Annotated in this window: 54 protein-coding genes, 8 tRNA genes and 1 pseudogene (1 of these 63 running past the window's edge); 28 read left to right on the top strand and 35 right to left on the bottom strand. The window is 43.4% G+C overall.

What is annotated here, in order from left to right:
- Positions 1-1,510, top strand: the 3' portion of a protein-coding gene (gene acnA, locus U5J89_RS06390) for an aconitate hydratase AcnA (protein ID WP_416208503.1). It extends 1,211 nt beyond the left edge of the window; the window shows 1,510 of its 2,721 coding nt (coding positions 1,212-2,721); its start codon lies off the left edge, out of view; it ends in the stop codon at positions 1,508-1,510.
- A 176-nt stretch (positions 1,511-1,686) separates the two neighbouring features.
- On the top strand, positions 1,687-2,859 hold the full coding sequence (locus U5J89_RS06385) for a histidine kinase dimerization/phosphoacceptor domain -containing protein (RefSeq protein WP_322574772.1): 1,173 nt from the start codon (positions 1,687-1,689) through the stop codon (positions 2,857-2,859).
- Between the two features lie 12 nt (positions 2,860-2,871).
- Here the strand turns inward: U5J89_RS06385 and U5J89_RS06380 are convergent, their stop codons facing one another.
- The 11 genes from U5J89_RS06380 to U5J89_RS06330 all read right to left on the bottom strand — a co-directional run bounded on the left by U5J89_RS06380 (position 2,872) and on the right by U5J89_RS06330 (position 14,460).
- Positions 2,872-4,038, bottom strand: coding sequence for an NAD(P)/FAD-dependent oxidoreductase (locus U5J89_RS06380; protein ID WP_322574771.1), 1,167 nt, complete (start codon positions 4,036-4,038; stop codon positions 2,872-2,874).
- Positions 4,031-4,726: a class I SAM-dependent methyltransferase gene (locus U5J89_RS06375; RefSeq protein WP_322574770.1), complete on the bottom strand. Its 696-nt coding sequence runs from the start codon at positions 4,724-4,726 to the stop codon at positions 4,031-4,033. Before U5J89_RS06375 ends, U5J89_RS06380 begins: the two co-directional genes overlap by 8 nt.
- Complete coding sequence (locus U5J89_RS06370; protein ID WP_322574769.1) at positions 4,726-5,835, bottom strand: type III polyketide synthase; 1,110 nt, start codon at positions 5,833-5,835, stop codon at positions 4,726-4,728. The genes U5J89_RS06375 and U5J89_RS06370 overlap by 1 nt, the downstream gene beginning before the upstream one ends.
- A 153-nt stretch (positions 5,836-5,988) precedes the next feature.
- A complete protein-coding gene (locus U5J89_RS06365) occupies positions 5,989-7,341 on the bottom strand; it encodes an MATE family efflux transporter (RefSeq protein ID WP_322574768.1) in 1,353 nt (450 codons plus the stop codon).
- A gap of 96 nt (positions 7,342-7,437) precedes the next feature.
- Entirely contained in the window at positions 7,438-11,325 is a 3,888-nt protein-coding gene (locus U5J89_RS06360) for an ATP-binding protein (RefSeq protein ID WP_322574767.1), read from the bottom strand.
- A 42-nt stretch (positions 11,326-11,367) separates the two neighbouring features.
- A complete protein-coding gene (locus U5J89_RS06355) occupies positions 11,368-12,342 on the bottom strand; it encodes a D-glycerate dehydrogenase (RefSeq protein ID WP_322574766.1) in 975 nt (324 codons plus the stop codon).
- Positions 12,343-12,348: 6 nt separating this feature from the next.
- Positions 12,349-12,777 (bottom strand): hypothetical protein, encoded by a 429-nt coding sequence (locus U5J89_RS06350; RefSeq protein WP_322574765.1) that lies wholly within the window; start codon positions 12,775-12,777, stop codon positions 12,349-12,351.
- Entirely contained in the window at positions 12,767-13,180 is a 414-nt protein-coding gene (rsfS, locus tag U5J89_RS06345; protein ID WP_322574764.1) for a ribosome silencing factor, read from the bottom strand. Before rsfS ends, U5J89_RS06350 begins: the two co-directional genes overlap by 11 nt.
- Positions 13,181-13,190: 10 nt before the next feature.
- Positions 13,191-13,640, bottom strand: coding sequence for a LytR C-terminal domain-containing protein (locus U5J89_RS06340; protein ID WP_322574763.1), 450 nt, complete (start codon positions 13,638-13,640; stop codon positions 13,191-13,193).
- A gap of 19 nt (positions 13,641-13,659) precedes the next feature.
- Positions 13,660-14,196: a hypothetical protein gene (locus U5J89_RS06335; RefSeq protein ID WP_322574762.1), complete on the bottom strand. Its 537-nt coding sequence runs from the start codon at positions 14,194-14,196 to the stop codon at positions 13,660-13,662.
- 178 nt (positions 14,197-14,374) lie between these two features.
- Positions 14,375-14,460, bottom strand: a tRNA-Ser gene (locus U5J89_RS06330).
- Positions 14,461-14,571: 111 nt separating this feature from the next.
- On the opposite strand from U5J89_RS06330, the gene queA reads away from it, so the two are divergent.
- From queA to rpoC, 18 genes and pseudogenes are all read left to right on the top strand, one after another.
- A complete protein-coding gene (gene queA / locus U5J89_RS06325; RefSeq protein ID WP_322574761.1) occupies positions 14,572-15,618 on the top strand; it encodes a tRNA preQ1(34) S-adenosylmethionine ribosyltransferase-isomerase QueA in 1,047 nt (348 codons plus the stop codon).
- Between the two features lie 3 nt (positions 15,619-15,621).
- On the top strand, positions 15,622-16,311 hold the full coding sequence (ispD, locus tag U5J89_RS06320; protein WP_322574760.1) for a 2-C-methyl-D-erythritol 4-phosphate cytidylyltransferase: 690 nt from the start codon (positions 15,622-15,624) through the stop codon (positions 16,309-16,311).
- A gap of 1 nt (position 16,312) precedes the next feature.
- Complete coding sequence (gene ispF / locus U5J89_RS06315) at positions 16,313-16,789, top strand: 2-C-methyl-D-erythritol 2,4-cyclodiphosphate synthase (protein ID WP_322574759.1); 477 nt, start codon at positions 16,313-16,315, stop codon at positions 16,787-16,789.
- Positions 16,789-17,421 carry a DedA family protein gene (locus U5J89_RS06310; RefSeq protein WP_322574758.1) on the top strand — a complete coding sequence of 211 codons (633 nt, stop codon included), beginning with the start codon at positions 16,789-16,791 and terminating at the stop codon, positions 17,419-17,421. The genes ispF and U5J89_RS06310 overlap by 1 nt, the downstream gene beginning before the upstream one ends.
- Positions 17,422-17,571: 150 nt before the next feature.
- A tRNA-Thr gene (locus U5J89_RS06305) sits at positions 17,572-17,643 on the top strand.
- 61 nt (positions 17,644-17,704) lie between these two features.
- Positions 17,705-17,787, top strand: a tRNA-Tyr gene (locus U5J89_RS06300).
- Between the two features lie 6 nt (positions 17,788-17,793).
- Positions 17,794-17,866: transfer RNA gene (locus U5J89_RS06295), tRNA-Gly, on the top strand.
- Positions 17,867-17,891: 25 nt separating this feature from the next.
- Positions 17,892-17,963 (top strand) — tRNA-Thr (locus U5J89_RS06290).
- A gap of 62 nt (positions 17,964-18,025) precedes the next feature.
- Positions 18,026-19,213 (top strand): elongation factor Tu, encoded by a 1,188-nt coding sequence (tuf, locus tag U5J89_RS06285; protein WP_322574004.1) that lies wholly within the window; start codon positions 18,026-18,028, stop codon positions 19,211-19,213.
- A 70-nt stretch (positions 19,214-19,283) separates the two neighbouring features.
- A tRNA-Trp gene (locus U5J89_RS06280) sits at positions 19,284-19,356 on the top strand.
- Positions 19,357-19,381: 25 nt separating this feature from the next.
- A complete protein-coding gene (secE, locus tag U5J89_RS06275) occupies positions 19,382-19,564 on the top strand; it encodes a preprotein translocase subunit SecE (RefSeq protein WP_322574757.1) in 183 nt (60 codons plus the stop codon).
- On the top strand, positions 19,561-20,124 hold the full coding sequence (nusG, locus tag U5J89_RS06270) for a transcription termination/antitermination protein NusG (RefSeq protein WP_322574756.1): 564 nt from the start codon (positions 19,561-19,563) through the stop codon (positions 20,122-20,124). Before secE ends, nusG begins: the two co-directional genes overlap by 4 nt.
- Before the next feature lie 73 nt (positions 20,125-20,197).
- On the top strand, positions 20,198-20,629 hold the full coding sequence (rplK, locus tag U5J89_RS06265; protein ID WP_322574755.1) for a 50S ribosomal protein L11: 432 nt from the start codon (positions 20,198-20,200) through the stop codon (positions 20,627-20,629).
- 16 nt (positions 20,630-20,645) lie between these two features.
- Positions 20,646-21,347, top strand: coding sequence for a 50S ribosomal protein L1 (gene rplA / locus U5J89_RS06260; RefSeq protein WP_322574754.1), 702 nt, complete (start codon positions 20,646-20,648; stop codon positions 21,345-21,347).
- A gap of 21 nt (positions 21,348-21,368) precedes the next feature.
- The gene (gene rplJ, locus U5J89_RS06255; protein ID WP_322574753.1) at positions 21,369-21,893 is read left to right on the top strand and encodes a 50S ribosomal protein L10; all 525 of its coding nucleotides are present in this window, start codon (positions 21,369-21,371) and stop codon (positions 21,891-21,893) included.
- Between the two features lie 54 nt (positions 21,894-21,947).
- A complete protein-coding gene (gene rplL, locus U5J89_RS06250; protein WP_322574752.1) occupies positions 21,948-22,319 on the top strand; it encodes a 50S ribosomal protein L7/L12 in 372 nt (123 codons plus the stop codon).
- 179 nt (positions 22,320-22,498) lie between these two features.
- Complete coding sequence (gene rpoB, locus U5J89_RS06245) at positions 22,499-26,314, top strand: DNA-directed RNA polymerase subunit beta (RefSeq protein WP_322574751.1); 3,816 nt, start codon at positions 22,499-22,501, stop codon at positions 26,312-26,314.
- Positions 26,315-26,366: 52 nt separating this feature from the next.
- Positions 26,367-30,708 (top strand): annotated as a pseudogene (rpoC, locus tag U5J89_RS06240) (DNA-directed RNA polymerase subunit beta').
- Positions 30,709-30,849: 141 nt separating this feature from the next.
- On the opposite strand, the gene U5J89_RS06230 reads toward rpoC, so the two are convergent.
- From U5J89_RS06230 to U5J89_RS06215, 4 genes are all read right to left on the bottom strand, one after another.
- Positions 30,850-31,197, bottom strand: a complete 348-nt coding sequence (locus tag U5J89_RS06230) for a YtxH domain-containing protein (RefSeq protein WP_322574748.1) — start codon at positions 31,195-31,197, stop codon at positions 30,850-30,852.
- 124 nt (positions 31,198-31,321) lie between these two features.
- Positions 31,322-34,405, bottom strand: coding sequence for an efflux RND transporter permease subunit (locus tag U5J89_RS06225; RefSeq protein WP_322574747.1), 3,084 nt, complete (start codon positions 34,403-34,405; stop codon positions 31,322-31,324).
- 11 nt (positions 34,406-34,416) lie between these two features.
- A complete protein-coding gene (locus tag U5J89_RS06220) occupies positions 34,417-37,689 on the bottom strand; it encodes an efflux RND transporter permease subunit (RefSeq protein ID WP_322574746.1) in 3,273 nt (1,090 codons plus the stop codon).
- 18 nt (positions 37,690-37,707) lie between these two features.
- On the bottom strand, positions 37,708-38,886 hold the full coding sequence (locus tag U5J89_RS06215; RefSeq protein ID WP_322574745.1) for an efflux RND transporter periplasmic adaptor subunit: 1,179 nt from the start codon (positions 38,884-38,886) through the stop codon (positions 37,708-37,710).
- 267 nt (positions 38,887-39,153) lie between these two features.
- On the opposite strand from U5J89_RS06215, the gene fsa reads away from it, so the two are divergent.
- The 4 genes from fsa (at position 39,154) to U5J89_RS06195 (ending at position 42,023) form a co-directional block, all read left to right on the top strand.
- Positions 39,154-39,816, top strand: coding sequence for a fructose-6-phosphate aldolase (gene fsa, locus U5J89_RS06210; RefSeq protein WP_322574744.1), 663 nt, complete (start codon positions 39,154-39,156; stop codon positions 39,814-39,816).
- A gap of 145 nt (positions 39,817-39,961) precedes the next feature.
- Positions 39,962-40,477: an AAA family ATPase gene (locus tag U5J89_RS06205; RefSeq protein ID WP_322574743.1), complete on the top strand. Its 516-nt coding sequence runs from the start codon at positions 39,962-39,964 to the stop codon at positions 40,475-40,477.
- Positions 40,474-41,346 (top strand): hypothetical protein, encoded by an 873-nt coding sequence (locus U5J89_RS06200; protein WP_322574742.1) that lies wholly within the window; start codon positions 40,474-40,476, stop codon positions 41,344-41,346. The genes U5J89_RS06205 and U5J89_RS06200 overlap by 4 nt, the downstream gene beginning before the upstream one ends.
- 107 nt (positions 41,347-41,453) lie before the next feature.
- The gene (locus U5J89_RS06195) at positions 41,454-42,023 is read left to right on the top strand and encodes an NAD(P)H-dependent oxidoreductase (protein ID WP_322574741.1); all 570 of its coding nucleotides are present in this window, start codon (positions 41,454-41,456) and stop codon (positions 42,021-42,023) included.
- A gap of 42 nt (positions 42,024-42,065) precedes the next feature.
- On the opposite strand, the gene U5J89_RS06190 is transcribed toward U5J89_RS06195, so the two are convergent.
- The 4 genes from U5J89_RS06190 to U5J89_RS06175 all read right to left on the bottom strand — a co-directional run bounded on the left by U5J89_RS06190 (position 42,066) and on the right by U5J89_RS06175 (position 47,078).
- On the bottom strand, positions 42,066-42,770 hold the full coding sequence (locus U5J89_RS06190) for a response regulator transcription factor (RefSeq protein WP_322574740.1): 705 nt from the start codon (positions 42,768-42,770) through the stop codon (positions 42,066-42,068).
- A complete protein-coding gene (locus tag U5J89_RS06185; protein ID WP_322574739.1) occupies positions 42,760-44,457 on the bottom strand; it encodes a HAMP domain-containing sensor histidine kinase in 1,698 nt (565 codons plus the stop codon). Before U5J89_RS06185 ends, U5J89_RS06190 begins: the two co-directional genes overlap by 11 nt.
- Before the next feature lie 180 nt (positions 44,458-44,637).
- The gene (locus U5J89_RS06180; protein ID WP_322574738.1) at positions 44,638-46,662 is read right to left on the bottom strand and encodes a M1 family metallopeptidase; all 2,025 of its coding nucleotides are present in this window, start codon (positions 46,660-46,662) and stop codon (positions 44,638-44,640) included.
- 35 nt (positions 46,663-46,697) lie between these two features.
- On the bottom strand, positions 46,698-47,078 hold the full coding sequence (locus tag U5J89_RS06175) for a response regulator (RefSeq protein WP_322574737.1): 381 nt from the start codon (positions 47,076-47,078) through the stop codon (positions 46,698-46,700).
- Positions 47,079-47,692: 614 nt separating this feature from the next.
- Here U5J89_RS06175 and U5J89_RS06170 point away from each other — a divergent pair.
- From U5J89_RS06170 to U5J89_RS06155, 4 genes are all read left to right on the top strand, one after another.
- A tRNA-Leu gene (locus tag U5J89_RS06170) sits at positions 47,693-47,780 on the top strand.
- Between the two features lie 117 nt (positions 47,781-47,897).
- Positions 47,898-47,971 (top strand) — tRNA-Ile (locus U5J89_RS06165).
- 200 nt (positions 47,972-48,171) lie between these two features.
- Positions 48,172-48,762, top strand: coding sequence for a hypothetical protein (locus U5J89_RS06160; RefSeq protein WP_322574736.1), 591 nt, complete (start codon positions 48,172-48,174; stop codon positions 48,760-48,762).
- A gap of 1 nt (position 48,763) precedes the next feature.
- Positions 48,764-49,402: a site-specific integrase gene (locus U5J89_RS06155; protein WP_322574735.1), complete on the top strand. Its 639-nt coding sequence runs from the start codon at positions 48,764-48,766 to the stop codon at positions 49,400-49,402.
- A gap of 108 nt (positions 49,403-49,510) precedes the next feature.
- Here the strand turns inward: U5J89_RS06155 and U5J89_RS06150 are convergent, their stop codons facing one another.
- The 16 genes from U5J89_RS06150 to U5J89_RS06075 form a co-directional block, all read right to left on the bottom strand.
- Positions 49,511-49,636, bottom strand: a complete 126-nt coding sequence (locus U5J89_RS06150) for a hypothetical protein (RefSeq protein WP_322574734.1) — start codon at positions 49,634-49,636, stop codon at positions 49,511-49,513.
- Between the two features lie 7 nt (positions 49,637-49,643).
- Positions 49,644-50,036, bottom strand: coding sequence for a hypothetical protein (locus U5J89_RS06145; RefSeq protein ID WP_322574733.1), 393 nt, complete (start codon positions 50,034-50,036; stop codon positions 49,644-49,646).
- A complete protein-coding gene (locus U5J89_RS06140) occupies positions 50,033-50,284 on the bottom strand; it encodes a hypothetical protein (RefSeq protein WP_322574732.1) in 252 nt (83 codons plus the stop codon). Before U5J89_RS06140 ends, U5J89_RS06145 begins: the two co-directional genes overlap by 4 nt.
- Positions 50,285-50,290: 6 nt before the next feature.
- Positions 50,291-50,677, bottom strand: a complete 387-nt coding sequence (locus U5J89_RS06135) for a hypothetical protein (protein ID WP_322574731.1) — start codon at positions 50,675-50,677, stop codon at positions 50,291-50,293.
- Positions 50,652-50,894, bottom strand: coding sequence for a hypothetical protein (locus U5J89_RS06130; protein WP_322574730.1), 243 nt, complete (start codon positions 50,892-50,894; stop codon positions 50,652-50,654). Before U5J89_RS06130 ends, U5J89_RS06135 begins: the two co-directional genes overlap by 26 nt.
- A gap of 65 nt (positions 50,895-50,959) precedes the next feature.
- Positions 50,960-51,295, bottom strand: a complete 336-nt coding sequence (locus U5J89_RS06125) for a hypothetical protein (RefSeq protein WP_322574729.1) — start codon at positions 51,293-51,295, stop codon at positions 50,960-50,962.
- 60 nt (positions 51,296-51,355) lie between these two features.
- Positions 51,356-51,784 carry a peptidoglycan-binding domain-containing protein gene (locus U5J89_RS06120; RefSeq protein ID WP_322574728.1) on the bottom strand — a complete coding sequence of 143 codons (429 nt, stop codon included), beginning with the start codon at positions 51,782-51,784 and terminating at the stop codon, positions 51,356-51,358.
- A 5-nt stretch (positions 51,785-51,789) separates the two neighbouring features.
- Positions 51,790-52,425, bottom strand: coding sequence for a hypothetical protein (locus tag U5J89_RS06115; RefSeq protein ID WP_322574727.1), 636 nt, complete (start codon positions 52,423-52,425; stop codon positions 51,790-51,792).
- A 5-nt stretch (positions 52,426-52,430) separates the two neighbouring features.
- Positions 52,431-52,820 carry a transglycosylase SLT domain-containing protein gene (locus U5J89_RS06110; RefSeq protein WP_322574726.1) on the bottom strand — a complete coding sequence of 130 codons (390 nt, stop codon included), beginning with the start codon at positions 52,818-52,820 and terminating at the stop codon, positions 52,431-52,433.
- A 7-nt stretch (positions 52,821-52,827) separates the two neighbouring features.
- Positions 52,828-52,968 carry a hypothetical protein gene (locus U5J89_RS06105; protein WP_322574725.1) on the bottom strand — a complete coding sequence of 47 codons (141 nt, stop codon included), beginning with the start codon at positions 52,966-52,968 and terminating at the stop codon, positions 52,828-52,830.
- A gap of 58 nt (positions 52,969-53,026) precedes the next feature.
- Positions 53,027-53,683 (bottom strand): hypothetical protein, encoded by a 657-nt coding sequence (locus U5J89_RS06100; protein WP_322574724.1) that lies wholly within the window; start codon positions 53,681-53,683, stop codon positions 53,027-53,029.
- Positions 53,684-53,758: 75 nt separating this feature from the next.
- Positions 53,759-53,959 carry a hypothetical protein gene (locus U5J89_RS06095; protein WP_322574723.1) on the bottom strand — a complete coding sequence of 67 codons (201 nt, stop codon included), beginning with the start codon at positions 53,957-53,959 and terminating at the stop codon, positions 53,759-53,761.
- 5 nt (positions 53,960-53,964) lie between these two features.
- Positions 53,965-54,228 (bottom strand): hypothetical protein, encoded by a 264-nt coding sequence (locus U5J89_RS06090; protein WP_322574722.1) that lies wholly within the window; start codon positions 54,226-54,228, stop codon positions 53,965-53,967.
- A gap of 2,404 nt (positions 54,229-56,632) precedes the next feature.
- Positions 56,633-56,824: a hypothetical protein gene (locus U5J89_RS06085; protein WP_322574721.1), complete on the bottom strand. Its 192-nt coding sequence runs from the start codon at positions 56,822-56,824 to the stop codon at positions 56,633-56,635.
- Positions 56,825-57,125: 301 nt separating this feature from the next.
- On the bottom strand, positions 57,126-57,443 hold the full coding sequence (locus U5J89_RS06080) for a hypothetical protein (protein ID WP_322574720.1): 318 nt from the start codon (positions 57,441-57,443) through the stop codon (positions 57,126-57,128).
- The coding region (locus U5J89_RS06075; RefSeq protein WP_322574719.1) for a hypothetical protein at positions 57,425-57,671 on the bottom strand (247 nt) is incomplete at its 5' end. The genes U5J89_RS06080 and U5J89_RS06075, both read right to left, overlap by 19 nt.

Raw genomic sequence — 57,671 nt, 5'->3', positions numbered from 1 at the left:
TCCTACTATGGGATTCAACTTGGCGCAGGAGAAGCTGGCGAATAAAGGCACGTTTAAAAATGGAGAGGAGATTGAGATGGAGCATGGTGATGTGGTAATTGCTGCCATTACATCCTGCACAAATACATCGAACCCAAGTGTAATGTTGGGAGCTGGAATTGTAGCGAAGAAAGCGTTCGAAAAAGGCTTGGAAGTTCCTCCTTATGTTAAGACTTCCTTGGCGCCCGGTTCTCGTGTAGTTACCGATTATCTTGATGAAGCCGGACTTACGGATTATATGGATCGACTTGGATTTAACCTGGTGGGCTATGGATGTACAACCTGTATCGGCAACTCAGGACCATTGCCCCAAGCGGTTGAAAATGCGGTGAAAGAAGGAGACCTGATTGTAGCAGGCGTACTTTCGGGTAACCGAAACTTTGAAGGACGAATCCATCCCTATGTGAAAGCTAATTATTTGGCTTCGCCGCCGTTGGTGGTAGCTTATGCATTGGCGGGTACTGTAGATATTGATCTCGAAAATGAACCGCTTGGCAAAGACAAGGATGGCAATGATGTATATCTCAAAGATATATGGCCAACATCCGAAGAGATTGCCGAGCATCTCGATAATGCTATTCGTCCCGAGCTTTTTGAAAAGCAGTATGGTGATATTTTTAAATCCGAGGAGTGGGATGAAATTCCAGTTGGCGGAGGAGAGCTTTATGAATGGAAAGATGAATCAACGTACATTCAGGAGCCGCCATTCTTCATGGATATGGGCGAAGATCCCGATCCCATTACATCAATTAACGGTGCGCGTGCATTGGTAAAAGTGGGTGATTCTATCACTACCGATCACATTTCACCGGCAGGAAATATTCCTAAAGATAGTCCTGCTGGTAAGTACCTAATTGAGCACGGTGTTGAGCCGAAAGATTTCAACTCTTATGGATCGCGTCGGGGTAACGATCGCGTGATGACTCGCGGTACGTTTGCAAACGTGCGATTTAAAAATCAGCTGGCTCCGGGTAAAGAGGGCGGATATACCAAATACTTCCCCGAAGATGAGATCACGACTATCTACGATGCGGCTATGCGGTATAAGGAAGACGATACGCCGCTGGTTGCACTGGCTGGAGATCAGTACGGTACAGGCTCATCACGAGACTGGGCCGCCAAAGGTACTATTTTGCTGGGCGTTGAGGCAGTAATTGCCACCTCGTACGAACGGATTCACCGTTCTAACCTTGTTGGAATGGGGGTACTTCCGCTGCAGTTCAAAGAAGGAGAATCAGCGGATACCCTTGGACTGGATGGTTCGGAAGAATTTGATATCCATTTGGATGACGAGCTAAAAGCACAACAGATGGTGAACGTTGAAGCCAAAAAAGAAAACGGGGAAATAGTTTCTTTTGAAACGATTTGTCGTATAGATACCCCTGTTGAGGTAGACTATTATCGCAATGGCGGAATATTACATTACGTTCTGCGAGAGTACTATCGAGCTGAACAAGAACAGAAAAATTAGTATCTGCTAATTTTGGATTGCAAAATATTAAAGCCCGGATTCGTTTAGAGTTCGGGCTTTTTTTATTGGCATTTGATTGTATTTTTTGTAATTATTTTTAATAAATTCAAAAAAATAATAAATAGAGAAGGTTAAGAGAGCGAAAATTAAGGTTAATCGGGTTTACTGAGGAAAAAATGTCATCACTTAATAGAGATAAGATAGCTGGAAAAATTTCGTATAATGAAAAAACAAGCAGTAGTCTTCAAATTCTGCTAAAAAATATTAGCAGTGTTAATAAGGCTGTTAAGCTGAGAAATATTTTGCGAGAGAGTGTTGAAGTTGTGCAAAATGTGATGAATACAGAAGCCAGCTCCTTGATGCTTTTGGATGAAGATACCGGTGAGTTAATTGTGAGTATGCCCACGGGTCCGGTTAGAAAGGAGGTTAAAGGCAAAAGAATTGAAAAGGATAAGGGAATTGGCAGCTGGGTGGTTAAAAATGGGAAGCCATTCTATTCTAATAATGTAACTGAAAGCGAACTATTTGCCGGTGATATATCTGAAGACTTCACCAGCGAAAATATCATCTGCGTGCCCCTTCGGAACAGCCATAACAAAGTGATTGGAGTATTACAGGCTATTAACAGGCGCGATGGTGATTTTACTGATCGGAATATACCTGTTTTTGAAGCGCTGGCAGATCATGTGGCACTGGCGATTGAACGGAGTAGGGAACTACAGGACGTCCAAAGTAAGCTCGAAGAGCGAGATTTGCTGCTGACAGAGGTGCATCATCGGTTAAAGAATAATTTATCAACAATAACTGCTCTCATTGAACTGGAGCTTGCTGATATTGAAGATGAAGCGGCCAAAGAAGCTTTACAGAAAACGATGACTCGCATCAAATCGATGACAGAAGTGCATGATTTTCTGTATAACAATAAGCCCGGTAGTGAGATTAAGCTGAAGTTATATGTTGAACGGTTATCCGGCAAAATTTCTGAGATTCTTTCCCATGCTTCACGAGATGTTAAAATACAAGTAAAAGCCGATGATGTATCTTTGGATACCGACCGGGCCATGAGCTGTGGGTTACTTCTCAATGAATTACTGGTAAATTGCTATAAGCATGCTTTTGATGAAGATATTGAGGATCCCAGGATTATTATTGAAGTCAATGAGTTAGATGATAAAATCATTGAGTTTAAGGTTTCTGATAACGGGGCCGGTATTGAAGAGGATTTTTCGATCACGGAATCGGGCTCCGTTGGCGGATGGCTTATTGATGTGCTCATTCGCAGGCTTGATGCTGATATTAATATCCAACGAGGAGATGGAACTACCTTTTTGATTCGTTTTGATAAATAAAGTCAGAATAGCTTAAACTGGCCACCGCTCAATTCCGCGCATTGTAAAAATATTCGCCATAAGTTGAGAGATTGGAGGAGTTAGCATTAGGGAGACTAATTGTTTTCGAAAAAATGGAGTTGTGATTTTTCTTCCCAATTTCATATTCATTTCTGCTCTTTGGATAGCATTTTTGGCGGCATGTTCTCTTCGTTTTTGATACTGATTCAGGATTGTATGTTTCTGAAAGGTATTGCCCAACACCTGAAGTAATGCATCTGCCAGATCCCGTGCATCAAGCCAACCCAAATTCATTCCCTGGCCGCCTATGGGACTTACGATATGTGCAGCATCTCCGACTAAAATAGTGCGGTTTTTGACCATGGGATAAGCAATCAGTTTTTGTACACCGAAGCTGCTAAGCATAGTATGTTGAGCATCGCTCAGCGAGTGGCCAATTCTATTGAAAACGTCCGATATCAGCTGATCTTTCGAAACATCATCAATATAATTATCTGTTTTAACTACCCATCGACGGTGGTTATTGGGCAAAGGAAAAGATTCAATAAGTCCTTCATCACAAAGAAAGATAGCCGCATCAGAACCAAAATGAGTGTTTTCAGTGAAATCGCCCATAATATAGGTGTCGGGATATTGTTGCCCCTTGAATGCAATATTCGACTGCCTGCGAACCAAACTATTTTTACCGTCACACCCCACCAGATATTTGGCCCGGACGGTATGCATTTTACCGTTTTGCTCAAAGTTAACCTCAACATGTTGGCTATGCTCTGTGATTGTATTGACTTCAGCATTGCGGAGCAGCGCATTGGGATTTCGTTTGGTCAAAGCTTGTTCGAGCAACGTCTCGGTTTGGTGTTGGGGAAGAGCTAAAATAAAGTTGTACGGTTTTGGACAGCTTTTAAACGACAGCGAACCGATTTTTTTCGTATTTACGAATGCATGACCCTGTTGGATCTTGATTCCATCGCGGATAAAATTGCTGACAATATCTAATTCCTTAAATAGCTCAAGCGATACGGGATGGATACCCAGCGATCGTGATCCCGGACGCGGAGCTGATCGTTTTTCAAGAATAATATACGAAATATCGGCCTGTTCAAGACATAAGCCCAGGTATAATCCCACCGGCCCGCCTCCAATAATGATGACCTGATATGTTTCAGATAAGCTATTCATCTTCACAAGTTATCATTAGGCGAAAAGGAAAGAGGTTTTGCACATTCCAATCCTGCGGGATAATCGCTGCTAATTCGTTTTTAGTATAGCTTCGTTTGATGGAGATTAGTCCATCTTCGGTGATGAAAGAATTCCGGAAAAAGGGTCGAGAGAAGATATTGAACAAAAGATAGGCCCAGTCGTTTCTTCGCAGATCATTAAAGAGAACCGATTTTGAACATAACTTTTTTGCCTGTTGCAGTATGGATATAAGTTCTTGCTCATCTAAGTGATGAACCAAATGGTTGGACAGAACAAAGTCGAATTGTTGTGTTTCGGGGTTTAATTCTGAGAGTTCACACTGCAAGAATTCGATGTTCGAGGACATATCAAGTGTTTGTGCAAATTCCATTGCCCGGGGATCGGGATCGATGGCTGTAATTTTGAAGTTAATTCCATCTTCTTGCAACCACGCGGCTAACTTTATGGGGATATCACCGCCGCCAAAGCCGATATCCAAAAACGAAAATTGCGAATGCTGGTTAAGGTGCGGACGGATAAACTGCTTATATATATGCCGCCAACGCGATATTAATGCATTGATCTGGCTGAACTGCTGATAGGTATTATACAGCTTGTCAGCATCACAATGGGGATCATCCATGCGCTCTTTACTTTCGGTATCTCGGTGAGATAGAAACAGAGGCATCAGCTACCCTGTATTTTCTGGAGTAATCCGCTTTCAATGGTTAAGCCCGGGCCAAAGGCCATCGCCAGAACAGCCTCTTGTTTTTTGGAAGCTGGCCGATTTAACAAATCTTTCAGTACAAACAGGATGGTAGCGCTGCTCATATTTCCGTAGTTGGCCAGTACGTTTCGAGATGGCAATAGTTGGTCGTCAACAAGGTTGAAGCTTTGCTGAACTTTATCCAGGATCGCACGTCCGCCGGGATGAAGTGCCCAATGATGAATATCATTAGCTGTAAGTTGATAATCTTCGAGCAATGGTTGAATGGATTGCGCCAGGTTGGATTTGATAATATCCGGCACATAAGTAGATAATACCATATCAAAGCCGGTATCGCCGATCGTCCATGCCATATCTTTTTCACTGTCCTGGGCGATAGATGTAGCAAACTGAGAAAGTTCAAAGCTGTTATTTTCCTGGGATTTGTTGCTGTTGATGATTGCTCCTGCCGCACCATCAGCAAAAACGGATGCTGAAATCAAGTTGTCAGTAACTTCTGAGGGTTGCAGGTGTATAGTACAAAGTTCAAGACAAACGATAAGTACGTTTGCATCAGGTTGGGACTCACAAAAAGCTTTGGCCATTTTCATAGCGGGAAAGGCGGCAAAACATCCCATAAAACCAAGATGAAACCGTTGAGTAGATGTTGATAATCCCAGTTTTTGGATGATTTCGAATCCGGGTTCCGGAGCAAAAAAGCCGGTGCAGGAGACAGTGATAACGTGTGTAATGTCATCGCGATCTACGAACGGATTGTCAGCGATGGTTTGCCGAGCCGTTTCTACAAAAAGTTCTTTTGCTTTCTGAGTGTAAAGTTCGTTGCGGTCTCCGGTAGAGGGTACGTTTAAGGTGCCATCCTCCTGAAAGAAAAATCGCGGATCGCCGTTGGCATTAAAATCGGGAATAACGGTATGGCGCTTGTTAATTCCAGACTTGGAGTAAATACGATGGATAATGCGCTGCGTAACTTCTTTGTCGCTAATGTATTCTTTCATGCGTTCGCGCAGAAAGTTCTGATCATACGACCGTTCGGGAACCATCGTGGAAATATTTTGGATGTAACTAGCCATCTACCGCTAAATTAAAGGGTTAGAGTATGTACTTTATAATACCCTAATTTTGTGGTAAAAATTCCGAATTCCTAATTTTATAAATTCAGGTCGCGTAGTTCGTATTACTTTGTTTTATAATACGCAATATGAAATAATCAATATACCATGCCATCAATCATTTTTTGTAAGCAAGTAGAACCGGATATTGTGTAATATTGCCGCAATCGTTAGCCCGGCAATAAGTCCCATCCAAAGACCCTGTGGTCCAACATTGCGAATAATTCCCAGGTAGTAGCCGAAGGGAAGGCCCACCATCCAGTAGGCGATAAAATTAACGACCATTGGTACAGTGGTGTCTTTGAGTCCGCGAAGAGCGCCATAACCACTGACTTGCAGTCCATCCGAAATTTGAAAAATGGCAGCCATATATAGCAGGCTTACCGCTACTTGCTGAACTTCAGCATCTTGCGTATACATGCTGGTAATGAGTTCTGGAAAGAGGTACATAATTATGGCAGTGATGCTCATAAAAAAGGTAGCCATGGTAATACCCAGGTACCCGCGTTTTCGAGCTTCGGCTATAGATCCCTTTCCAATGGCGTTTCCAACTCGGGTGGTGATGGCCGTTGAAAGTCCGAAAGGAACCATAAAGGTCATTGCCGAAAAGTTAATGGCAACTTGATGACCGGCAACGGCCACAGCACTGAGTGATCCCATCAATAAACTCACTAAAGCAAACATGGTCACTTCCATGGTAGAGCTGAGACCGATGGGGATACCCACCTGTAGGAGCTCTTTTAGGTATTTCCATTCCGGCAGCCGCCAGGTTGAAAATATTTGGAATCGGTCGTACGGCTTATGGTTCATCGTGAAAAGAAGCATCCCCAGAAACATGACATACCCCACGATGGAGGAAGCGTAACCGCAGCCGACTGCGCCCAGTTCGGGGAAGCCGAGGTGACCGTACATAAGTACGTAATTTGCTCCCACGTTGACAAAAACACCGATAAGAGCGAAATACATAGCCGGACGAGTAGCCGACATCCCTTCGTTGAAAAAGCGGAGCGCCATATATCCACAGACCCCAAAAACGCCCCACGAAATGGCATCGAGATAGCCTTGTGAGAGGGGGATAATCTCTGGCGTTACATCAAGAAAGTGCATGACAAACTCGAGATTGCGGATTAGGAAAAAGATGGGGATGGCGAGCATCAGGCAGAGCCACAATCCCTGCCGGACATTGACACCAATTTCATCGAAATTACGTCCCCCGATATGCTGAGCCACGATGGGAGTAAGCGCCATAAGCGTGCCGGCCGCCAGCATCATAAAGGGCATAAAGACCGCCCCGCCCACGGCAACGGCTGCGAGATCTTGGGCCGAAAGGTTGCCTGCCATTACTGTATCCACAAAGTTCATCGACATTTGCAGCAGTTGAGCGATAATGACCGGTAGACCGATCTTGAGTGTAATACCGGCCTCTTTGCGCAGGTTATATTTTTCGGATTTTAAATAAGCGAGCATTAAAGAATATACTGCTTCAGGAAAGAGAAATTTTCGATTTCAGCGAATCGCGTATGGTACAAAAAATGTGAGGGAAAAGTAAGCTAAGCTTGGGTGTTAGTTTTGAGGCAACTTAATCACAAAAGTAGTGCCTTCTCCTTCGACAGATGCAAAGCTAATGCTGCCTTCGTGTGCTTCGATAATTTTTTTACAAATCGCCAGCCCCAGGCCGGTGCCACTGGATTTAGTCGAGAAGTTCGGAACAAAAATATTGGGACGGTCTTCTTCGGCGATGCCGCTGCCGTTGTCTTCTACCTCAATAAATACATTTTGCTTATGGTGATGGTATAGTCGAAGCACAATTTTTCCGCCTTCATCGGGCATCGCTTCGTAGGCGTTTTTTACCAGGTTGATGATAACCCGCTTTAGCTCATCTTTTATGCCTTGAATATGCACCGGATGCTGTGGAGTTTCGAGATGAATACTGACTTTTTCATCATGTTCGTAGAGCTTGGCAACCGAATTTAAAATAGTTTTTAGATCAACTTCTTTAAAATCTTCGGTGAGCGGTTGGGAGAACTTTGAAAAATCAGAAGCGATATGATTAAGTGATTGAATCTGTTCAATCAGATTGGCTGTAATCTGTTGTACTTTTTTCTTTAACTCTTCGGGATTTTGATGGTCACTTTTTAGTTGTCGTTCCAAATGCTGAACGTTCAATTTCATCGGTGTGAGCGGGTTTTTGATCTCATGGGCTACCTGCTGGGCCATCTCTTTCCAGGCGGCTTCGCGTTCGGCGGCGGCGAGCTCCTTTTGCAGCTTTTTAAGTCGCGATACCATATTGTTGTAAGCTTCGGCAAGATTTCCGATCTCATCATCGCTGGTGACGGGAATGGTGGTATCGAGATTACCGCCTGAGATTTTGTTTAGCCCGCGTTGAATGTGTACTAATGGACGTGTGAGTTGCTTTGAGATAAAGGTTGATCCGAGGATAAATAATCCAAATACAAAGAGGTAAACGAGAATGAGATAACTGATAGTTTCAAGCAGCTGCTGGTCGTATTTCGGAGATTCCAAAAACGTAGGGATGGCAATGGTGGCTATCGGTTCGTTTTGGTTATTTAAAATGGACCGATATCCGATGAGTAGATTCTGTCCGGCTAGTTGAACATTGGAATAAGCGTCTTGGCGATTCCGATTGTTTAACTGGTGATAAATATCATAAGGCAAGGCTGCGGGCAGCAGATGCTGTTGGTAGATCTGCGGAGTGGTCGTTTCCGTAACGGTTCGTCCGGTATAAAAGCTGGCATCAACATCAAGGGGAGTGGTAAGAGAATCCAGCGAAAAAGAAGAACCGAGCTGACTTTTTTGCCGAATAATTTGATTCGATTCGATAGTGTTGGATAACCGTTCGAGCTTGTCGACCAGCTCTTGCCGTACGATATCGCGGTTTTGCTGTTTTATAGCGTAATGGGATGAGGCAATTAGGAATCCCAGAAAGATTAGCGTTGCAAGCAGAAAACTATCGATCAGCCGATCCTGGAAACGCACATTGGAGCCAAGAAACCGGAAGGTGAATTTTGGCATTGTCTGTTTTATTAGTAGGACAACGCCGCTTATCAACAACAGGAAAAAGCTGAAACGAAAGAATGAAAAAAGGATGATCCTGAATCCGGGCAGGGTAGTACTTGCTTTGATGACGTTGTCCTTAGATTCGTTCCAAAATAACGTGCGGTACGAAAAGGTGTCTGTTTCGTTGGTTACATAGATGAGGGTATCACTTTGTAAAGCGTTAAGTTGATTCTGTTCTAAGGTGCGATATTTAGGGAAATAGTTGGTAAAACCCTGCTGTACGGAATTTATAAGTTTTCCGTTTTGAAATTTTTGCAAGAGGTAAGGGGTGTTTAAATCCTCAAAGCTAAGCCTGGACATAACGGTTCGGATGGGCTTATTGTATTCCGGACGTTCCTGATACACTGAGCAGAGAATCCAGGCAATAGGTTCTTGATCCGAAATTCCAAAAATGGGAATCCAGCCACGATAAAAGGTGCGATACTTTTGCTGATTAACGAGTTGTGGTAATTGAACCACCGGCCGAATCGTGGACTTGGTAATCTGTTCAATTTCGGTAACAATCTGCAGCGTTGATATGTTATACATATTCACCCAATTGGGAGAGTTAAGGTCGGTAGCATAATCGCTGATCAGTTCTCCTGATGAATTTACAAGCTGAAGATTTAACGAATAGGTGTTACCTCTGGGAGAAATATAATCCTGTATTGTTTGGGTAAATCGGGTTTGCAGGTTAGATCTGTTTTCTTGTAGATCTTCGGAAGTAATTCCTCTAAAACTTTCTTCAAGCCTGATAAGTAAATTACGTGTAAGACGTTCTGCAAATTGATCTTCCTCCTGGGCATAGCTTGATGCGCGCTGCCATAGTTTATCATCGGTATTATTAAGTGCCGCCTGATATATTGCCGGTAAACAGACAATAGCAATTAAAAAGGATCCGATAATAACTTTTCTCATGCGGGATTTTCTGGTAAGCTGAGAAAGCTCTTTTTCATAGGAAATAGCAATAGTCAGCACAATGATAAATCCCAAAATGCTGCTGTAGAACATCGAGTTGAAAATAAGGCGTTCCGGAATAAACAGTTGGGCAGCAAATAGGCTTAAAATAAAACTCGTAGATAAAACGGATGAAGTGAGCTTGAGATGCTCCCGGGAAAATCGAAATAGCATACGATTTAAAACTACGAGTAAAATACCGGCAGCCAAGGTTGCCATTCCAAGTACCAGGTACAAAATGATAGTTCCGGGTTCGGGGAAAATGCGTAGGTCGAGAAGAGCCACTCCTGCACCATTTGTTGCCTGGAAAAGCATTTTAAAAAAGCTGAGAATGCCCAACGCATTAACAACTCCAAAAATACCGGCTAAACTTATGACGGTTAAATACCAATCGGCTTTGAGCTCGTGCTTGTATTCCTGCAGCTTTCGTGTGATTACCCAAGAGGCAATAAGGGCAAAAGCAGCATTGGTGAAAGCAGTACTTAGGTTGGTAACCATGTTAACCCACTCCGTACTATCCGATGAGGTAATCGAAAGTATCCAGTAGGATAGTATACTGGAATGCGATGAGATTGCCCATCCAACGATAACAAACAGGAGTTGTGTCAAGAGGGCCTTCCACCATAAAAGATTTTCGGCAGCAATGAAGAGAATGGAAATTATAAGTACAAAGCTGAGAACAGCAAAGATTGATCGCCAAAAGGTATTATTTTCTTCCCACTCTGTTCGGGTTTGCTCAAATTCATCAGCGGTGGCGTAAACCACGCCAACAGAATCGTCTTGCAAATTTGTTAAGGTCTCGCTTTGGACGACTTGGGCCGGGGGATCACTAAAAATGCTAAAATTAAGAGGGTACGACGTTGAGAAATTATCAGAGTTAAACAGGCTGAACTCGCTATCTCCTCCAATAGAAAGAGGATTATTTTGTCGGATACGATAGGTGGTAAATAGATTGTATTTGGTGGTACCCGAACTGTCTTGAATACTGAATGGAATATGGCACTCCCAGTAAATTACATTGTTGTGTCTCTTTAGGATGAGAGCAGGTGCAGATGGATCGCGATTTTGAACTTGGGTGGTATTTTGTAGGGCAAATCCCCTCCAGATGATAGGTTTATTCTCATGATATAATGCAGCACTCCAAAGATCGGGAATTTGATTCAAAGTATTGTAAAGATATTGGTCGGATCTGTTTTGCAACAGCGGTGCTTGAAGGGTGTTCGCCAAATTTTGTGAGTCGGATAACAGTTTTTTCTGTTCTTCCAGAAAATAATCGGTGGCTCTGTCAAGGCTGCTCTCCACGACTTCTTTGTTAGTTGTGGCTGATGGTTTTACGCCATAGCGCCATCCTTCGAGGAGTAATCCGGTCACCAGTAAAGCCAGTAATGACCAGCCCAGCCAGTGATATAGTTGTTTTTTTGAGGAGAAGTTAATCATAGCCACAGCAATCGGTTCCTTAATACGAAATATGAACCGAAATTAAGGCTGAATCAAGTTAGGAATTTCTGAAGCTGGTCGTCCTTCTAATATTCCAATGATGGCATCGGCAGCAAGCATGCCAATGGCTTCGCGGGTTTGAAAGCTGGCACTGGCAATATGGGGAGTTCGAATACAGTTGGGTGCTGTTTTAAGTTTGGGATGTAGTTCCGGTTCATTTTCAAAGACATCCAGACCGGCACCGCCGATAGATCCATTATGCAGAGCATGAGCAAGGGCCTCTTCATCGACCACAGGTCCGCGCGAGGTATTAATTAAAATCGTGTCATCCGACATTAAAGAGAGTATTTCTTCATTTATCAGGTGATGCGTTTCATCAGTCAGAGGACAATGGAGGGTTATAATATCCGATTGCGAAACCAGCTCTTGAACAGTTGAGCAATATTTAGCGTCGAGTTCTTGCTCGAGATCAGGATTTACTTTGCTTCGATTGTGATAAATGATATCCATTCCCAGAGCTTTGGCCCTGCGAGCCACGCCCGTGCCGATACGTCCCATCCCGATAATGCCAAGCGTACTGCCGTTTAGTTCTTTTCCCAGAAAACCGAGCGGTTCCCAGTTGTCAAATTTTCCGTCCAGAAGATATTTCTGCGCTTCAACCAGGCGGCGCGATACGGCGAGCATAAGTCCGATCGTAAATTCTGCACAGGAATCGGTAAGTACGTCCGGAGTATTTGCCACGGCTACGTCGTGTTTTCGGGCCGCTTCAAGATCGATATTGTTATAGCCCACCGCGTGATTAGCAATAATTTTAAGATTTGCTCCCGCGGCAATAACTTTTTCTGTTATTGGGTTAGAGAGCATTGGCAGTAATGCATCATAGGCAGGGATATCATCAATAAGCGCCTGCTCATTATTATAGATGCCTCGCTCTCCTATATCTACCTGATACCGTTTTTCAAGTTTATTAATTACGGATGGAATAATGGGCTCTGTAATAAGGATGCGTTTGGACATAAAACCTTACAAACTATATGAGCTGCCGTTAACAATTGCTTTTTCGTGAGTGCTTAATTCTTTTTCAGTGATGTTACTGTAGATATATGAGAAAGGAGTGAGCACTTGAGAGCACATCATCTCGGGATTGCGCCACGCTTTAATATCTAAATACAGGGAGTCGCCGGAAGTGCGATGGGTAACCTGTTCAAGTTTTGTGCAGGCATCCGGAAAAGTTCCGCTGACCATCAGTACCGGCTTATCGTTATCCGTTATCTTTTTAACAGAATCGATATACACTTTTGATTGCTGATGCGGTTCATCGTCGGGTTCTTGGATGGTTACTAAATTTTCATAGGATTCCACAGTATCACCTTTTTGTGATGATGAAGCACAGCCAATGATCAAAACAAAAAATATTACAGTATAAAGAAGTAATCGCACGCTACTGATCATCTTCTATTTTTTGGACGGGAGCATCATTCCACATTTGTTCAAGAGCATAATATTCCCGCAGCTCTTTTTTAAAGATATGAACGACGACATTTACGTAATCAAGAATAACCCACCGGCGGGTTTCACGCCCTTCTTCTTTCCACGCTTTTTCATTTAGCTGCTCCTTGGTTTCTTTATTGACGTTATCGGCGATGGCTTTAATTTGCACATCCGTGTTGGCATGACAAATAACAAATTTATCTGCCAGCGTGGTCAATTCATGAACGTCAAGCACGGTTATATCTTCAGCCTTGCGGTCAAGGAGGGCTTCGCCAATGACTTCGATGAGTTTGTCAGAATCAACCGTTTTCTGGTCATTGGAACTGCTAAACTGTTGATTAGTTTTGGGGGATGTATTGGTCATATAATATTTGTTATAACTTGAGTGATTTGTAATCTGAACCGATTACCACAGTGGCATCCAGATAAAAGTCTTCTGATGCTTCTATAAAGACATGTTCTTCTGCAATGCCAAGTGCATCAGCTACGCGCTTGGCATTATCGGTACTAAAGGTACGAGCAATAACGACCGTATTTTGCATGTCGAAATTTTTAAAGTTTCCGGTTTCTACCACATCAAAACCGTTTTTTCGCAAAGCGGATGTAAAATCATTGGCAAGGCCTGGAACGCCACAACCGTTTAAGACTTCCAGCTGTATAATATCTCCGATTAATTCGGGATTATTTGTAGCTCGCTGATTTTCAATTCGCGGGTAGATAATGCGCGTAAATAATCCAAAGATAAGAATTGCCAGCAAAAGGCTTAGAAAGCCGATGGTTGCGTTTAAAGCAAAAGAATTCGTTTCGCTATTCTTTGATGTCATTAATTATTAAATCCGAAACTCAAAAGTTGCGATCATGGAATGGTGATCTGAAAGGATTATGACGCATTCCCGAAGACCATGGATTCATTCCATATCCATAGCTGGGCAATTGCTGGAATTGAATGCGAATATTGCTGCGATCACTAATCTGGTAATTAAGTTCAGCGTTACGGATTAAAAACTGGGTATCCATGCCGTTGTTGGAGTTGGGGGACATCATGCTGTTACCAAAGGGTGAATGTAACAGCGACAGGTCTACCCGCCCGGTTAGATCCTCTGAGAAGAAGAAATGCATGGTGTTGGTATAGGCATTCATGTTTTGAAACTGTCCGCCAACACTTCCGAACATCATCGAGTAGGAGTGGTCCATCCGCATATTAAACAGGTTGCCAAGATCTGCACCTTGGCTGGGATCATTTTGTTTGATGATTGGTCCCATCAGCTCAGAACTATTGCTAACTTCTGATCTTAATTGTGCATGAGATACAGAACTAAGCCCAACTAAAAATAAAACGACTAAACTTATCGTTGATATAATCCCTGTTTTTTTCATCATAAGACAATTACCAGATTTTTTAATCTCTTCACAGCTAATATAACGATTAGCTTCTTAAGAAAGTATAATAAAGTCTTTATCTAAGATAAAGAGCTGAGTGTGATCGTTGACAAATTTTATAGATCGCAGGGAGAACCAAGAACAAGTCTTATTTAAGTATGATTAAGGTAGGTCAATGCGGAGGTGGAGGGATTCGAACCCCCGGAACCAAAAAGGTTCAACGGTTTTCGAGACCGCCCCATTCGACCGCTCTGGCACACCTCCATGTTAAATATTGCCGTTTGTCCTACGGAATAAAATAGAGTATATTTGGAACGCTTTGAATCTGACTAAAATACCGGTTAAGCAAAACAAATAAAAGCCCATAGTTCGATAATGAAACTTACCGATTTTAAATTTGAGACAGAAGATTTTAATGTTCCTGACGAACCTGTACAGCCACGAGACGCTGCAAAGCTGATGGTTCTGAATCGAGAAGATCAATCCATCAAGCATGAAACATTTGCAGATATTCACAAATACCTGGACGAGGGAGATGTATTAATATATAACAACACTAAGGTTTTTCCCGCGCGGCTAAAAGGAAAGAAAGAGAAAACGGATGCTGATATTGAAGTGTTTTTGCTTCGGGAACTGGTACCTGAAAATATGCTTTGGGATGTGTTGGTTGAACCTGCGCGGAAAATCCGTATTGGAAATAAATTGTACTTCGGCCCCAATCTGATGGCCGAGGTGATTGATAACACAACATCCCGCGGTCGTACAATCCGCTTTCTTTTTGAGGGATCAAATGAAGAGCTGTATCACATTTTGGATAACATCGGTGAGATGCCGCTGCCTCCATATATCGAGCGCGAAGCGAGAGAAGAAGACAAGGAGCAATATCAAACTATTTTTGCCAAGGAGCGCGGCTCAGTTGCGGCACCTTTTGCAGCCATGCATTTTACTGAAGAACTGGTTGAGAAATTAGAAGATAAAGGTGTTGAGATGCTGCCCATCACGATGCACATCGGGTGGGGGACATTCCGTCCATGTGAAGTGGAGGATTTGACGAAACATCGCACCGATTCTGAAAATTATTATATTTCCGAAGAAACGTCGGCTAAAATTAATGAAGCACTGGCAGATCCCGACCGCAAAGTTGTAGGGTGTGGTACCACTTCGGTGCGAACCATTGAAACAAGTATTACTGCAAGCGGTATTTCAAAACCGGGAACAGGGTGGACGGATAAATTTATCTTTCCACCTTACGATTTTAAAATAACTGAAGGAGTTATTACCAACTTTCATCGTCCTGAGTCTACAATGTTAATGTTGGGAGCTGCATTTGCCGGATATGATTTTCTGATGGAAGCCTATGAGGAAGCGCAGGAAAATGATTATCGTTTCTTCGCTTTCGGCGACTCAATGCTGATACTCTAAGCTGTGACTACAAAAGCTCTTATAATACCGGCTGCGGGAGCGGGCAGTCGTATGAATAAAGATACGCCCAAACCTTTTTTGCAGTTAGGAAATCGTACTATTTTAGAGCAAACAATTCGTCGTTTTTTACCACTCGATGGATTGCAACAGGTTTTGGTTGCTACTTCAGAATCTTTTTTGGAAAAAACTGAGGATATCCTTGAAGAGGTGCTTCCGCCTCAGATAAAAGGTCATTGTTTGGTAGGTGGCAGGACGCGTCAGGAATCTATATATAACGCTTTGCAAGATGTATCTGTGACGGACCTTGTAATCGTTCATGATGCCGTTCGTCCTTTTGTAAAACTACAACATGTTCAGCAATGTTGTGATACGGCCGAAAAATATGGCGGGGCGGTTTTGGGAGTACCTGCCAAGGATACAATCAAGCGGGTAGATGATCAGCAGGAAATTAAAGAAACACCATCGCGAAAATTTTTATGGCAGACGCAAACGCCGCAGGTCTTTCAAAAAGATCTGCTTATTCGGGCGTACGAGCAGGCAATTAAAGATAATTTTGTTGGGACGGATGATGCCTCTTTGGTAGAACGGCTGGAGGAAAAGGTGAAAATGGTAAAGGGAGATCGATCGAACTTTAAGATCACCTATCCGTTGGATTTGGAGCTTGCAGAATTATTAATCAAAAAAGATAAATAGTATGCGCATCGGATATGGATACGATGTACATCGGTTTGAGGAGGGTGGCCCGCTTATTTTAGGCGGTGTTGAAATTCCATTTGAAAAAAGCCTTTCTGGTCATTCTGATGCAGATGTCTTGCTGCATGCCGTCACGGATGCTTTACTCGGCGCGTGTGCATTGGGTGATTTGGGAAAACATTTCCCGGATACCTCCGAAGATTATAAAGATATTGATAGCAGGGTGCTGTTACGAGAGGTATTAGGACTTATTAAGGAGAAGGGATTTTCTGTTGGAAATGTTGATGCCACAGTTGTAGCTGAAAAACCCAGGTTGGAGTCGTATATAAATGAGATGCGTCAAGTGATTGCAAAAGATCTGAGAGTGGATATTGATCAGATATCTGTAAAAGCTACAACATCTGAGGGTCTGGGGTTTGAAGGTCGTGGCGAAGGTATTTCAGCAAGAGCAGTAGTTTTATTAGAGGAGAGTGAATAATGGCTGAGCAATTTGTTCAGGAGGTAGTCCAATTTATTTATACGCTTCCTCCGTCAAGTATTTACTTGGTTTTCTTTTTTGTGGCCTATGTCGAAAATATCGTGCCGCCCATCCCTGGTGATGTGTTGGTAGCTTTTGGCGGATATTTAGCTGCGGAATCAGTTGTGGGATTGGTTCCGATTTTACTGCTTACCACTATAGCTTCGGTTATTGGATTCATGAGCATGTATTGGATTGGCAGCCGATGGGGTACGCTTATTCAACAAAAAAAGAAGCAGTTTTGGCTGCTTCGATTTATACCACTGAAATATATTAACAAGGTTCGGTCGTGGATGCAACGATGGGGGATGGGGGTCGTTTTGGCAAACCGTTTTTTGGCCGGCACCAGATCCGTTATTTCATTAACAGCGGGATTGAGTCACACCCGGATTAGTAGCACTATCTTTTATTCAACAGTAAGTTCTCTTTTGTGGAATGGAATTTTGCTTTGTTTTGGATGGATCGTGCACGAGAATTGGCAACTTATTGGAAAATACTTATCGATATATGGAAGAATAATTTTAATAGGTATTGCCATTTTCATAGTAATTAGGCTAATAGTCTATTATTACAACAAGCGGAGCCCGAATTGATAGATTTATGTAGGCTGTTAAGACAAAAAGATTTAATTAACAATTTTGTGTTGACAAAAATGAAAACTGTACTTAGTTTTGGAGTCTTTCGGCCAAAGGCTGATTGTTGCATTGGAACGTCGTTCCAAAGATAGAAAAAAGACTCGATAAGCCAGCGTAGCTCAGGGGTAGAGCAGCTGTCTTGTAAACAGCCGGTCATCGGTTCGAATCCGGTCGCTGGCTCACTTGGTTCGTCGGGTGTTTTGAAGGATTGGCCGAAATAATTTTGACATACTGATTTCGCGGGGGGATACCAAAGTGGCCAACTGGGGCAGACTGTAAATCTGTTGGCGTGAGCCTTCGAAGGTTCGAATCCTTCTCCCCCCACACTAAGCGGGCGTAACTCAATTGGTAGAGTGTCACCCTTCCAAGGTGAATGTTGCCGGTTCGACTCCGGTCGCCCGCTCAGCCCCATGCGGGAGCAAGCACAAGCCGTTATAGCTCAGGGGTAGAGCACTTCCATGGTAAGGAAGGGGTCGTCGGTTCAATTCCGACTAACGGCTCTGCAAGTGCAGAAACAATTATTGATATGATTCTGAACATTTAACTGTAAATTTATTTACTCATGGCAAAAGAGACATTTCAGCGAAACAAGCCACACGTAAACATAGGAACGATAGGTCACGTAGACCACGGGAAGACGACCCTGACGGCGGCGATTACGACGGTAATGGCCAAGCACCACGGCGGGGTGGCCAAGAAGTTTGTCGACATCGACAACGCCCCCGAGGAGAAAGAGCGGGGGATAACGATCTCGACGGCGCACGTCGAGTACGAAACCGAAGCGCGCCACTACGCGCACGTGGACTGTCCGGGCCACGCCGACTACGTCAAGAATATGGTGACGGGGGCGGCCCAGATGGACGGGGCGATTTTGGTGGTAGCGGCCACCGACGGTCCGATGCCGCAGACCCGCGAGCATATTCTGCTGGCCCGCCAGGTAGGCGTCCCGCAGATTGTGGTCTTCATGAACAAGACCGACCTGGTCGACGACGAAGAGCTGATCGAGCTGGTGGAGCTGGAAGTCCGCGAGCTGCTGAGCTCCTATGAGTTTGACGGGGACAACATTCCCGTAGTGCAGGGATCGGCCCTGAAAGCCCTGGAGGGCGACGAGGAGGCCGAGCAGAACATCCTGGATCTGATGGACGCCGTCGACGAGACGATTCCGACGCCCGAGCGCGACGTCGACAAGCCGTTTTTGATGCCGGTCGAGGATATCTTCTCGATTACCGGCCGCGGTACTGTGGCGACAGGCCGTATCGAGCGCGGAGTGGTGAAGCTGAACGACGAGATTGAGATTGTAGGTATTATCGAAGACCCGATGGAATCGGTCGTCACCGGCATTGAGATGTTCCGGCGGATGCTCGACGAGGGCCAGGCCGGCGACAACGCCGGGATCCTGCTGCGCGGGGTGGATAAAGAAGAGCTCCAGCGCGGGATGGTACTCTGCGAGCCGGGCTCGATTACCCCGCACAAGAAGTTCGAATGCGAGGTATACGTGCTGAGCAAGGACGAAGGCGGCCGACACACCCCGTTTTTTGACGGCTACCGCCCGCAGTTCTACTTCCGGACCACGGACGTGACCGGATCCTGCGAGCTGCCCGATGGGGTAGAGATGGTGATGCCGGGCGACAATGTGACGATGGAAGTGAGCCTGATTCAGCCGGTAGCGATGGAAGAAGGCCTGCGTTTTGCGATCCGCGAGGGCGGCCGCACGGTAGGCGCCGGTGTTGTAACTGAAATTATTGAGTAATAAGTCTCGTTTCTGCACGTAAAATTGCACGAAAGAATAGGCTTCTTGAAGGTCTGTTCTTTCGGCATATACGGGTGTAGCTCAATTGGCAGAGCAGCGGTCTCCAAAACCGAAGGTTGTGGGTTCAAGTCCTTCCACCCGTGCAAGTTTAGAATTGGATATAAGTTCATGAATAGTATAAAAGAATATTTACAAGATGTGCGCAAGGAGATGAAGAAAGTCTCCTGGCCAGATCAGGACGAGTTGGTTGACTATACTATTGTTGTAGTAGTATTTACGATACTCTTGTCTGCATTTATTTTTGCGGTAGATCAAGTTTATAGCACGATATTAGAGGCCATTTATCAATGACACAAGAAGATCAACATCAGTGGTACATCGTACGTATATTTTCTGGCCATGAAAAAAAGGTTAAGCGATATTTGGATCGTGAAATCGAATTGCAGGGACTGGAAGATAAAATTAGTGAGGTGTTGATTCCTACTGAAACAGTAATTGAGATACGGTCAGGAAAAAAACGCACACGGGAAAAGAACTTTCTTCCCGGCTATATTCTTTTGAAGACAATTTATGATGAGGAGGTAAATAACCTTATTCAAGGTGCTCCATCAACAATTGGATTTTTAAAGAATAAGAATGAACAAAATCCCAAACCTCTCCGTAAGTCCGAGGTAAATAGAATTCTTGGACAAGTTCAGGACAATGAGGACGCAATGGAGGAAGGAGGCAAGATTGAAATTCCCTATGATGAAGGAGATATTGTAAAGGTTATTGATGGACCATTTAAAGATTTTGATGGAACCGTACAAGAGATTAATACTGATAAACTCAAACTACGTGTTCTTGTAAGTATTTTCGGTCGAAAGACCCCGGTTGAAGTTGGTGTGAACCAGGTAGAACCTGCAACTTGACCACAATTTAATCACTTGATGCAAAGTGAGCTATTACGCGGCAAATAAAAATTAGTACAAGCAGTAAATTAAAATGGCAAAAAAAGTAGATCAAGTACTTAAGCTCCAGATTCGTGGCGGGCAGGCAAACCCTGCACCACCTGTTGGACCTGCGTTAGGTCAGGCTGGGATCAATATTATGGAGTTTTGTAAGGCATTTAATGCTGCTACACAAGAAGACGCCGGAACGATTATACCGGTTGAGATTACTGTGTATCAGGATAAATCCTTCACTTTCATAACTAAGACTCCACCTGCTGCAGTACTGCTAAAACAAGCTGCTGGGATTAAATCCGGTTCCGGAGAGCCAAACAGAACTAAAGTTGGCCAGGTAACCTGGACCCAGTGCAAAGAGATAGCAGAACAGAAGATGCAGGATCTCAATGCTTTTGAGATTGAGAGTGCTGCAGAAATGATTGCAGGTACTGCCAGAAGTATGGGGCTGCGAGTACAAAGAGATAAATAGAAGGTAAAATTAATTTATGTCAACTAAACGAGGAAAGAAATACCAAGAGGCCGCAAAGCTCGTTGATTCCGAGTTGGAATATACTCTGGAGGAAGCTTGTGATCTTGTGAAGAAGACCTCTGCGGTTAACTTCGATGCATCCGTCGATCTGGATTTACGTTTGGGAGTCGATCCCCGACATGCCGATCAGATGGTACGCGGTTCTGTTACCTTGCCACACGGTACAGGTAAAGAAATAAGCGTATTAGCTTTAGTTAATGAAGCTAAGCAAGAAGAAGCCAAAGAGGCCGGAGCAGATCATGTAGGTCTTGAAGAGTATATAGAGAAAATTGAAGAAGGATGGACAGACGTTGATGTAATTATTGCTACTCCGGATGTTATGGGGCAGATAGGTAAGCTTGGACGCATTTTGGGTCCACGTGGACTTATGCCGAATCCGAAAAGTGGTACTGTTACAAACGATGTCGCTGAGGCAGTTGAAGAAGCCAAAGCTGGTAAGATTGATTTCCGTGTAGACAAGTATGGTATATTACACGCTTCAATCGGACGAGTAAGCTTTGATGCCCGCGAAATCCGTGAAAACGCTATGGAATTTATGCGTACGGTCATGAGACTCAGACCCGCTTCTGCTAAAGGATTGTATATCCGAAGCGCGTTTATGAGTTCAACAATGGGCCCAAGTATTCCATTGAGTCGTTCATCCATAATTTCTGCATAAAGACAAAATAGGAACTGAATAATGCCAACATTAGCAGAAAAAAAACAAACTGTTGAAGAAATTACCGAAGATCTGAAAGGTTCAGGTGCTGTATATATCACCAACTACTCAGGGATGTCGGTAAAAGAAATCAACAACATGCGTGGCGAATTCTTTGAAGGTGATATCAAGTATAAAGTGTATAAAAACACCTTGGTGAAACGGGCCATGGACGAGGTTGGCGGATATGAAGATTTGTATCCCCACTTGGTTGAGCAAAATGGCTTTGCCTTTGTAGAAGAAGAGCTTGCCGCACCCGCAAAAGTGATTAAGAATCTATTTGACGAAACAGAAAAGCCAAAATTTAAAGCTGCAATCATCGACGGAGATTATTACGGTGAGGATGAGCTTGAAACGCTGGCTGCTATGAAGTCTAAGACTGAGATTCTCGGAGACATTGTTGGTCTCTTGCTTGGTCCTGTTTCTAATGTTGTAGGTGCTTTACAAGCTCCCGGTCGAAATATTGCCGGAGCCCTTGAAACAATCGCTGAAAAAGGCGACGAATAACAATTACTAACACACGAATTTTCAATTCACAAAGATCAATCGGAGATATAAACAATGGCTGACGTTAAAGATTTAGCTGAACAATTAGTCAACTTAACTGTAAAAGAAGCAAACGAACTCGCTGAATTTCTTGAAGAGGAATACGGCATTGAACCTGCAACCGGAGGTGCTGTAGTAGCAGCCGGTGGTGGAGAAGGTGGCGGCGAAGAAGAACAAACAGAATTTGATGTTGTTCTTACCGGTGCCGGAGATAAAAAGATTGCTGTTATTAAAGAAGTACGCAGTATCACTGGTCTCGGTCTTAAAGAAGCCAAGGAATTGGTTGATAATGCACCGAACCCAATTAAAGAAGCCGTCTCTAAAGAAGAAGCTGAAGACCTTAAGTCTAAGCTTGAAGACGCAGGTGCTGAAGTTGAGCTCAAGTAAATAGAGCTCAATTAAATACGTATTTGTCATTAGCCAATATCGTTTTTACGGTATTGGCTATTGGCGTCTATTTGCATGCTAGCTATTCACTTTGTATAAAGTGTATCTAAAGCGGCAAAATCAGCTCATCATCATCTTTTAATTAAAAGGAGAGGTTCCTTTTGAATAAACAAAGTAAAATGGAGAAAATACCTTTCACCGACCGCTTATCATTTGGTAGTACTGAACATGTGCTCGACTATCCTGATTTTTTGGATATTCAGCTTGAGTCGTTTTCGGACTTTACTCAATTAGATATTGCACCGGAAGACCGCAAAAATCAGGGTCTTCAAAAAATATTTAACAACAACTTTCCAATCCAGGATTCTCGGGAAACGCATATTTTGGAATTCATGCATTACAGCGTGGATACCCCAAAATACAGTATCAAAGAATGCCAGGAACGTGGGCTTTCTTATGCCGTACCCTTGAAGGCAAAGCTTCGTCTTTCTGCTGTTGACGATGATGACGAGACTACTGAAACGATTGAGCAGGAAGTGTTTTTGGGCGATCTGCCTTGGATGACAGATAAAGGCAGCTTTATTGTTAATGGATCTGAGCGAGTGATTGTAAGTCAACTTCACCGTTCACCGGGAGCATTTTTCGGTCAAAATGTGCATCCTAACGGTACACAGCTGTATAATGCCAAGGTAATTCCTTTTAAGGGATCTTGGATAGAATTCTCTACAGATATTAGAGATGTACTTTGGGCCTATATTGATCGTAAGAAAAAGGTTCCATTTACGACCTTGCTTCGAGCACTGGGATACTCGAGTGATGAAGAACTGTTTAACCTTTTTGGTGGAACAGAGCTCATTGAAATTGAATCGAAGAAGCAGTTTAAGAAAGAGCTTGTCGGTCGACGCCTTGCTACGGATATTGTCGAAGAGAAAATCGAAGAAGTTATTGATGATGAAACGGGAGAGGTTACGGAAGCGGAAAGCCGTGAAGTACTGCTCGAAGTTGATCATGAATTAACGGAAGATGATTATGGGCTCTTAAAAGAAGCTGATTTAGATGAGGTTCGTGTTCAAACACTTGAACCCGAAGAGTCTGAGCGCGATGTGTTCATGAATAGCATGCGTAAAGATCCTTCTCATGATGAGGAATCTGCACTCGCAGAAATTTATCGCCAGATTAGAACAGGTGAAATGCCGGATGCTGAAACAGCACGACAAGTGCTTGAGCGTCTGTTCTTTAGTGACAAGAAGTATGATCTTGGTGAAGTGGGCCGTTATCGTTTGAACAAGCGTCTGAAGATAGATGTGGATATGGATATTCGATATCTGACACCAGAGGATATCCTGGCTATCATCAAAGAAATTATTCGTCTTAAGAATATGAAGGCTCAGGTTGATGATATTGATCACTTGAGCAACCGTCGGGTTCGTACAATCGGGGAGCAGATTTCCCAGCAGTTTTCAATCGGGCTTGCTCGTATGTCGCGTACCATTAAAGAGCGAATGAACTCACGTGACGCTGAGCAGTTGACTCCACAGGATTTGGTGAACGCCCGTACGATTTCTTCTGTGATTAATACCTTCTTTGGTACGAACCAATTGTCACAGTTTATGGATCAGACCAATCCGATGGCGACACTTACACACAAGCGTCGTATGTCGGCACTTGGACCAGGCGGATTAACGCGAGAAAGAGCTGGATTTGAGGTTCGCGACGTTCACTATACGCACTATGGTCGATTGTGTCCCATTGAAACACCTGAGGGCCCAAATATTGGTTTGATTACTTCGCTCTGTGTGCATTCAAAAGTTAATGATTTCGGATTTCTTGAAACGCCATATCGAAAAATAAAGGATGGTCAGGCTACGAAAGAGATCGAGTATCTTTCTGCCGAGCAGGAAGACGAGACCATTATTGCACAAGCAAACGCTCCTCTTGATGAGAAAGGGGTGTTCAAAAGCGATAATATATTTTCTCGTTTCCGCGATGGTGAAGTTGGTTTGGCAGATCCCGAAGAAATTCATTACATGGATGTTTCTCCGAACCAAATTGCCTCAGTTGCCGCATCACTCATTCCATTTGTAGAACATAACGATGCGAACCGTGCTCTCATGGGAGCCAACATGCAGCGTCAGGCGGTGCCTCTGTTACGTCCGGATTCGCCTACGGTGGGTACTGGATTGGAGCATCGCGCTGCAAAAGATTCACGAGCTATTATTACGGCCGACGAAGACGGTGAGGTGGTTTATGTGAGTGCTAATGAAATCCATGTGAAATATGACCGCACCGAAATGGAACAGCAGTGCTATTTCGATGAAGGTATTAAAAAGTATAAGCTAGAGAAGTTTCAACGCACCAATCAAGATACAACGATTAACCAGACACCCATTGTAGAAGTTGGGGATAAGGTTAAGAAAGGTGATACACTTGCTGATGGATGTGCTACTGATCAAGGTGAGCTTGCTCTTGGACGTAATGTTCTCATTGGATTTGTACCGTGGAGAGGATACAACTTTGAGGATGCCATTGTGGTGAGTGAGCGCGTGGTTCAGGAAGATATGTATACCTCTATCCACATTGAAGAGTTTGAACAGGAAGTTCGCGATACCAAGCGCGGTGAAGAAGAACTTACACGTGAAATTCCTAATGTGAGTGAAGAGGCCACCGCCGATCTTGATGAACAAGGTATCATCAGAACGGGTGCTAAGATTAGCCACGGTGATATTCTGGTAGGTAAGATTACACCTAAAGGAGAAACCGATCCTACTCCTGAAGAAAAACTCTTGCGAGCTATCTTTGGTGATAAGGCCGGTGATGTGAAAGATGCATCATTGAAAGTGCCTCCCGGAGTTAAGGGAACGGTTATTGATACCAAGCTCTTTAGCCGCAAGCGTGATGAGCAGATTTCTCGAAAAGAAGAGAAAAAACAGGTTGAACTCGAGAATGAGCGTCATCAGGAAAAAATTGATGATCTCAACAGTAAGATGGTTGATAAATTGTATACCTTGTTGAGAGATAAAACATCACCAGGTGTGTATGATTTTAATGGCATTGAGCTTATTCCGAAAGGTGAAAAATATCGTAAGTCAGATTTTGAAGAGCTCGACCCTGTAAATATCAATGAAAATATACAGTGGGCTACTGATGATGAGTTGGTAGAACATGTGCGGTTACTTTTTAAGAACTACCGTTCGCTTCGAAGAGAAATTGATACTGAAGCCAAGCGAAGAAAATATCAGATTCAGGTTGGAGACGATCTCCCGCCCGGAATTATCCAGAAAGCGAAAGTATATGTTGCTAAAAAACGTAAGCTTCAGGTAGGTGATAAGCTATCTGGTCGACACGGTAATAAGGGTGTAATTGCAAAGATTGTACCGGTCGAAGATATGCCGTACATGAAAGATGGAACGCCTATTGATATAGCACTTAATCCCCTGGGTGTTCCTTCAAGAATGAACCTTGGACAGATTTACGAAACGATTCTCGGTTGGGCTGGCGAAAAGCTGGGCGTTAAATTTGCCTCTCCCATTTTTGATGGGGCCAGCGAAGAGCAGGTTAAAGAAAAAATGCGTGAAGCAGGCCTGCCCGAAGATGGTCGCGTTACACTATATGATGGACGCACCGGTGAACCGATGGATCAAAAAACTACGGTTGGATACATGTATATCCTAAAACTCAATCACTTAATTCAGGATAAGATGCATGCCCGATCTATTGGACCATATTCTCTCATAACGCAACAACCGCTGGGCGGTAAAGCACAGTTTGGTGGTCAGCGTCTCGGAGAGATGGAGGTTTGGGCGTTGTATGCCTATGGAGCTTCAAGTATCTTGAAAGAGATGCTTACTGTAAAAAGTGATGATGTGAAAGGCCGTTCTCGCGTTTACGAGGCAATTGTAAAAGGTGAAAACTTGCCCGAAGGTGATGTGCCAGAATCATTTAAGGTACTACTACGCGAAATGATGGGTCTTGGCCTTGAAATTCACATCGATTAATTAGAACAACAGAATTTGTCCTGTTAAATAAAGTCAATCCGGAGGTACTTCCTTGCCGACTACTAACACATTAACAGTTTCGAAAGACTTCGATAAAATTGGAGTTTCCCTTGCATCACCTGAGACGATCTTGTCTCGGTCGCACGGCGAAGTCTTAACTCCCGAAACAATCAACTATCGTACATTTAAACCGGAAATGGATGGTCTTTTCTGTGAAAAGATCTTCGGACCGGTCAAAGACTATGAATGCCACTGTGGCAAATACAAACGGATCCGCTACAAAGGGATTATTTGTGACCGCTGTGGCGTTGAAGTAACCCGAAAAGCTGTTCGCCGCGAACGTATGGGACACATTTCTCTGACCGTTCCCGTCGTTCATATCTGGTACTTCAAGTCGTTACCTAATAAACTTGCTTACCTATTAGGCTACTCTTCCAAAAATCTTGAGAAGATTGTCTATTACGAAACGTATGTAATTATGAATCCCGGTGTAGCCCGTGATCTCGGTTACAAGAAGGGTGACCTGATTTCTGAAGAAGAATATTATGATATCCAGGAACAGCTTCCCGAAGACCAGTGGGAGATGGATGACGATGATGAAGATAAGTTTAGAGCTAAAGAAGGTGCTGAGGCTATTGAAGAGCTCTTGGCTACTCAAGATCTCGATGAACTTGCTTATCGTCTGCGCTATGAGGCACGTAACGAGACGTCGCAGATGCGTAAAAAGAAAAAGTTGAAGCGTCTGCAAGTTATTGAATCATTCCGTGCGGCAAATCAGCACACCGAAAATCGTCCTGAGTGGATGGTGCAAAGTGTGATTCCTGTTATACCTCCGGAATTGCGACCCCTTGTACCTCTGGAAGGAGGTCGATTTGCGACTTCGGATCTCAACGATCTATATAGACGGGTTATCATCCGAAATAACCGACTCAAGCGTCTGATTGATATTAAAGCGCCTGATGTAATCCTGCGTAACGAGAAGCGTATGTTGCAGGAAGCGGTTGATTCGCTCTATGATAATTCTCGAAAATCTAACGCAGTACGCAATAACAATCGTCCTCTGAAATCTCTCAGTGATATGCTGAAGGGTAAAAGTGGACGATTCCGACAGAACTTGCTCGGTAAGCGTGTTGACTATTCCGGCCGTTCGGTAATTGTAGTTGGACCAGAACTGAAAATGCATCAGTGTGGTCTGCCTAAAGAGATGGCAGTTGAACTCTACAAGCCATTTATTATCCGTCGCTTAATTGAGCGTGGATATGTAAAAACAGTTAAGTCAGCGAAGAAAGTAGTTGATCGCCGAGACTCGGTTGTTTGGGAAGTACTTGAAAATGTAATTGATGGACATCCCGTGCTCCTTAACCGTGCACCGACATTGCACAGGCTTGGTATACAGGCATTTCAGCCGGTACTGATTGAGGAAAAAGCAATTCGATTGCATCCGCTGGCATGTACCGCTTACAATGCTGACTTTGACGGTGACCAGATGGCAGTTCACTTGCCGCTAAGTAATGATGCCGTTTTAGAAGCATCAGTACTTATGCTTGGATCACATAACCTGTTGAGTCCTGCTAACGGTGGACCTATTGCAGTACCATCACAGGATATGGTTCTTGGTATATATTATATGACCAAGATGGCCAGTGACAAGCGAGGTGAAGGTAAAACTTTTGCCAATATGGATGAGGTGCTGATCGCTTATGATCGTGATCGCATTGACTTGCATGCCAAGATTAATCTCCGAATCACCAAAGAAAATGAAGATGGTGAGCAAGTTCAGGAGATTATCAAGACTACTACCGGCCGTGTGTTATTCAATAAGATTCTGCCTGAACCGATGGAATTCGTAAACAAGACGCTCGGTAAGAAAGAGCTGCGTGTATTGATTGGCGATATCCACTATGAGGTTGGAACAGCACGTACGGCTGAATTCCTTGACGAAATGAAACGTCTTGGTTTTGAAGAAGCTACTACCGGTGGCATTTCCTTTAGCCTCGAAGATATTGTAACACCTGATGAAAAAGATCAGCTGCTTGAAAAAGCTAAAAATGAGGTAGCTGAAATCGATGAGCGTTACGAAATGGGTTTCATTACCGATAATGAACGCTACAATCAGGTTATTGACAAGTGGACAAGTACCACAAACCGCGTTTCTGAATCGCTGTTTACTGCATTGACAGAAGACAGAGATGGATTTAATCCGGTATTTATGATGGCTGACTCGGGTGCTCGAGGATCTAAAGAGCAGATTCGTCAGCTTGGTGGTATGCGTGGACTTATGGCGAAGCCTCAGAAAAGTTCTCAACAGGAAGGAAATGAGGTTATTGAAAATCCTATTCTCTCATCCTTTAAAGAGGGACTAACGGTTCTTGAATACTTTATTTCTACGCACGGTGCCCGTAAGGGGCTGGCCGATACGGCTCTTAAAACTGCGGATGCAGGCTATCTGACACGTCGACTTGTTGATGTTTCTCAGGATATCATTATTAATGAGCAAGACTGCGGAACACTGCGCGGCATTAAGATGAAGGCACTTAAAGATAACGAAGATGTTATCGAGAGCCTGGAAGATCGTATTCTGGGTCGCGTTTCACTGCACGATATTTATGATCCCATTTCTGATGAACTTCTCTGTGAAGCTAATCAGCTTATTGATGAAAATGTTGCGCAGAGTATTGCCGAAACTTCTATTGAAGAAGTTGAAATTCGATCGGTACTTACTTGTGAAACTGAACGTGGAGTATGTTCTATGTGCTATGGCCGAGACTTGGCCAGAAATACGATGGTTCAGGTCGGTGAAGCTGTAGGAGTTATTGCGGCCCAGTCAATTGGTGAGCCCGGTACACAGCTTACGCTGCGTACTTTCCACGTTGGTGGTACGGCCTCTCGCGTTGAGTCAGAATCAATGCACAAGGCTAAGTTTGAAGGTGAGGTTGAGTTCGAAAATATCCGTGTTGTTGAATACGATGACGGAGAGGAAATTCATGATGTCGTACTCAGTAGGGCCGGAGAAATAAAGATTAAGGACGAGGAAGGAAAAGAACTTATTTCCTACAACGTCCCTTACGGTTCTGAGCTCTTGGTTGAAGAAGGCGATGAGATTCCCAAAGGAGTACCACTCTGTAATTGGGATCCCTACAATGCCAATATTTATGCTGAGATCGATGGTGTTGTTGAGTATAAAGATATCCTTGAAGATATCACGTTTGCAGAAGAAACGGATGCTCAAACAGGTCACCGTGAAAAAGTTGTTATAGATTCCAAAGATCGTTCACTGATACCAACATTGTTGGTTAAAGGTGATGACGATAAAGTTCGGGAGAAAACACTTCCCGTTGATACACATATTGTTGTGGAAGACGAAGAAGAAGTTTCAGCCGGACAGGTTCTCGCTAAGATTCCACGATCTACCGGTCAATCGAAAGATATTACAGCGGGTCTTCCGCGTGTAACGGAGCTCTTTGAAGCTCGTTCGCCAAACGATCCGGCTGCTGTATCAGAAATTGACGGTGTTGTTAAGATGGGTGGCCGTAAGCGAGGTAAGCAGGAAGTTATCGTTGAAAGTAAAGACGGCAAGACCGAAAAAACTTATCTCATTTCTCTGTCTAAGCATATTCTGGTGCAGGAAAATGATTATGTGGAAGCTGGTCAGCAATTGTCTGACGGTACCATTCCGGCCGAAGAAATTCTGAATATTCTCGGACCATATGCAGTACAATCATACCTTGTGAATGAAATTCAGGAGGTTTACCGACTGCAGGGGGTGCAAATCAATGACAAACATATTGAAACCATTGTTCGCACCATGATGCAGAAGGTTGAGGTAACTGATCCCGGAGATACCATGTATCTTGAAGGAGATAAGGTTGACCGATTTGAGCTTAACAACAAGAACGATGAGCTTATCGGTAAATATGTTGTTACCGATCCGGGCGGAAGTGACCTTAAGCAGGGAGCACTGCTCACCCGTCGCGAAGTTCGAGAAACGAATAATGAACTAATTAAAGAAGGTGTAGATGAGATTGAAACACGTGAAGCCGAACCGGCTATTTCCAAGCCGATACTACTCGGTATTACGCGTGCAGCACTCTCAACAGAAAGCTGGCTTATCTGCTGCCTCCTTCCAGGAGACTACGAAAGTTCTGACACAAGCATCTATTGAGGCCAAGAAGGATACCCTTCAGGGACTCAAAGAAAATGTTATTGTGGGACACAAAGTACCTGCCGGTACCGGTCTCCGTAAGTATGATGATCTTATTGTTGGTAAGAAAGAAGAGCTTGACGAAGAAGAGCAAGAAGTTGCTAAAGTATTCGATGAGCTTGCCGGATCCGAAGGCAATGGAGAAGAAGCGAAACCAACAGCAGAAGCTGATGTTGAGGATGATGAATCCTGATCAGTTCTTGCAAATAATTGCATAATAAAAAAAGTGCCCGTCAGAGATGATGGGCACTTTTTTTATTTAATTAGTTTGGAGAGGAAAATATAGCTTTGATGAAAAGCTAACTCCCACTTAAAAGAAGATGTGATTGTGAAATTATGAAGATTTATCGGTTTTTTGGTGAGTAGAATTATTTCCTTTACTACCACCCTCTGGATCTTCAATCGTATCTAACAGATCTTCTGCTTCACGGATGAGATCTTCGGCCCGGTGACGGGCATCTTCAACAACAAGATCTCCCTGGCGTTTAGCCTCTGAAATCGCTTCCTTTTCTTCCGAAAGACGGTCAATAAGATGGGTAAGTTCATCCAGATAAGAACTTAAACGATAAGAAATTATGTCTCGTGTATTGCTTCCTTTATCCGGGGCGTAAAGTAAAGCTACGACCGAACCCACTAACGCGCCTGAAATTAAACCAAGTGTAAAGTCTTTTGATTTACTCATAATAAATTCCTGCCTCCTGTAGCCTGTTTTGTCAAATAAGTGAAATTAGTTAGATACTGTGTGTTGTTAACGTGAATTTTGTTGCTTTAATATGCAATATCTGCCAGTTATTTAAAAATTGTGATCAGCTTTTTTCAATTTCTTTGCTCTGTGCTTTTACTGCATCACGACGATTTTTGCTTATCCCCATAACAAAAGCTGGAATCACATAAAGTGTAAGTATTGAACCGAAGAAGAGACCGCCGATTACAGCGCGTGCCAGAGGTGCCCATATCGCGGCTCCAGTACCGATATTTAGCGAAAGCGGTATCATTGAACAGATAGTGGTAAGGGCAGTTAAAAGGATAGGGCGTAAACGTCTTTTACAGGCTTCCATTACGTTATTAAATAATGAATTCGAATGTTCATTATTCTTGGAGTACAGATGCATGTAATCAACTAATACAATGCCGTTATTAACAATAATACCTACAAGCATGAACATGCCGATATAGGCAGTAAGACTTAATGGTGTTTGCATTATCCACAGGCTGGCAAGTGCCCCAAAGAATGCTAGGGGAATGGTAAACCAAATAATAAATGGGTCACGGAAATTTTCAAATTGAGAGGCCATAATCATATAAGTTAATAAAACCGCAAAAAGGAGTGACCACATTACTTCATTTGAGCCTTCATCGGCATCTTGTGTGCCCCCGGTAAATTCATAACGATATCCCTCAGGGAGTACTACTTGTTCCCGAATAATATTAACAATCTTTTGCCGGTACTCATTGGGATTACCATCAACTTCAATGTTGACATCGAGCACCGTTTCGCGATCGCGGCGACTTATGGAGTTGACTCCTTCAGCACTTTCGAAGCGCCCCAGTGCCGCTACCGGAATGCGTTGACCGTCTATTTGTATAAGTTCGAGATCGGATAACTGTTGCCGGTTAGTGAGCGCAGTTTTGGAAGCTCGAACTTCAATAGGAACTTCACGTCCTTCCTCTCTTAGGTAACCTACACGAGTACCCTGTACTTGGGTTTTTAGTGATGTGGCGACTTCATTTAGGGAGCTGCCCATGCGGCTGATGCGCTGCCGATCGACATGGTATTGTAGCTCGGGTGTGGGATCAGTACGGCCATTGTCGACCGAGATAACATTTGGGTCGTTAATAAGAGTAGATTCAATTTTATCGGAAATGCCTTTAAGGATATCTATATCTGGCCCCACAAGGCTAAGACGTATGCCACCGCCCAAACCACCGAATCCTCCACCTCCGCCCCTGATATTTATTTCTACGCCGGGGGCATCAAGCTGTTGTCGAAGATTGGCAGAAAATCGATTTGTGCTTATATCCCTATCCTGTTCAGGAACCAGATTGACCGTAATTTCTCCTTCATTGGTACGTTCTCTGTAACCACTTTGTCCAATTTCTGTAATTACAGTCTCAACCTCATCCATTTGTCTGATTTGATCAGTAAAGTCACGAAGTACTTGGGCCGTTCTTACGAGTTTTGTACCAGTGGGAAGTTCTACATTAACATTTGCAGTGCCGCTGTCTGACTGCGGAAAAAATTCTTTATCGATATTTTGGAAAAGCAGATACGTGCTACCCAGAATGCCAATCACAAAAATAACCGCAACCCACTTATGGAACATCAGCCATCGAAGCGAACGCTCGTACCAATTTTCAATAAATTGGGTTGCTTTTAGAGTAGAGTGCTCATTTTGGAATTGTTTGTTATCTAAAAAGAGAAGCGATAGAACAGGCACGAGAATTACAGATGCAAGAAAAGAGATCCCGATAGACATACTGATTGTTACCGCAAACTGAGTAAAAAACTGACCCATTACACCGGATAGTCCAATGATGGGAACAAATACACCAAGAGTGGTTAGTGTAGCCCCGAGAAGTGCACCGATAACTTCGTTTGTTCCTTCAAGGGCAGCTTGCATCTTGGGTACTTCCTCTTCGAGTTTACGAGCGATACTTTCTGAAACAACTATGGCATTATCTACGAGCAGGCCAATGGCTAAGGCAAGAGCGGTTATGGTAAGGATGTTGAGTGTGAGCCCTGTTGCGTACATGGCAGCAAAGGTTGCAGTAACCGATACAGGAATAGAAGCCGCTACAACTAAAGCAATTCGCCAGCCCCCTAAGAAAATAAGCAAGACAATAATAACGACGATTAGCGCTGCCAAGGCTGATTGGGTGAGATTGGAAATTGAATTTTCAATATTATCACCACTATTGGTTAATACGTGCAGATTAACGCCCGGCGGCAGATTGCTATTGATAGTATCAATATTTTCTAATACAGCGTTTGACACATCCAGGGTATTGGCATCAGATTTTTTTTGAATGTTAATGTTGACGCTGTTTTTACCATTGACTTCCACAATAGTAGATATTTCGGCAAAACTATCTTCAACCTCTGCGATGTCTTTTAGTCTGATGGGAATACCTTCGTCAGTGGTTTTAATGATCGTTTGCCGTATTTCTTCCACATCACGATACATTGACAGAGCCCGGACACTAAAGCTGGTTTTTTGGGTGACAATATCCCCCACAGGTACTGCTACATTATTTGACCGCAGGGCAGATTCTATATCAGAGGGGACAAGCCGATGTTGAGCCAGTGACATAGGATCGGCATTAATAAATATTTTACGCTCAAGCCCTCCGCGTGTATCAGCTGATGCAACTCCTTCAAGTCGTTCAATGCGAGGCTCTATGAATTCAAGGCCAAGCCTGCGTAACTCATCGAGGCCCTTGTTATTCGCATCCAAACTTAGCCTCATGATGGGTTGATTTTCAGGATCAAACTGAAAAATTATGGGTTGACTAGCTTCGTCGGGTAATTCATTACGTATTCTGGAAATTTCTTCTCGAACTTTCAGCTCCGTTCTACGGATATCAATACCGTTTTGTAAGCGCAAGATGATAAATGCACTCCCTTTACTAATACTGCCATCCATGGTATCGATACCTTCAATAGCTGATACAGCGCCCTCAATCGGTTCAACTACAAGCTTTTGCATATCTTCGGGAGCTACATTGCTGTAACTGGATTGGATAGCAAGAATAGGAATATTGAAGGAAGGATAAAGCGTTACCTTAAGATTTGAAAGAGAGAAAACACCGAATCCTATTACAATAAGGGTAATCATTATTACGGTGATAGGGCGCTTTAAAACGCGTGCAGCAACAGTAAGCTTTTTCATAACAAATTAAATTAGGAAACTTCAGATTGTTGTAGCGGATCTACTTTATGAACTGAATCAAATCCAAAGTTTTCGACCATTGCATTAATAATTTTATACAAGCAAGGTACAACAAAAAGCATGAGCAGAGTTGACATTCCCAAACCGCCGATAACCGTTCGTGCCATTGGGCTCCATGTTTCTGATCCTGATCCCAATTCGAGCGCCAATGGAACCATCGCAAGAATGGTTGTAAAGGCAGTCATCAAGATGGGACGAAGCCTTCGAGTTGCTCCTTCAAGAATTGCATCGTGTCTTGAAAAATTACGAGCTTGTAGAATTTTAATATAGTCAATCATCACAATACCATTGTTAACCACAATCCCCGATAAAAGGATAAGTCCAACCATCGAGGTAACGCTGACAGAGGTGCCTGTAAGCCAGAGCATAAGTAGTACGCCGGTTAAGGCCAGCGGTATGGTGAGAATAATGATGAAAGGCTCTACGAGACTTTCAAACTGTGAGGCCATCACCATATATGTTAATATACCGGCAATAATGAATGCGAGTAGCAAGAAATTAAACGACTCTTGCTGATCTTCTGCCGTACCGGCAATTTCGTATCGATAACCTTCTGGCCAGTTGATGGAATTAAGCTTTTCGCGGGTATGAGTACTGGCATTTTTAAGGTCTATATCAGATAAATCTGCCGAAACTTCAGTTACGCGTTCTTGGTTGATCCGCAGAATATTTGTAGGACCACTATAGCGCTCTATTCTTGCGAGATTTGAGAGAGGAACCCAATCGCCGCCAGTTGTTTCAATTTGCAAGTTCCGTAAATCATTGGCCGAGGTTTTATCTCGTTGTGCAAGTTGGACTAAAACCTCAAATTCAACTCCTTTATCTACATAAGTGGTCGCGATATTACCTCGAACAGCGTCGCTGAGCGCATTGGCCACATCAGAAGTTGTCATGTTTAAACGTGAAATTCGTTCACGATCCATTATTACGCGAAGTTCCGGCCGGCCTTGATCTGCAGTGCTAAAAACATTGACAATGCCGTCAATTTCGCGAAGCTGCTGTTTTACGCCATCTGCTAATTTCTTTTTCGTTTCGGCATCGTACCCATAAATTTGAACAACGAGGCCGCTTTCACCTTCGGGACTAAGCGGATCTTGTTGCACCTCTTTAATTTCGGTTCCGGGCACTACTTCGAGCTGATCAAGTAAATCTGATAGAATTTCTGATTCTGCTCGTTCACGTTGTGCCTGAGCAACTAGTTCAACTCGAACCGTACCTTGATATCCTCCGGGATTATCGGCACCCTCAATTCCTTCTTTATCACCAAAATCTGCTACAACGAGACGGGCTTCTGGGACCTCCTTATCAATGATAGATTCGACCTGTTTAATAGATCGTTCGAGCTCAAAAAGGCTCACGCCCGGATCCCGTTGAACATCTAATACAAATGTATTGTCATCAACTTTTGGAAAAAACTCCCCGCCCAAAAAGTTAAAAATAGGTAAGCTTAGCAAGAACAAGACGACTGCAGCAAAAACAACAGTACCGCTATTATTTAGAACCTTATCCAGCTTATTGTTGTAAGAGTTTTCAAGCCAATCGAAGAATCTTTTGAAAACGGGGCCTACTTTTTTGCTGAAAAATGCGCCTGTCTTTTTACCCAGATATGTAAATAGCCAGTAAAGTGGATAGACAATAGCTCCCAATAAGAGCAGGGGAGCCGCTAAGATGCGCTTGTACACGCTGCCGCTACTCCAATCTAGCAGTTGCTTGAGGTAAGAATCTGATTCGGTATCCTCTTTATTATTCTCTTTAAGTAATATCGAACTCATCATGGGAATGAGAGATAGAGCAACCAGCGATGAGACTATTAATGCAAACGAAATCGTTAGAGCTAAATCGCGGAAAAGAAATCCCGCAATTCCCGGCACAAATAAAATGGGAATAAAGACAACGAGTGTGGTAAGCGTTGAGATAACGACAGGTACGGCAACCTCCTGTGCTCCAAATATTGAAGCATCGTTACGGTTGTACCCATCTTCTTTAAATTTAAAGATGTTTTCGAGTACAACTACCGCATCATCAACAACCATACCCACAGCCAATGTTAAACCCGAAAGAGAGATAATATTTAGGCTCAGATCTGTCCAGTCCATGATGCTGAATGTAGCTATGATGGAAACAGGTATAGAGATGGCAATTATGAGCGCCGATCTACTACTGTGGAGAAAAGCCAGCAGAATTAATACAACCAGAATTACGGCTTGTAATCCCGTCCACAGCAAGTTGTCGATGGACATTTCGATAAATTCTGCTTCGTTGGTAAGAATATCTACCGAAACATCACTGGGCAAGATCTCTCGGAGGTCGTCGAGGCTATTGATAACGGCATTGGCTGTTGTAACAACATTTGCATCGCTTTGCCGATAAACATTGACAATTACGCCATCCTGGTTATTGACATGAACATTGCCCTTGGGTTGTGCAATTCCGTCTTCGACCTCAGCAATATCATCAAGGCGAACGGGCTCACCATCTTGGCGGGCGATAATGGTATTACGAATTTGATCAACATTTTTAAATTCACCAATAGTTCTTAGCGAATAAATGGTACGCCCCTCAATTAATTCGCCCGCGGGAACCTGTATGTTTTCCTGTCGCAGGATGTTGGATATGTTACCAATACTCAATCCATAGCTGCGCATTTGTTCATTGCTGATATCAATATTGATCTGCCGTTCGTATCCGCCAGCCGTTTCGCTGGATGCTACCCCGGGAATACGCTCCAATCGTTGCTCAAGCTGTTCTCGGGCAATAGTGCGAAGCTCACGTGGACTTTGCCTGTCAGACGTTAGAGTGAGAACAATAATTGGTTCTTGATTAGGATCATAAGAAAAAACGATTGGTTGTTCGGCATCATCAGGAATGGTACGTCTAACAAAATCGAGCTCTTTACGAACGTCTGATTCGGCCTGATAGAGATCGGTTCCCCAATTAAATCGTAATTTGATAACCGATGCTCCCTGTTTGGAGGATGAGCGGACTTCACGAACACCACTTATACTTCCCACTGCTTCTTCGATGGGTCTGGTTACGAGGGTTTCCATATCACCCGGAGCCACCCCTTCGTACGTAGTATAGACGGTGATAGTGGGGAATGATACATCCGGATAGAGGTTGAGCCGTAGATTAGAAAGACCGAAAAGACCAAATCCGATTACAATAAGTGCGGTCATAAAAAATGTAACGGGACGCTCAACCGCTTTTCTTGCTAGTGCTTTCATAAATAGTAAGAATCTGTTTTATGAGGTTGAGCTTGTGTCTTGCGAAATGTCTTCACTTGTTTCAATAGGTACTTCATTTGGTGATTGCTGAAACTGTTCGGGATTTGCGATTCGTACTTTTGAGCTGTCCGAAATATTATTATGTCCCGTAATAACAATTTGATCACCGGGTTGTATGCCGCTCAATATTTCAACTTTGTCACCCTGTTCAATACCGAGTTCAACCTCATGTTCCTGAGCAAGAGAATCTCCCTGAACAGTAAAAACCGAATAATTACGTTTGAGTTGTATAGAGTTTGACTCGGGTTCAATAAGTGTTTGCACGTTTTCAACTAAGGCTGCGCGCGGAATGACTACGGCATCTTGATGGGTGTTAATGGTAATAGTCGATTCCACTAAAACGCCCTGATAAACAGATTGACCTTTATCGGTAATGCTTATTACAACTTCACCAAGCCCGGTATTGGGATCCAGGCGTGGACTAATTTGAGTGACGCGACCTTCGGCCCTGACATCTGGTTGATTGGATGCTTGAAATACAGCAGGCTGTCCGATTTCAACATTTCGCCACTCTTGCAGAGGCAGATAAACCCGGACTTGCAATCCGATCGAATTAGCTATTTCAAAAGCCATCTCTCCAGTAGAAGCGATATCCCCTTCCGAAATATTACGGCTGAGAACCTCACCATTAACCGGTGATTTTATTTCGGTATTATTTAAATTTTCACGGCTTTCGGTAAGATTTGCACGTGATGATTCCAGCTGAGCTTTGCTACTTTCAAATGTTGCCTTCGCTTCATCAAATTCTGTAGAGCTTATTAAATCTTTATTATATAACTCTTTCTGCCGCTGAAACTGCAGGCTATCACGGACATAAGTAGAACGGTTTTGTTCGAGCTGCGATTTTGCCTGTTGAAACTGGTCGCGATAGGTTGCATCATAAATCTTAGCTAAAACATCACCTTGTCGAACAGTGTCTCCCAGATCAGCGTAAATTTCCACCACTCGATTTGAAACCTGAGGCATCACCTCGACAATTTCTTGTGCACGAATATTACCAAATGATTTAATTTGTTGAGAAATGTCCTCGGTTGATGCTGTTATGGTTTCTACGCTTGTTGCTTGTTCTCCTTGATTGGATTCGCCAAAGCTCCCTGGATTGGGGGTACCTGAGTTACTACCACAGGCTTGCAACATGATGATAGTTATTAATGATGCGAGTAAGAATGAAGAGTATTTCACGTGTTTAAGATTTGATGGCAATTTATATAAGGGTGGCATTACGTGTGTATTAGTAAAATGGTTCACTAAATTACTAAAAAAATTACTCGGTAAGCTGAATTTAAGACTTTTTACAACTATAGTTGTGAATGAGAGAATTATAAAATTCCTATTCAAAAAAGGAGCATAAAATTTCTTATTTTAAGTAATTGAAAAATAACCTTAAAAGTTATAGACCGAATTATGAAATTTTTTATCGACACTGCTGATCTTGATGAAATCAAGGAAGCCAATGATTTAGGGATATTAGATGGTGTTACAACGAATCCAAGTTTGTGTGCAAAAATCGGTGTTGCTGATTTTGAAGGACATATAGCAAAAATTTGTAATCTTGTTGAGGGTGATGTTTCAGCAGAAGTTGTCTCTACCGAATATGACGAAATTGTTGAGGAAGCACGAGGGTTAGCTAAAATAGCTGACAATGTAGTTGTGAAAGTTCCTCTTATAAAAGATGGGATTAAAGCAATAAAAACACTATCTGACGAAGGTATTCGCACCAATTGTACGCTCTGTTTTTCAGCTACACAGGCTTTATTGGCAGCAAAAGCGGGAGCAACATATATATCTCCGTTTATTGGACGGCTTGATGATATTTCAAGTGATGGCATGCAGCTTATCGCAGATATCGTAAACATCTACGATAATTATGGATTTGAAACGGAAGTACTTGCCGCAAGTATTCGTCATCCGATGCACGTACTTGAATCGGCACGACTGGGTGCTGATGTAGCTACGATTCCACTCAAGGTAATTGATCAACTGCTACACCATCCCAAAACAGACAGCGGCTTAGAACGTTTTCTTGATGACTGGAATACATTACAGGAAGAGTTAGAAAATAAATAAGCGTAAGCTGATTATTTTATTATTGGTGCTCGGTATACTATATGCCGAGCATTTTTTATTCAAAGGAAAACTAAAATACCATTTTACACGGTGGTATTATGATGTAGCTATTATTTTACAATGTATACATCAATAAAAAGTTAAAATGGATTTGTTTAACGAAGATTCTAAATCGGAGCAAGGTCAAAAGAAGTCAGACTTTGTAAATCCTCACGAGCCCCTTGCGACCCGAATGCGACCGAGATCGCTGGATGAGTTTGTGGGTCAGGATCATATTGTGGGAGAAGGTAAAATGCTGCGACGCATGATTGAGTCGGGTGTTATTGGATCACTTATTTTTCATGGACCTCCAAGTTCTGGTAAAACAACGTTGGCTCATGTGATTTCACGAGAAATTAATGCTCAGTATATAGAGCTTAATGCTGTGCTCGACGGCATTAAAGATCTGAGACAAGTTGTTGCCAAAGCCGAAAAAGTGCAGCAGATGAATGGACGAAAAACCATTCTTTTTGTGGATGAAATTCATCGGTGGAATAAGGCACAGCAGGATGCGCTGCTACCACACCTGGAGTCGGGAGTGATAACACTTATAGGTGCAACAACGGAAAATCCATTTTATTCTCTGGTAAGTCCACTGCTATCTCGCTGCCAACTTATTTGAGCTTATACGATCTTACCACCGATCACGTGTTGACCATGATTGACAGATCATTAAAGGATAAAGAGCGTGGCTTGGGTAAAAAGGATGTGGAAGTAACCGATGAGGCAAAGCAACATCTTGCGGATTTTGCCGGTGGTGATATCCGAAATGCAATCAATGCCTTGGAAGTAGCTGTGCTCTCCAGCGATCCCGATGATGAAGGTGTGATCCATATCGACCTGGAAATAGCAAAGGAATGTATACAGCGACGAGGTGTTCGTTATGATGGAGGTGGCGATGAGCATTATCACTATGCATCAGCTTTTATAAAATCATTACGTGGCTCGGATGTGGATGCCGCTCTGTATTGGATGATGGCGATGCTGGAAGGGGGAGAGGATCCCAATTTTATATTTCGGCGCATGCTGATTCAGGCCTCTGAAGATGTTGGAATGGCTGATCCTCATGCCCTTTCGTTAGTTAATGCGGCTCACGAAGCGTTTACCAAATGCGGAATGCCTGAGGGTCTTTATTTTTTAGCTCATGCCTGTATTTATGTTGCCCTTGCTCCCAAAAGTAATAGTACCGGTGCGGTTTTTTCAGTCCGCAGCGAAATCCAGAATAACGGTATCGGTGAAGTGCCTCCACATCTGCGGGATAAAACGGCTAATTCTAAACAGTCGCGCTACCTGGGAATTGAGAATGCTTCTGATGATTATCACTATCCGCATTCGCACGATCATCACTGGATTCCTCAAGATTATTTGCCGGATGATGTGAAGGATAAGCAGTGGTACGAACCGGGAAACATTGGTCGTGAGAGTAAGCTTTGGGATCGCCTTCAAAAAATAAAAGAAGCCTACCAAAAGGCATCCGAAAAGAAACGATAGTATAGAGTATTAAGTTGAATAAGCTTGAATAGCTATGGGATGTGGTATTTCCATTTTATCGGTAAGAAATAGTATCTTTGGACATCGTTTACAGTTAATGAAATATTATGATTAGCCTTAAAATTATTAGCGGAACAGATCGGCCTAATTCCAATGCCCTTCGTGTATCAAAATATGTGCAGGGAAAATACCGGCAGGAAGGAATCTCCACCGATATCATTGATATGCAGGAGTTCCCTCTCGATCAAGTAGTGGGGGGTAAGTATGGAGAAGAATTACCCGAAGTTGATGATTTTGTAGAGCCAGCGGTTACAGCGGATGGATTAGTCGTTGTATGTCCCGAATATAATGGGGGATATCCGGGAATTTTAAAAATATTCATTGATTATTTACCGTTTCCGAACAGTCTGGCTAAAAAACCGATCGCTTTAATAGGAGAGGCCAATGGCGCATTTGGTGCAATGCGAGCTGTGGAGCAACTGCAGCAGGTCTTCGGTTACCGAAATGCTCACATTTTTCCCGACCGAGTTTTTATCTCCCGTGTTAGTGAAAATTTTGATGATAAAGAGGGGATTAAGGATCAATTTCAACAGCAGCTGCTTGAGGATCAGATCAATGGCTTTCCGGACTTTGTCAAGAATTTGCAGGAAGATCCGTCATTTATAACCGACGGATGATTTGGGCCGGTCTTGTTATAGATGAAAAGACGATTAGAATAATCAGCTCATTTTAAGCATATAGCCGACCCCGTGAAGGGTAACCAGGTATTTAGGATCGTCGGGATGTTGTTCAATTTTCGATCGAAGTTTTGAAATATGAACATCAACAGTACGTGTATTTGTACTGAATTCGTAGCGCCAAACATTTTCCAGCAGGTCATCGCGCGAAACCGGTTCATTAGCATGGGTAACAAGATAGCGTATAAGCTCTACTTCTCTTGTAGTGAGTTCAAGCTCCCCTTTCTCAGGATGTTCGGCAACTGCATTTGTTAAGTCTACATGGATTGGATCAAGATCAACTTCTTTAATAGGCTTCATTTTGGAATAGGTCTCAGATCGACGCAAACGAGCTTTTATACGTGCAAGGAGCTCTTTTACGCCAAAGGGTTTAGTGATGTAATCATCTGCACCAATATTGAGACCGGTAACCTTGTCAATTTCCTGATCTCTGGCTGTAAGTATAATAATTGGGAAGGTGTAATTTTGATCTCGCACTGTACGGCAAACATCGAAACCGCTCATTCCCGGCAGCATCAGATCTAAAATCATTAAATCGGGCTGCTCTTCTTTGACGATTTTAACAGCTTCGTCACCATTTTCAGCGATATAAACATCATATCCCTCACTTTCTAATGTATCCTGTAACGTAAATACTAAGCTGGGTTCATCTTCGACGATAATAATTTTTTTTGAATCAGCTGACATGTTCTTCAAGCTCTTTATTTCTCGACTCTGTTTCAGATTCTGTTGATACTGAATTTGGCGAAGCCATTTGATCTGAAGCGCTTAAGATAGGAAATGTTATGATAAAAGTAGATCCGTCGCCCGGTTCACTTTCAACTTCAATAGAACCTGAGTTGAGTTCAACTAAGTTTTTAACAATTGATAACCCTAACCCGTGTCCCTTGGTTTTAGCAGTTAAAGAATCCTCAACCCTGAAAAATTTCGTGAAGATATTGGATAGGTTTTTTGGAGTAATGCCAATTCCATGGTCTTCAATGCATAGTTTTATATAATCATTTTGTTTAAAAACGCGGATGCCAAGATATTTTTCATCAGTACTATATTTGATGGCATTGTCAATTAAATTGCTGAGAATTGTTTCCAGACTATTTTGATCGATATTAACGGCCGGGAGGTTTTTGTCGATATCAATATCAAGAGTGACATCTTTATCGCGGAAAAATTTCTGGTGCTTATCGAGATAGGATTTTGCGACTTTTCCAATATCGGTAGGTTGAGGTTCCACAAGCGATTCGCCCGCGTTGGCTTTGGCTACGTCAAGCAGTTTGTCGATCATTTTTCTAAGACGAACTGCTTCGCTAAAAATATGGCTGCCGTAATTTTTAAGTCGCTGCTGATCCTGAACACGTCCGTCGGCAAGATTTTCTCCGGCGGCCTGCATTACTGATAATGGCGTTTTGAGCTCGTGGGTAACATTGGCCAAAAAATCCGCCTGTCGTTCAGCCAGTGCACGTTCCTTCTGGGCGGATCTGAACATGAATACCAGCGATCCAAGCAGAAGCAGCATTGCTGCTCCCAATACGATAAAGTTTTTAATCAGTGATGCGTTACTGGCTGCTACTGTGGATGCATCCGTAAATGAAACTTCAACTTTCCAGTAGTCAAAGAAGTCGGGGAAGTTTTGAACAAATTGTATCTGTTCACGATCATAAGTTGCATCGGGATTACTGCTTGCAATAATCTCATTGTTCGTCCAGTCGCGTAGCCAGACATTCATCCCGGGATGTTCTTCGGCCCCAAATTTTTGAGCCAAGACTTTAGGCAGATATGAGTTACGCAGAAAATCCTGGTTAAAAGGCATTGTAAGATAGCCAAAGACCTCTTGTTCCGAGGGATCAATAAGTACAATGGTAATACTGCGGTGTGAATCAAAGAGCACCTTGTTATTGTATTGGTAGTCGCCAAGCAGACTTTTTATTTGAGTACGGGCAATCCCCATCCCGTCACAAACTACCGTCGAATAGTTGGATGTTGGTTGAAACTTGTTATTTGAACCATATTGCAGAATGGATTTTTGTTGTTGGCAGGCATCAGAACCGGACGGAATAAAATAGATATCGCTATAGATAGAATCTTTGGCTGCTTTGTTCAGCAATTTTGTTACTTCCGGCGTAAATTGTCCCGTGGATTTATACTGCTCTTGCAGTCGATTAATGTCAACAGATCCAAGGCCGATAAACTTTTTAAAAAACCGGTATCGAATTTTATCGGTAAACTCAGCAATATGGAGCTTTTTATTTTCTCTTGACGACTCCAGTGTATTTTCGTGCAGGGCATATAATGAATAGACATTCATTCCGGTGAGCCCTAAAATGGCAATAATGCCGGCAGCAAGTAATATCCATTGTAGTGATCCGAATCGTTTCATGTCTTTTATTTTGCTAAATATTCATCATATAAGGTAAGAAATTTATAAAGTGATAAAATTCCACAGGGGCAATATTTTACGACATTTAATACAAGCTTCTTGTGACAAGATAAGTGATATAAATAAGAAAAGGGCGCCTTATAGCGCCCTTTTGTATGATAATTTATATTGAGAATAAAACTATTTTTGCCAGCTGTTGTTTTTTCTATTGGTATCAGGATAATTTTTATTGGGATCTATAACTACATTGGTAACATCACCGTCAACCGTAATTACTGCTTGTGTTGCCCCTTCCAACCATGTATCAACGGGAATGGTGCGGGTCATGGTAGATCCGTCATTTTTTGTGATTTCCACGTTGGCCGGCATTGGTGCTTGACCGTGATCTTCAATTGTGATTCGGGTAGTACCATCTTGTATGGATACATTGCCAACAGCCTGGTCGAGCGTCCAGGTTTCGTAGTACCAGGCTCTCCAGAACCAGTCCAGATCTCGTCCTGCGACATCTTCAAAGGTATTAAACATATCCCAGGGATAAGGATGCTTGTACTTCCACCGGTCGATAAATTCATGTAAAGCTTTGTTGAACGTCTTTTCACCCAAAAGGCTGCGCAGGCTTACGAGCATCGATGCTGGTTTGGGATACGATGCAATCCCGTATGCGAATCCGTTGTAGTGATGATTAGACCACCGCATTATTGGTCCTTCGGCATCCGTATTCGTAATTTGCAAGTAGCTCTTCATATCATTGAGGTCATAATCAGGACCTTCCGGATAGTATGCTTTTTTGGCTTGGTTTTCATTGTATGTGGTAGTGCCTTCATCCATCCAGGCGTAATGGCGTTCGTTCGTACTCACAATCATCGGTACCCACATATGTGCCAGCTCATGTGCTATTACCGCATACAGGGCTTGCGATGATTGATTGTTATAATCGCCAATAATGGTCATCATCGGAAATTCCATGCCTCCACCTATGATGCCGCCTCCTTCTACTGAGGTCATGTGTGGCCAGGGATATTCGAGGCCTGTTTGTTCAGACAAGAAAGTGATAGCATGCTGCGTAAATTTGGCCCCGTCTGTCCATTTTGGAGCCGAGCTGCGATAGATGGCGTTTATGTGTGTATACTCTTCATCACCGTCGCCATCAAGGTCACCCACACTTGCTCGGGTAGCGTCCCATTTGGATTCTTTGGTGACACTAAAAGCAAAATCACGCACTTTATGCGCTTTAAAATTCCAGGTCAGGGTACCGCTTTCAGGTGATTTTGTCACTGATCCGAAATCATCTTCGGTAACAACTGACATTACCGTATCACTGTTATGGGCCTTATTAAGTCGTTGATAGATGTCTTCGGCAAGGACATCTTTTCCGTTTTTAAGCTGACCGGTAGAGCCAACCATCCATTGGTCGGGGACGGTAATATCAACATTATAATCGGCGAAGTCGTGATAGAATTCGGCAGTGCCGGTAAACTGATCAGTCATCCATCCAACTACATCATCGTAAACGCGCATCTGTGGATACCAATATGCAATGTAGAAAAGATTGTCTTCGCTATAACCCATACGTCCGCTGGCACCGCGCCGGGGTACTTTAAAATCCCAGCTAATTTCTATCTTGGCAGAATCGCCGGGTGCAACCGCATTTTTCGGACGAATAAAAAGTAAAGTGCCATTGACGCCATACCCCGATGGATCTCTGCGCGATTGCATCTGGCTAAGTTTATCACCATTAAGTCCAACGTTATGTAGATTAATACCGCCCGTTACTTCCTGCGGACTGCTTCGCTGAGCCCCTTTGGCATGCAAATTTTGAGCTAGCTCCATATATAGGGCATTCAATGTATCAGGAGAATTATTGTAATAGGTTATTTTTGCGTTACCTTTTACCAACGTATCAGCGGGCAGTAGTTCAACATCAATATCGTAATTAGTCCATTGGGTCCAGTAATTTTTGCCCGGTTCACCAGACATTGTACGGGTGTCATTTTCAATAGCGTTAAAAAATGCATTGGGGATTTCTTCGGTAATGGGGTTGGGAACCAACCGATCCAATTCCGAAGGTGGTTGAACTGTTTTTTCTTGAGTGGTAGTTTGAGACTCTTCAGTGGTTTGTTGTGTTCCAGTGCATCCTACAAATAGATATGCAGCGAAAACCACTGGCAATAGCACATTTCTAAATGATAGCAATGGTTTAAACATAACTTAGGTAATCTAGAAAGTTGTAATTACGAATCTCAGGATTTGGAAGAGAAGTGTTTATCAACAGACATTTTTAGATCTTCAAACTCAATGGGTTTCGTCAGATAATCCAGGGGATCTGTATCTTTGGCTCGCTCCACGTGATAGGGATCAGAATTGCCGGTAATATAAATGACCGGCACTTGAGAAAACTCACGGATTTTGAGCATCGCATCGATGCCATCAATATCTCCTTCCAGGGAAATATCCATGACAATTAAATCCGGATCAAATTTTTTAGTTGTTTCGATAGCTGTTTTACCGTAAACAAGCTCGCCTTCTGTTTCAAATCCGAGCCTTTCTAAATAACTCTCGTACAGTAAATTGAGAATGAGATCGTCTTCTACAATGATGACCTTTTTCTTTTCTTCACTCATATAATATCAGTAATCATTTTTTTGATAACGTGTTTAAAATAGCAAAATCGTTGTATAAGACAATCTATTAATTTGTCACGGACTTTTTAAAAAAGAGGATATGAATAAGTATAGGCAGAATAGATAAAGATAATGATTGTCATTACTTAATGATCGTTGAGATTCTCAAACATGCAGATCAATATAGTCATATTCAAGCAGTATAATGAAGCATTTCTGTGATGATGTATTTATTATTTTTTACCATAATATCATATGGGTAATACCAATTCATTAGCGGGTAATTTACATTCGGGGATTCTTAAATACTGGTCTTATCAAAGTCTAAAGATTGAGAGTCGTTCTAAAACGTTGATTATTACTGCTAAAATATTTCCGCGATTAGCCCTAAACCCCTAAAACATGTACATGAAATTAGCAAGGATTACTAATTCAACTAAAAATATTGGGAAGGTTGCCTGCTTTTGTATTAGAATAAAGGAATTGAATTTGCTGAATAAATTGGGCAAAATCATTATTAAAATTACATTGTAGAAGTAATTGATTATCCCTTATATTTGGTCTCTCGAAAATTTGATTATCATTTGCAGGAAGGTAATCAGTTTATGATGTTTGCCCGAGTGGCGGAATTGGTAGACGCGTCGGACTTAAAATCCGATTGGCATCCAAATGCCAGTGCCGGTTCGAGTCCGGCCTCGGGTACACTAAACATGCTACGTCATTTTAAGTGACTTAGCTGATAAAGAGATAAGTTTGGTAAAACAAACTGCTAAAAAGTTTTTAGTAACTGACAAATAATCTGTTGGTTATTTTAACTTTGGGCCCGTAGCTCAGTTGGTCAGAGCAGTCGACTCATAATCGATTGGTCGCAAGTTCAAGTCTTGCCGGGCCCACTTATTTATTGATGAGTCTAAAAGGCCGTTTAAACGCTGTTTATAGCGATTAAACGGCCTTTTTTTATTGCTTTTTGCGCACAGCTAAGGAATGGAAGGGAACGAAAGGGAATGAAAAGGAACGGCTCATTCCCGCCCATTCCCGAGAGTGTTCCATAAATTATGGTACAATTATGGAACAATTTTAAACCAATTAAGTTATGGCATCATTAAGAAAGCGCGGAAAGTATTATTATATCCGATTTGTAAAAATGATAGATGGGGTTAATAATGAAAAGTCTAAGAGCCTGGGGATCACCAAAAAAGATGAAGCTAAAGAGGCTTGTCAGCTTTTAGAAGAAATGGAGGAAAGAGGAGAGATCAATCCTTTTTCAGATTCTTTCGATCCTCAAAAAATACTGGAAGAACAAAGCTACAAGAATGAGCCAGTGCCGGTGCATACCGTCCGAGAGGCTGCCGATTATTTTTACCGGCTCAAATCACATCTATCTGATAAAACCATTCGCAATGATAGTAAAAACAGATCCAGCAAGCGGGGAGCATACGAAAGGGCTGTTGAGCATTTTATTAGTCTCAATGACATAGCTGATTTACCTGTCAAGCATGTTGGATTGTATCATTTCGAAAAGGTGATTTTTAAGCCCAATATTAAAAGCGCTACGCGACATTTCTACTACCGGCAACTACGGGTGTTTTGGAATACGCTGCGGGACCGTGAGATCGTTACGGAAAATTATTTTAAGACGCTCAAAAAAGACTTGCCGGGACAAAAAATCAAACATGCGTCCTAAAATGATTTCGAAAGATGAATTGCAGCAAATTTTTAAGGCCTTTGATACTGAAGTTGAGCGAAAGAAGCAGATGCCGGAATGGAAACCGCATTACGGCCAGCGGTGGTTTAAGCCTTTGATGTGTTGCTATTTTTATGGGGGACTTAGAAAGAATGAAGCTGGTTATGATTCTGATATTGAATACTCCGGACTGCAGGGAAAAAATTTGTATTACGATAGTGGGGAATTGGCAGCAATCTATTTGGAGGCAACTAAAGGCCGAAACGAACGGCTTATTCCGATCAATGAAATTTGGAAAAAGCATCTACTTAAATACTTCAATATTCGCGGTAAGCCAACGTATGACCAGCACGTTTTTATTTACCTGGGAGGGAGTAAAAAGGGTTGGCCCGTAACCGGTGATCGAGCGTACCGGCAGTTCAAGAGATATGTTAAACTTGCGGGGCTTCCCAAATCGCGAACGCTTCACGGTATGAGGCATGAACGTATCACGAGTTGGCTTGAACAGGGTTTTAATACATCAGAAGCCCAATTTATGGCAGGACATTCATCGAGCAACGTAACGAACAAATACACGCATTTGAGGGCTAAAAACTTGCTTAAAAAGCAGCGGAATATTGATAAAGGCAATGAAAGCTAAGACTACCACTTGCCAATAGGGCAGCTGCTTTCCATGCTTCGAACTTTTGCCGCCAAGGTGCAGCCGCATTTCGTGCAATGTTCATCCGGACGGAACCGGCCCGATTGACTATTGCGGGATTAAAAAGGGGCAATTTTGGCATATTTGTAATCGGCGATCAGCTTCGGCCTCGATGGATACTTCTTTCTTGCCTAACATATTTTTATAGCCGTTAAATACGTTTTTGATACTCATAATCAATTCAGTTTAAAAAGATCATTCCAGCAAGGACCAAAGCCAGCGCAATAGCTATTCCAACTACTATCCAGGTAAGCCAAGAGCCGCTTGTCTCAATATCTGTTTGTTGTACTTCGGATTGTTTCTGCTCTTTCTGCGTTTTGGTAACGGTGCTATCCTGCTGTTTTTTATTCCGCTCAAAATTAATCGATATGAAGCCAAGATCCGGCCCTTCAGTTACACTTTTTGTAGAATTCTTTGAATCAGAATTATCACGTTGCCCGTCTGCCGTTTTCCGTTTTTGCTCTGTCTTAATCGAATCCCGTAATTCAATTTTCATGCCCGACGGCGTGGTAATCGATTTGATATACGAAGCGGGAATGTTGGCTTGCAACAATTCATGTTCTGCAAGAGTCAAACTTTGTTTTTAACCGTTGTGCTGTCGGTACGCGCATCCGTTTTTGTAGTAGATCGAAACAGCCCACAACCGGCAAGGCTTATCATCAATAGTGCAAGTAATATGTGATATGGCTTAATCTTCATAGCGTACCGGGGTAAAATGTTTAATGCAAAAATAGCAGGTGGTATAAATTTGTCTTTCACGGATCCAAACGCCTTGCCCATGTCTTTCGCTTTGTCCGGGTAGACCCAAACCGGTGTTGGCATCAATGGTTATTCCTGTTTGGCCGGACCAATCAAGCAGCACAAAACCATTATGGCCTTTGATGGTTTCTCCCGCTTCAGTGACATGGATCCATCCGGAGGGAATCGTTTACTGACCGCGTAAAACCTTTTTCGCATCGATAGATCGGTCCGTGATAAAAATTCTTGTGCAAGAGCTGAACGTACTTTGGGACGTTCGGCATCAACGGCATCCAAACAATGGCTCACGAATGCTGCGCAATAGGGATACCCTTCATCCAGGCCAACACTGCCTAAGAATTTTTTGATATCCGGGCCGTGATTTTCTTTCTCAATCTCCTTATGACCAAAGTAAGTAATAGCAGTATCAACATGGGCGGGAAATTGCGCGTTAGCCGACGGTGATAGCAGCAGCAAGTACAAGCAAAGCAATAGCCACAAGAAATTGAGAGACAGCAGTATTTCCGCTTTTGATCTCATCGATGGTATCTATGGATTTTAAAATATAGGTGTCGAACCAATCAAAAATGGCAAAGAAGATGGTTACAAAGAGCAGGACAATAAAATAGTCTGAAAAGGCAACAGCATAGTTATAGGTAAACCATGTTCCAATAATGCCTGTTAGTAATATCAAGCCATAAAACAGCCAGCGTTCTAAATTGTTATACAGCCAGCTAATCCGTTTTCCTATTTTCTTAATTATGATTTAGGGATATTTTCATTTAACTTTTCTACGGCTTTTTTATACCCTTCTTCAAGTTCACTTAAGTCCATTTTATGAAAATCAGGCGGGGCTACATTGTAACGTTCCAAAGTTCGGGCGTAAAGCGACCAGTATCGAATCTTCCAAATTGTCACTTCTTGTTCGAGAAGTTTTGTCTTTTCTTCAACCTGTTCTAGCCGTTTCATGATCGCTTTACGGAATTCGCTTCGATCATCAATACTTGATGTGGTTGTAGAGCTGATCCATTTAAATAGACCAGCAATTATACCGCCAACAATGATCCCGATTAAGCCTATAATTCCTTCGTTCATTAGATGATATTTTTTTGGATTCGAAAAAGCCGTCGTATTATTTCCCAACATCATCATCAATCAATTACGCTTATTAACTGCAACTCCTATTCCAAATAACAAGGCTACAGCACCGCCGCCGTACATTGCTTTTTCGGTTGTTGAAAGCGGATCCCAATAGCTTGCTTTGGTATCTTTTACTGTGTTCATTAATCCTGATGGGATTACTTTTGAAAGGGCTGTTGGGCTTCCATTACCTACTTTCTTAAGTGCTTTCCAGGTATTAGGTCCAACAATGCCATCAACGGTAAGTCCTTGCTCTTGCTGAAAGTTCTTTACCGCTTGTTCGGTTACGGGGCCGTACATACCATCGGTTTCTATGCCCAGCTTTTCTTGAACCTTACGAACATCGGCACCCTGCATCATAGGTGTTGACCGCCGCAAAATACGCTGTTCGCTGTCAGATAATACTTGGATCGCTGTTGATTGTTGGCCTAAATAAGATGACATAATAATTAGTTGTTTAGGGTTGAAATAAGTAATACGAATGCCAGTCCGCCGCCGAGGCCATACCAAACCTTTTTATCAACTGATTTAAGTTTTTGCATTACATTAGTTTTGTTATTTGTTGGAGCTGGTGCTTGTGAAGAAGCATTGGTATTGTCTCCGGAATTGGAACCATTATCTGTTGAAGTTGAATCGTCACTATTAGTATCCGATTTATCATCGGTTGGCTCTGATGTTATCTGTACTCGTTGCGGGACTTTTTTATCGGGTAGGCCGTGGCCCGGCAGGGTAGGTGATCCCCCCGAATTATTTTTTTTATCATCTTTTGGAGTATTCTTTTTGGGTTCTGGCTTTGGCTTCACTACCTGTTTCCTATCCCTGCCGAAAGGGTCCTTAAATCGCCTTGGGTCGCTCACGCTTACTGGGTCCGGTTTCGGATTCGATTTTGGTTTGGGCTTTGGCTTCGTCCTTCTTCTTGGGGTAGATCTTGGAGTGGATCGTTTTTGTGTAGAGGTAGGTCGGGATCGAGAAGTATCTTTCCGTATTCGTCCCGATCCAGGTCTATTTATTACAGGCCGTAATCGTTGTGGGGCTACCATGCCCAAGCCCGAAGATTCTTTTTTCTGTCCTAATAAAGCTCCCATAGTAATTAGATTTTATCAGTTAAAAATGTTGGCATTTTTTTGTCGGTTAATTGATAGTACAGGTACGTTGATCCGGCCAACAGAAGTGCGGCTGCAGGTAGTACGGTTGCTACATTCGCAAACCCAAGGCCTAACTCGCTGCGTATAAGATTGGCCCGCTGTAGTACATCAAAAGAATAGTCTCCACCGGTTGTTAAGTGATCGGGGTTCATCCCTAACGAGCGGGCATTATTCACGGCGTTAGGTCCGGCGTTGTAAGCCACAAGAGCATCTTTGATATTGCCGAACTGATCGCGCAGCTCACTTAAATATTTAGCACCGTAATTGATATTGGCTTTGTTGTTAGATGGTGCTGCAATAGTCGCAAACGAATGATACCGGTCGTCGATCTGCATAATGCCCTTACCGTGACCGTCCCGTCCCGGTAAAGTTATTTTTCCGGTAATAACTATTTGTACCTATTTGCGTTTCGCGAGAGGCCACGGCCAATAATATTTCCAATGGGATATCATACTGCTTGGCTGCTTCCTTAAAATAGGGCATAAGCCCGGCGGTTTTTAGCCGCGGTTAGTTGAGGTGATATGTTTGGAGGCGTTGCCATTTATGCGATAACCTCAACGATAAATTTAACCTTCTTGTATTCACCGGCCGCAATGGTAAACTCATCGGTGCTGTCCAAGGCCATACGCGCAATCATTTGGGAATTGCCGTTTTTATCCGTTGCCCATAACCCTTTTTCCCGTACAACTAGGTCGGTGCTGCCGCGATTCTCAAAAATGCGGTAGATTTCAAAGGTGGCTTTATTATTTGCCTTGTCGTATTGCACCGCTGTAACATCATTGCCATAATGCCAAAGCTGACCGTCCTCTTCGCCATGCTCATATCCGTTGCGGTTATCGTCCTGGATGTTTAGCCCGGCATCGGTCATGCTGGTAAACTGGTTGTCGTCCCCCAGGCGAATGCCGATATGACGATCTATGCCAGGCTTGTCTTTCATGCGGAAATAGTTGGCTTTACTATTGTCAACACCGTTCGAATCGCCGATAGCAATATCCCGTATGGATCCCATAAACGATTGTAGAAAGCCGCCGTTAGAACCGTCGGTTTCGGTATCCTGGGTATCTGGGGAAAGCCGTACAACCAGCTCATAATCAACGGTAAGTGTACTACCGTTGGGAATGGTAAGCGGAGACATCAAGCACGTCGCGCACTTGGAGCAGCCCAATACCGTTACTTCTCTGTCCTTCGTTATCATCATAAGATACTGGTGATGATAGAATACCAATCTCTTGGCACATCAATATCGCCGGCCGGCTGGTATTGGTAAGACGGTTCAGAAATCGGTAAATCGGCTGGTGGGCTGAATCGGTTCACGAGCGCACCAACATTGCCGATTCCCATGTTCCAGTTGTCCGGCACCGCCGCCATGATGAATGCGATTCCAAAGGTACATGTCGTCAACTGACACTGGCTGGGTAGAGTTGCCAACCGTAATTTGCCAATTTTGTATGGTATAATCCCTGGAACGCCCCATCAATATCATAGCCTCTGATACCCAGTATAGCCGGCCTTCCGGTTGGTAAAGCCGATATTCATAATCATATAACCGTTAGTCATGTCGCCAACATTGGTACCGTCAACCGGCGTCCCTTCTCGGTGATATAGATCATAGGTATTATCGTCTATCTGCATCCCCAGGTCGGTGCCATCCAGATCCGGCGTACCAGTAATAATAATATAGCTGGGATACTCCTGGTCGTAGTCCACAAACCCGCCATGACATATAGTTGTCAGAACCTCCACGGACGCTTAAGGCACTGACCCTTACCGCCGACAGCAATATGCCAATCGTTGTTATCGTCCGATACGCTGTTCGTCGTACCGACTCATACGCTAAACCTCCCTTCACGCCTAATTTTCGGATGCTGCCGCCATGCATTAGCCCTGCTAAAGTATGGGGAAAGAGCTCCTAAAAAGCTTTCGGATTTAAACCGTTTCAGTTTTACGCCGTCCATTTTAAGGGTGCAATACAGATCAAAATGACCGCAGTTTGGTTTACCTACTGGCAGTTTACTTGTAGCTGTGTCCATAAAAATTAAATTCATTGTCGTTGGAATATTTGGTTTTCAAAAGTGGTTTCGGTGTCGCCCTCGGCGTCGGTAACAGCTGACTCGTCTGCTGGTCGGAATCAATGTCGACATCTTCCGATTGCCCCTTTGGGTATCCGCCGCCCAGGCTAGGACCAGCAAAGCCGTTTAGTTGCAGATCAGTAGCTTGCTCGTTGACTGTAACCTGCCGAGCTGATCCTGGATGCCGGAAATCTCAGATGCAGAGAAAACTTTGTCGGTTACATAGACGCTATATACCGGACTAACCAGCTCTTTTCCGGCCCTGCTTTACGCTTCGCACGCGGAAATAATGGTCAGTATCCACAAAGGTTTGTGGGAAAGTGAGTTCGTGCATGATGCTGTATAGCCGTTGCCCGTTTTTATCAATAGGGATCTCTGTTTTCTGGAGGTACGTGTTTCATCATCAACCCGCATAGTCAATTTGCCGCGCTGCGGAATTGCCCGCGACAATTCCAACTAATAATGAGGGAGCCATCTTTAACCAGATAGCTGATACCACGTACAGATCGTACGCGAGATCCATACCGCCGCCGGGGATAGAGCCTACTCAATGGGGTTTTCTCCGTTTATTTCATTCGGTAACCATTGCTTTACTGTCGGCCGGTGCTCCGTCTTTCCCATACGCCCCGAACTCCACCTTTTTATACGTTTCCCAAAAAGGTCTGGTTGGTCCAGTATCAAATGGTCATCCCGGTGTAACTCGACAAAGCTGTAATATTCGGGTCCAACTTGGACGCTCACCACCACGAAGCAGCCAAACAAAGCGGGCATCCGAATTGTTATGAATCACCGGTCCAACACCTCGTTTCCATGATTATCAGCAAATCTTTGAGGCTGACTGTTACCCAATGGTAATAGGCAAGATAAAGTTGCCATTACTTTGCTGTTGCCCATAACACCGGTTTTATCTAACAGGCGATACGGTTGGCTGGCCAGAAATTTGGCATAACACCTTGACTGCTCTGCTCATATCTTACCCCTGCAATTTGTAGCATTCGGCGATAGACTGAAACCATGTGGCTGCTTCCCCCTGTATCGGTCACGAACAGATCAAAAGGAGCGCCAGCCTGCAAGGTCGGCGGAAGAATGATATCCATATCCTGAAACTCGTCGTTAAGCTGTGGCAAATATACTTCGGCTTAATGCGCGTTCGTCCTTGTCGTACTGATAAGCGTATTTTTTCTCTCGGTGCCCGTTGTCGCCTGCAGCCATACAGTGTACAAGCGCAGTTTGTAGCTGGGCGAACAATAACCGAAAGTTCCCGCCGCCCTAGCAACCCGCTGCAATCGTTTCAGCGATATAAACAAATTCAGGTTTTTCGGAAATGGGACGTTATTTTGACTGGCACGAATCTTCTTCTCTTTTGCATGATGGGCATTATCATATCCCACCAGCGATAGAATTGCGCTATGTTCAGCCGCATCGTCGGTAAGCTCTTACATTTTACTTTGGTGCCGCGTTCAATGTCAATGGCACCACGCAGCGATCGAGCTAAAAACAACTTCCGCAATGCTCCAAGGGAAACATCCTTCAAATCGTTTGTCAGCGACCGTTGTCAAATGCAATGGTAGCGGTCATATGGTCTAATCCGGTCCCCACCAGGCAAAAAGCGATTAACGACCATAGGACCGTCCGTTGAGACCGGCAAATGCTTAGCCATTTTGTTTCGTCGGCTGCAAGTGCTCACCCTGTTTTTGAGGGCGTGTAATAGGAAGCCTCGTTAAGGAAGTTCATCTAATGGGGTATTCATAATCTTCTCCGTCGTTTCGAATAGCGATCGTCGGAAACTGCCCTCCCGAATAGTCGCGAGAACAGTTCTAATGACATTCACCTGAGCATCGGGGTGTTTAGCCCGCTGCCCGTTGCAGACGTCTATCGTATGTATCAAGCCCATTATTATTCATCTGCGCCAAGTACAACTCAACCCTCTAAGCGCAAAGCGGCCTTCGGTAAAGTCGGCTTGGGCGGGGAAGGTCGCCCGTTTTGAAGCAATACCTTAACGGTGAAGCTTTCATTAGGTTCAAAGTAGAACAGGTTATCCATATCGCGCGAGGTCCTGCTGCTCTTACGAAGCTGCGCTACCTGTATGGGAAATTGCTTGCGGGACAGGCGCTACCGTCGCTAATCGCGGCCGTTGAAACACGGGTTTGCGAGAAGTTCATTGTAGTCTTTGAGCGGATGGGTAATACGCTCTTTCGCGTGCCACCATTGGTTCCAATCTTAAGCACAGAATCACTAAGATTGTTCACTACCTTTGCGGTATCTGACATTCGCCTCCGTTTCAACGGTTGGCATCAATGCAGAAACAGAGATACCGAGCACTACGTTGATTTTTCGCGCCTTGTAGCGGAACATTCGCATAGTTCCGGTCCTCATCATTCTGGGCAAGGCCAGGCAAGCAAGACGCTGATTTTGATGTTTGTCCGTCAATTTCACGACGGTCGTAACGGCGTAGGATTTCGACACCTGCGGGTACTGGTACTTTTGCTTTGAAAGACATCGAGGACTTTGCCTTTTAGTCTTTAGAGTTATGGTTCAGCTTCCCAACAGCCAACCATGTCAACCCCACGTCTAAAAAGCGTACCGCCACCACGCGGTAAAAGCTTCTCCTTGTTCGAAGCCGCCGCCAAAGTCGTCAAATCCTGCATCTCCCAACATGTGGCCGCCGCCGTTATCGGCGCCTCGGCTTTCCATCCGGCCGGAAAAAGTAGCGGGCTGATCTTGCGTAGGTTCGCTGCCACCGGCAATACCAGCAAGACGGCTGCCCTGCTGATCGTACAAATAGCCATCTTCTTTTACCACCATATCGCCTTCTGAAAGCGCGCCGGCATCAGCCATTTCAGCACCTGAACCGCCGGTAAGCAGCTTGCTCAGAAGGGCCGTTGGCAACTTGCAAGCACCATACCACCGGCAACACCTTGAAATATGGCATTGTTTCGCGGCGCATACATCGACAGACAAGTTCCTGCCATAGCGGGACCCGCAATCACTGCCCCATTCTTTAGCCCGAGGGAAGGGATATTGGGGACTTGATCAATCACATATTGCGCTCCCTTTACGCTTCCGGTTGAAGCCAATGCGGCCAAACCGTACTGCATAGACAGGTTTTTGCCAGTA

The organism is Fodinibius sp. (assembly GCF_034521915.1).
Taxonomy (GTDB): domain Bacteria; phylum Bacteroidota; class Rhodothermia; order Balneolales; family Balneolaceae; genus Fodinibius.
This window is presented reverse-complemented; position numbering and strand designations above follow the sequence as displayed.

Excerpts from the sequence above, each read along its gene's own strand:
- U5J89_RS06385 (WP_322574772.1), top strand. The coding sequence starts at position 1,687 with ATGTCATCACTTAATAGAGATAAGATAGCTGGAAAAATTTCGTATAAT.
- U5J89_RS06380 (WP_322574771.1), bottom strand. The coding sequence starts at position 4,038 with ATGAATAGCTTATCTGAAACATATCAGGTCATCATTATTGGAGGCGGG.
- U5J89_RS06375 (WP_322574770.1), bottom strand. The coding sequence starts at position 4,726 with ATGCCTCTGTTTCTATCTCACCGAGATACCGAAAGTAAAGAGCGCATG.
- U5J89_RS06370 (WP_322574769.1), bottom strand. The coding sequence starts at position 5,835 with ATGGCTAGTTACATCCAAAATATTTCCACGATGGTTCCCGAACGGTCG.
- U5J89_RS06365 (WP_322574768.1), bottom strand. The coding sequence starts at position 7,341 with ATGCTCGCTTATTTAAAATCCGAAAAATATAACCTGCGCAAAGAGGCC.
- U5J89_RS06360 (WP_322574767.1), bottom strand. The coding sequence starts at position 11,325 with ATGATTAACTTCTCCTCAAAAAAACAACTATATCACTGGCTGGGCTGG.
- U5J89_RS06355 (WP_322574766.1), bottom strand. The coding sequence starts at position 12,342 with ATGTCCAAACGCATCCTTATTACAGAGCCCATTATTCCATCCGTAATT.
- U5J89_RS06350 (WP_322574765.1), bottom strand. The coding sequence starts at position 12,777 with ATGATCAGTAGCGTGCGATTACTTCTTTATACTGTAATATTTTTTGTT.
- rsfS (WP_322574764.1), bottom strand. The coding sequence starts at position 13,180 with ATGACCAATACATCCCCCAAAACTAATCAACAGTTTAGCAGTTCCAAT.
- U5J89_RS06340 (WP_322574763.1), bottom strand. The coding sequence starts at position 13,640 with ATGACATCAAAGAATAGCGAAACGAATTCTTTTGCTTTAAACGCAACC.
- U5J89_RS06335 (WP_322574762.1), bottom strand. The coding sequence starts at position 14,196 with ATGATGAAAAAAACAGGGATTATATCAACGATAAGTTTAGTCGTTTTA.
- queA (WP_322574761.1), top strand. The coding sequence starts at position 14,572 with ATGAAACTTACCGATTTTAAATTTGAGACAGAAGATTTTAATGTTCCT.
- ispF (WP_322574759.1), top strand. The coding sequence starts at position 16,313 with ATGCGCATCGGATATGGATACGATGTACATCGGTTTGAGGAGGGTGGC.
- U5J89_RS06310 (WP_322574758.1), top strand. The coding sequence starts at position 16,789 with ATGGCTGAGCAATTTGTTCAGGAGGTAGTCCAATTTATTTATACGCTT.
- tuf (WP_322574004.1), top strand. The coding sequence starts at position 18,026 with ATGGCAAAAGAGACATTTCAGCGAAACAAGCCACACGTAAACATAGGA.
- secE (WP_322574757.1), top strand. The coding sequence starts at position 19,382 with ATGAATAGTATAAAAGAATATTTACAAGATGTGCGCAAGGAGATGAAG.
- nusG (WP_322574756.1), top strand. The coding sequence starts at position 19,561 with ATGACACAAGAAGATCAACATCAGTGGTACATCGTACGTATATTTTCT.
- rplK (WP_322574755.1), top strand. The coding sequence starts at position 20,198 with ATGGCAAAAAAAGTAGATCAAGTACTTAAGCTCCAGATTCGTGGCGGG.
- rplA (WP_322574754.1), top strand. The coding sequence starts at position 20,646 with ATGTCAACTAAACGAGGAAAGAAATACCAAGAGGCCGCAAAGCTCGTT.
- rplJ (WP_322574753.1), top strand. The coding sequence starts at position 21,369 with ATGCCAACATTAGCAGAAAAAAAACAAACTGTTGAAGAAATTACCGAA.
- rplL (WP_322574752.1), top strand. The coding sequence starts at position 21,948 with ATGGCTGACGTTAAAGATTTAGCTGAACAATTAGTCAACTTAACTGTA.
- rpoB (WP_322574751.1), top strand. The coding sequence starts at position 22,499 with ATGGAGAAAATACCTTTCACCGACCGCTTATCATTTGGTAGTACTGAA.
- U5J89_RS06230 (WP_322574748.1), bottom strand. The coding sequence starts at position 31,197 with ATGAGTAAATCAAAAGACTTTACACTTGGTTTAATTTCAGGCGCGTTA.
- U5J89_RS06225 (WP_322574747.1), bottom strand. The coding sequence starts at position 34,405 with ATGAAAAAGCTTACTGTTGCTGCACGCGTTTTAAAGCGCCCTATCACC.
- U5J89_RS06220 (WP_322574746.1), bottom strand. The coding sequence starts at position 37,689 with ATGAAAGCACTAGCAAGAAAAGCGGTTGAGCGTCCCGTTACATTTTTT.
- U5J89_RS06215 (WP_322574745.1), bottom strand. The coding sequence starts at position 38,886 with ATGTTGCAAGCCTGTGGTAGTAACTCAGGTACCCCCAATCCAGGGAGC.
- fsa (WP_322574744.1), top strand. The coding sequence starts at position 39,154 with ATGAAATTTTTTATCGACACTGCTGATCTTGATGAAATCAAGGAAGCC.
- U5J89_RS06205 (WP_322574743.1), top strand. The coding sequence starts at position 39,962 with ATGGATTTGTTTAACGAAGATTCTAAATCGGAGCAAGGTCAAAAGAAG.
- U5J89_RS06195 (WP_322574741.1), top strand. The coding sequence starts at position 41,454 with ATGATTAGCCTTAAAATTATTAGCGGAACAGATCGGCCTAATTCCAAT.
- U5J89_RS06190 (WP_322574740.1), bottom strand. The coding sequence starts at position 42,770 with ATGTCAGCTGATTCAAAAAAAATTATTATCGTCGAAGATGAACCCAGC.
- U5J89_RS06185 (WP_322574739.1), bottom strand. The coding sequence starts at position 44,457 with ATGAAACGATTCGGATCACTACAATGGATATTACTTGCTGCCGGCATT.
- U5J89_RS06180 (WP_322574738.1), bottom strand. The coding sequence starts at position 46,662 with ATGTTTAAACCATTGCTATCATTTAGAAATGTGCTATTGCCAGTGGTT.
- U5J89_RS06175 (WP_322574737.1), bottom strand. The coding sequence starts at position 47,078 with ATGAGTGAAGAAAAGAAAAAGGTCATCATTGTAGAAGACGATCTCATT.
- U5J89_RS06160 (WP_322574736.1), top strand. The coding sequence starts at position 48,172 with ATGGCATCATTAAGAAAGCGCGGAAAGTATTATTATATCCGATTTGTA.
- U5J89_RS06155 (WP_322574735.1), top strand. The coding sequence starts at position 48,764 with ATGATTTCGAAAGATGAATTGCAGCAAATTTTTAAGGCCTTTGATACT.
- U5J89_RS06150 (WP_322574734.1), bottom strand. The coding sequence starts at position 49,636 with ATGAGTATCAAAAACGTATTTAACGGCTATAAAAATATGTTAGGCAAG.
- U5J89_RS06140 (WP_322574732.1), bottom strand. The coding sequence starts at position 50,284 with ATGCCAACACCGGTTTGGGTCTACCCGGACAAAGCGAAAGACATGGGC.
- U5J89_RS06125 (WP_322574729.1), bottom strand. The coding sequence starts at position 51,295 with ATGAACGAAGGAATTATAGGCTTAATCGGGATCATTGTTGGCGGTATA.
- U5J89_RS06120 (WP_322574728.1), bottom strand. The coding sequence starts at position 51,784 with ATGTCATCTTATTTAGGCCAACAATCAACAGCGATCCAAGTATTATCT.
- U5J89_RS06115 (WP_322574727.1), bottom strand. The coding sequence starts at position 52,425 with ATGGGAGCTTTATTAGGACAGAAAAAAGAATCTTCGGGCTTGGGCATG.
- U5J89_RS06110 (WP_322574726.1), bottom strand. The coding sequence starts at position 52,820 with ATGCAGATCGACGACCGGTATCATTCGTTTGCGACTATTGCAGCACCA.
- U5J89_RS06105 (WP_322574725.1), bottom strand. The coding sequence starts at position 52,968 with ATGCCCTATTTTAAGGAAGCAGCCAAGCAGTATGATATCCCATTGGAA.
- U5J89_RS06100 (WP_322574724.1), bottom strand. The coding sequence starts at position 53,683 with ATGATGATAACGAAGGACAGAGAAGTAACGGTATTGGGCTGCTCCAAG.
- U5J89_RS06095 (WP_322574723.1), bottom strand. The coding sequence starts at position 53,959 with ATGGGGCGTTCCAGGGATTATACCATACAAAATTGGCAAATTACGGTT.
- U5J89_RS06085 (WP_322574721.1), bottom strand. The coding sequence starts at position 56,824 with ATGTCAGATACCGCAAAGGTAGTGAACAATCTTAGTGATTCTGTGCTT.